The 42175-nt window shown below is 70.3% G+C and carries 42 protein-coding genes and 2 tRNA genes (1 of these 44 cut by a window edge); 19 read left to right on the forward strand and 25 right to left on the reverse strand.

The features are described from left to right. The 3 genes in view from IEY79_RS05425 to pdhA are tightly spaced (each overlapping or abutting the next) and all read right to left on the reverse strand, a layout consistent with a single transcriptional unit that may run on beyond the window. On the reverse strand, window positions 1-4 hold the start of the coding sequence (locus IEY79_RS05425) for a dihydrolipoamide acetyltransferase family protein (RefSeq protein WP_229700669.1). The gene continues 1412 nt to the left of window position 1, outside the view; the window shows 4 of its 1416 coding nt (coding positions 1-4); the start codon lies at window positions 2-4; the stop codon falls past the left edge of the window. Further along, the gene (locus tag IEY79_RS05430) at window positions 4-1035 is read right to left on the reverse strand and encodes an alpha-ketoacid dehydrogenase subunit beta (RefSeq protein ID WP_189106148.1); all 1032 of its coding nucleotides are present in this window, start codon (window positions 1033-1035) and stop codon (window positions 4-6) included. The genes IEY79_RS05425 and IEY79_RS05430 overlap by 1 nt, the downstream gene beginning before the upstream one ends. After that, window positions 1032-2213, reverse strand: coding sequence for a pyruvate dehydrogenase (acetyl-transferring) E1 component subunit alpha (gene pdhA / locus IEY79_RS05435; protein ID WP_373292471.1), 1182 nt, complete (start codon window positions 2211-2213; stop codon window positions 1032-1034). Before pdhA ends, IEY79_RS05430 begins: the two co-directional genes overlap by 4 nt. A 174-nt stretch (window positions 2214-2387) precedes the next feature. Between pdhA and IEY79_RS05440 the strand changes: the two genes are divergently transcribed. Then, window positions 2388-2900 carry an Lrp/AsnC family transcriptional regulator gene (locus IEY79_RS05440; protein WP_373292472.1) on the forward strand — a complete coding sequence of 171 codons (513 nt, stop codon included), beginning with the start codon at window positions 2388-2390 and terminating at the stop codon, window positions 2898-2900. A gap of 62 nt (window positions 2901-2962) precedes the next feature. Here the strand turns inward: IEY79_RS05440 and IEY79_RS05445 are convergent, their stop codons facing one another. Beyond that, a complete protein-coding gene (locus tag IEY79_RS05445) occupies window positions 2963-3559 on the reverse strand; it encodes a TetR/AcrR family transcriptional regulator (protein ID WP_189106149.1) in 597 nt (198 codons plus the stop codon). Next, a complete protein-coding gene (locus IEY79_RS05450; protein ID WP_189106150.1) occupies window positions 3556-5103 on the reverse strand; it encodes a 3-hydroxyacyl-CoA dehydrogenase in 1548 nt (515 codons plus the stop codon). The genes IEY79_RS05445 and IEY79_RS05450 overlap by 4 nt, the downstream gene beginning before the upstream one ends. Before the next feature lie 241 nt (window positions 5104-5344). Between IEY79_RS05450 and paaN the strand changes: the two genes are divergently transcribed. Continuing rightward, a complete protein-coding gene (paaN, locus tag IEY79_RS05455) occupies window positions 5345-7054 on the forward strand; it encodes a phenylacetic acid degradation protein PaaN (RefSeq protein ID WP_189106151.1) in 1710 nt (569 codons plus the stop codon). A 44-nt stretch (window positions 7055-7098) separates the two neighbouring features. Here the strand turns inward: paaN and IEY79_RS05460 are convergent, their stop codons facing one another. Genes IEY79_RS05460 through IEY79_RS05470 form a run of 3 tightly spaced genes read right to left on the reverse strand, consistent with a single transcriptional unit; the run spans window position 7099 to window position 9948 of the window. Next, window positions 7099-7851 carry a TrmH family RNA methyltransferase gene (locus IEY79_RS05460; RefSeq protein ID WP_189106152.1) on the reverse strand — a complete coding sequence of 251 codons (753 nt, stop codon included), beginning with the start codon at window positions 7849-7851 and terminating at the stop codon, window positions 7099-7101. A 34-nt stretch (window positions 7852-7885) separates the two neighbouring features. Next, window positions 7886-9193, reverse strand: a complete 1308-nt coding sequence (locus IEY79_RS05465) for an HTTM domain-containing protein (RefSeq protein ID WP_229700670.1) — start codon at window positions 9191-9193, stop codon at window positions 7886-7888. Beyond that, complete coding sequence (locus tag IEY79_RS05470; RefSeq protein ID WP_189106153.1) at window positions 9190-9948, reverse strand: DUF5819 family protein; 759 nt, start codon at window positions 9946-9948, stop codon at window positions 9190-9192. The genes IEY79_RS05465 and IEY79_RS05470 overlap by 4 nt, the downstream gene beginning before the upstream one ends. A gap of 114 nt (window positions 9949-10062) precedes the next feature. Here IEY79_RS05470 and paaA point away from each other — a divergent pair, with 114 nt between their 5' ends. Genes paaA through IEY79_RS05495 form a run of 5 tightly spaced genes read left to right on the forward strand, consistent with a single transcriptional unit; the run spans window position 10063 to window position 13767 of the window. Continuing rightward, entirely contained in the window at window positions 10063-11106 is a 1044-nt protein-coding gene (gene paaA, locus IEY79_RS05475) for a 1,2-phenylacetyl-CoA epoxidase subunit PaaA (RefSeq protein ID WP_229700671.1), read from the forward strand. Continuing rightward, complete coding sequence (paaB, locus tag IEY79_RS05480) at window positions 11103-11393, forward strand: 1,2-phenylacetyl-CoA epoxidase subunit PaaB (RefSeq protein ID WP_189106154.1); 291 nt, start codon at window positions 11103-11105, stop codon at window positions 11391-11393. The genes paaA and paaB overlap by 4 nt, the downstream gene beginning before the upstream one ends. Further along, entirely contained in the window at window positions 11390-12160 is a 771-nt protein-coding gene (gene paaC / locus IEY79_RS05485) for a 1,2-phenylacetyl-CoA epoxidase subunit PaaC (RefSeq protein WP_189106155.1), read from the forward strand. Before paaB ends, paaC begins: the two co-directional genes overlap by 4 nt. After that, window positions 12154-12693 (forward strand): 1,2-phenylacetyl-CoA epoxidase subunit PaaD, encoded by a 540-nt coding sequence (gene paaD, locus IEY79_RS05490; RefSeq protein ID WP_373292473.1) that lies wholly within the window; start codon window positions 12154-12156, stop codon window positions 12691-12693. The genes paaC and paaD overlap by 7 nt, the downstream gene beginning before the upstream one ends. Then, complete coding sequence (locus tag IEY79_RS05495) at window positions 12694-13767, forward strand: 2Fe-2S iron-sulfur cluster-binding protein (protein WP_189106156.1); 1074 nt, start codon at window positions 12694-12696, stop codon at window positions 13765-13767. A 103-nt stretch (window positions 13768-13870) separates the two neighbouring features. Here IEY79_RS05495 and IEY79_RS05500 read toward each other — a convergent pair whose 3' ends face one another. From IEY79_RS05500 to IEY79_RS05515, 4 genes are all read right to left on the reverse strand, one after another. Then, window positions 13871-14215: a rhodanese-like domain-containing protein gene (locus tag IEY79_RS05500; RefSeq protein WP_189106157.1), complete on the reverse strand. Its 345-nt coding sequence runs from the start codon at window positions 14213-14215 to the stop codon at window positions 13871-13873. Window positions 14216-14283: 68 nt separating this feature from the next. Next, window positions 14284-15267: a J domain-containing protein gene (locus IEY79_RS05505; RefSeq protein WP_189106158.1), complete on the reverse strand. Its 984-nt coding sequence runs from the start codon at window positions 15265-15267 to the stop codon at window positions 14284-14286. A 102-nt stretch (window positions 15268-15369) separates the two neighbouring features. Beyond that, window positions 15370-16812, reverse strand: coding sequence for a DUF2252 domain-containing protein (locus tag IEY79_RS05510; RefSeq protein WP_189106159.1), 1443 nt, complete (start codon window positions 16810-16812; stop codon window positions 15370-15372). Between the two features lie 130 nt (window positions 16813-16942). After that, window positions 16943-17299 carry a winged helix-turn-helix transcriptional regulator gene (locus tag IEY79_RS05515; protein WP_189106160.1) on the reverse strand — a complete coding sequence of 119 codons (357 nt, stop codon included), beginning with the start codon at window positions 17297-17299 and terminating at the stop codon, window positions 16943-16945. Between the two features lie 166 nt (window positions 17300-17465). Here IEY79_RS05515 and IEY79_RS05520 point away from each other — a divergent pair, with 166 nt between their 5' ends. After that, window positions 17466-18077: an FMN-dependent NADH-azoreductase gene (locus IEY79_RS05520; protein ID WP_189106161.1), complete on the forward strand. Its 612-nt coding sequence runs from the start codon at window positions 17466-17468 to the stop codon at window positions 18075-18077. Between the two features lie 309 nt (window positions 18078-18386). On the opposite strand, the gene IEY79_RS05525 is transcribed toward IEY79_RS05520, so the two are convergent. Then, window positions 18387-18473: transfer RNA gene (locus IEY79_RS05525), tRNA-Leu, on the reverse strand. A 315-nt stretch (window positions 18474-18788) separates the two neighbouring features. Here IEY79_RS05525 and IEY79_RS05530 point away from each other — a divergent pair. The 6 genes from IEY79_RS05530 to pknB all read left to right on the forward strand — a co-directional run bounded on the left by IEY79_RS05530 (window position 18789) and on the right by pknB (window position 27106). Further along, window positions 18789-19661 carry an FHA domain-containing protein gene (locus IEY79_RS05530; RefSeq protein ID WP_189106162.1) on the forward strand — a complete coding sequence of 291 codons (873 nt, stop codon included), beginning with the start codon at window positions 18789-18791 and terminating at the stop codon, window positions 19659-19661. 10 nt (window positions 19662-19671) lie between these two features. Continuing rightward, entirely contained in the window at window positions 19672-20187 is a 516-nt protein-coding gene (locus tag IEY79_RS05535) for an FHA domain-containing protein FhaB/FipA (protein ID WP_189106163.1), read from the forward strand. A 138-nt stretch (window positions 20188-20325) separates the two neighbouring features. Then, a complete protein-coding gene (locus tag IEY79_RS05540; protein ID WP_189106164.1) occupies window positions 20326-21843 on the forward strand; it encodes a Stp1/IreP family PP2C-type Ser/Thr phosphatase in 1518 nt (505 codons plus the stop codon). A 25-nt stretch (window positions 21844-21868) separates the two neighbouring features. Beyond that, window positions 21869-23278, forward strand: a complete 1410-nt coding sequence (locus IEY79_RS05545; protein WP_189106165.1) for an FtsW/RodA/SpoVE family cell cycle protein — start codon at window positions 21869-21871, stop codon at window positions 23276-23278. Then, window positions 23275-24735 (forward strand): peptidoglycan D,D-transpeptidase FtsI family protein, encoded by a 1461-nt coding sequence (locus IEY79_RS05550; protein WP_189106166.1) that lies wholly within the window; start codon window positions 23275-23277, stop codon window positions 24733-24735. The genes IEY79_RS05545 and IEY79_RS05550 overlap by 4 nt, the downstream gene beginning before the upstream one ends. A 355-nt stretch (window positions 24736-25090) precedes the next feature. Continuing rightward, on the forward strand, window positions 25091-27106 hold the full coding sequence (pknB, locus tag IEY79_RS05555) for a Stk1 family PASTA domain-containing Ser/Thr kinase (protein ID WP_189106167.1): 2016 nt from the start codon (window positions 25091-25093) through the stop codon (window positions 27104-27106). A gap of 121 nt (window positions 27107-27227) precedes the next feature. On the opposite strand, the gene IEY79_RS05560 is transcribed toward pknB, so the two are convergent. From IEY79_RS05560 to IEY79_RS05580, 5 genes are all read right to left on the reverse strand, one after another. Further along, entirely contained in the window at window positions 27228-27959 is a 732-nt protein-coding gene (locus IEY79_RS05560; protein ID WP_189106168.1) for a class E sortase, read from the reverse strand. Window positions 27960-28155: 196 nt separating this feature from the next. Further along, window positions 28156-29604 carry a class E sortase gene (locus IEY79_RS05565; protein ID WP_189106169.1) on the reverse strand — a complete coding sequence of 483 codons (1449 nt, stop codon included), beginning with the start codon at window positions 29602-29604 and terminating at the stop codon, window positions 28156-28158. Beyond that, window positions 29601-30242, reverse strand: a complete 642-nt coding sequence (locus IEY79_RS05570) for an aminodeoxychorismate/anthranilate synthase component II (protein WP_189106170.1) — start codon at window positions 30240-30242, stop codon at window positions 29601-29603. The genes IEY79_RS05565 and IEY79_RS05570 overlap by 4 nt, the downstream gene beginning before the upstream one ends. Beyond that, window positions 30239-30412: a hypothetical protein gene (locus IEY79_RS05575; protein WP_189106171.1), complete on the reverse strand. Its 174-nt coding sequence runs from the start codon at window positions 30410-30412 to the stop codon at window positions 30239-30241. The genes IEY79_RS05570 and IEY79_RS05575 overlap by 4 nt, the downstream gene beginning before the upstream one ends. A 164-nt stretch (window positions 30413-30576) precedes the next feature. Beyond that, window positions 30577-31344 (reverse strand): DUF881 domain-containing protein, encoded by a 768-nt coding sequence (locus tag IEY79_RS05580; protein ID WP_189106172.1) that lies wholly within the window; start codon window positions 31342-31344, stop codon window positions 30577-30579. Window positions 31345-31485: 141 nt separating this feature from the next. On the opposite strand from IEY79_RS05580, the gene crgA reads away from it, so the two are divergent. Then, window positions 31486-31743: a cell division protein CrgA gene (gene crgA / locus IEY79_RS05585; RefSeq protein ID WP_189106173.1), complete on the forward strand. Its 258-nt coding sequence runs from the start codon at window positions 31486-31488 to the stop codon at window positions 31741-31743. A gap of 308 nt (window positions 31744-32051) precedes the next feature. Here the strand turns inward: crgA and IEY79_RS05590 are convergent, their stop codons facing one another. Together IEY79_RS05590 and IEY79_RS05595 are read right to left on the reverse strand one after the other, a co-directional pair. Beyond that, window positions 32052-32945, reverse strand: coding sequence for a rhomboid family intramembrane serine protease (locus IEY79_RS05590; protein WP_189106174.1), 894 nt, complete (start codon window positions 32943-32945; stop codon window positions 32052-32054). Between the two features lie 128 nt (window positions 32946-33073). Next, window positions 33074-33601: a peptidylprolyl isomerase gene (locus IEY79_RS05595; RefSeq protein ID WP_189106175.1), complete on the reverse strand. Its 528-nt coding sequence runs from the start codon at window positions 33599-33601 to the stop codon at window positions 33074-33076. A gap of 426 nt (window positions 33602-34027) precedes the next feature. Here IEY79_RS05595 and IEY79_RS05600 point away from each other — a divergent pair, with 426 nt between their 5' ends. Continuing rightward, the gene (locus IEY79_RS05600) at window positions 34028-34711 is read left to right on the forward strand and encodes a DUF5324 family protein (protein ID WP_189106176.1); all 684 of its coding nucleotides are present in this window, start codon (window positions 34028-34030) and stop codon (window positions 34709-34711) included. A 264-nt stretch (window positions 34712-34975) separates the two neighbouring features. On the opposite strand, the gene IEY79_RS05605 is transcribed toward IEY79_RS05600, so the two are convergent. Both IEY79_RS05605 and IEY79_RS05610 read right to left on the reverse strand, forming a co-directional pair. After that, window positions 34976-35419, reverse strand: a complete 444-nt coding sequence (locus IEY79_RS05605) for a DUF6344 domain-containing protein (protein WP_189106177.1) — start codon at window positions 35417-35419, stop codon at window positions 34976-34978. A 165-nt stretch (window positions 35420-35584) separates the two neighbouring features. Beyond that, window positions 35585-36487: an NAD(P)-dependent oxidoreductase gene (locus tag IEY79_RS05610; protein ID WP_189106178.1), complete on the reverse strand. Its 903-nt coding sequence runs from the start codon at window positions 36485-36487 to the stop codon at window positions 35585-35587. A 93-nt stretch (window positions 36488-36580) separates the two neighbouring features. Here IEY79_RS05610 and IEY79_RS05615 point away from each other — a divergent pair, with 93 nt between their 5' ends. Beyond that, entirely contained in the window at window positions 36581-37204 is a 624-nt protein-coding gene (locus tag IEY79_RS05615; RefSeq protein WP_268240579.1) for a TetR/AcrR family transcriptional regulator, read from the forward strand. Between the two features lie 120 nt (window positions 37205-37324). Here the strand turns inward: IEY79_RS05615 and IEY79_RS05620 are convergent. Beyond that, a tRNA-Ala gene (locus IEY79_RS05620) sits at window positions 37325-37397 on the reverse strand. Window positions 37398-37576: 179 nt separating this feature from the next. Between IEY79_RS05620 and IEY79_RS05625 the strand changes: the two genes are divergently transcribed. Together IEY79_RS05625 and IEY79_RS05630 are read left to right on the forward strand one after the other, a co-directional pair. Next, window positions 37577-38125, forward strand: coding sequence for a helix-turn-helix domain-containing protein (locus IEY79_RS05625; RefSeq protein WP_189106179.1), 549 nt, complete (start codon window positions 37577-37579; stop codon window positions 38123-38125). An 88-nt stretch (window positions 38126-38213) separates the two neighbouring features. Further along, window positions 38214-39770: a serine/threonine-protein kinase gene (locus IEY79_RS05630; protein WP_189106180.1), complete on the forward strand. Its 1557-nt coding sequence runs from the start codon at window positions 38214-38216 to the stop codon at window positions 39768-39770. Window positions 39771-39834: 64 nt separating this feature from the next. On the opposite strand, the gene IEY79_RS05635 is transcribed toward IEY79_RS05630, so the two are convergent. Further along, window positions 39835-41130, reverse strand: coding sequence for a hypothetical protein (locus tag IEY79_RS05635; RefSeq protein ID WP_189106181.1), 1296 nt, complete (start codon window positions 41128-41130; stop codon window positions 39835-39837). A gap of 311 nt (window positions 41131-41441) precedes the next feature. After that, window positions 41442-41576, reverse strand: coding sequence for a DLW-39 family protein (locus IEY79_RS37235; RefSeq protein WP_003958712.1), 135 nt, complete (start codon window positions 41574-41576; stop codon window positions 41442-41444). Window positions 41577-42175: the final 599 nt, after the last annotated feature.

A 42175-nucleotide genomic window follows, 5' to 3' on the forward strand; every position in this document is an offset into this window, starting at 1 on the left:
CCATCAGCTGTCCGCCTCCCACTGAAGCCGCGCGACCGCGTCCAGCACCCGGTCCACACCCGGCAGATGGTGCTGTTCCAGCATCGGCGGCGGATACGGGATGTCGAATCCGGCGACCCGCAGGACCGGCGCCTCCAGATGGTGGAAGCACCGCTCGCTGATCCGGGCGGCGATCTCCCCGCCGGGCCCGCCGAAACCGTTGGACTCGTGGACGACCACCGCGCGCCCCGTGCGCCGTACGGAGGCGACGACCGTCTCGTCGTCGAAGGGCACCAGCGAGCGCAGGTCCACCACTTCCAGGTCCCAGCCCTCCGCTCGGGCGGCCTCGGCCGCCTCCAGACAGACGGTGAGGGAAGGACCGTACGTGACGAGCGTGGCGCTCAGTCCCGTGCGCCGCACGACGGCCCGGCCGATCGGCTCCACCGCCGCCGGTGACTCGGGCGACCACTGCGCCTTCGACCAGTACAGCCGCTTGGGCTCCAGGAAGACCACCGGATCGTCGGAGGCGATGGCGGCCCGGAGCATCCCGTACGCGTCCTCGACCGTCGCCGGGGTGACGACGTGGAGGCCGGGCGTCGCCATGTAGTACGCCTCGGAGGAGTCGCTGTGGTGCTCGACGCCGCCGATCCCGCCGCCGTACGGCACACGGATGGTGATCGGCAGCGGCAGCGAACCGCGCGTGCGGTTGCGCATTTTGGCGACATGGCTGGTCAGCTGCTCGAACGCCGGATAGGCGAAGGCGTCGAACTGCATCTCCACGACGGGCCGCAGCCCGTACATCGCCATGCCGACCGCCGTGCCCAGGATTCCCGCCTCGGCCAGTGGCGTGTCCGTACAGCGGTCCTCGCCGAACTCGGCGGCGAGTCCGTCGGTCACCCGGAAGACCCCGCCGAGCGTGCCGACGTCCTCACCGAGGACGTGCACGGTCGGGTCCTCGGCCATCGCGTCGCGCATCGCGCGCTGCAACGCCTGCGCCATGGTGGCGGGCTTCGCCGCCTTGCCGGTCCTCGTCGCCCTGGAGGCCACGGTGGTCATCGCGTCTCACCCTGTCCCGCCGCGTCGCCGGCCGGGTCGGCCGACGCGTCCAGCTCGGCCCGCAACTGGGCCGCCTGCTCGCGCAGTTGCGCCGTCTGCTCCGCATAGATGTGCGCGAAGAGGTCCATGGGATCCAGCTCCGGGTCGGCGTTCATCCGGTCGCGCAGCCGCGCGGCCATCGCGTCGGCGTCGTCGGCCGCCTTCCTGATCCCGTCCTCGTCGAGCATCCCGCGCTCCGTCAGCTCGTGCTCCAGCAGCCGGACGGGGTCATGGGCGCGCCACGCCTCGACCTCGCCGTCGCCGCGGTACCGCGTCGCGTCGTCCGCGTTCGTATGAGCCTCGATGCGGTAGGTCACGGCCTCGATGAGCGTCGGGCCGCCGCCACTCCTGGCCCGCCGCACGGCCTCGGTGAGGACCGAGTGCACCGCCGGGGCGTCGTTCCCGTCGACGAGCCTGCCGGGCATTCCGTAGCCGACGGCCTTGTGGGCCAGCGACGGCGCCGCGGTCTGCTTGGCGAGCGGGACGGAGATGGCGAAGCCGTTGTTCTGCACGAAGAAGACGACCGGTGCCTTCCATACGGCGGCGAAGTTCAGCGCCTCGTGGAAGTCGCCCTCGCTGGTGCCTCCGTCGCCGACCATGGCGAGCGCGACCACGTCGTCACCCTTGAGGCGCGCGGCGTGGGCCAGCCCGACGGCGTGCGGGAGCTGGGTGGCCAGCGGTGTGGAGAGCGGGGCGATGCGGTGCTCGCGCGGGTCGTATCCGGTGTGCCAGTCGCCGCGCAGCAGGGTGAGGGCCCGCACGGGGTCCAGGCCGCGTGCCACGACGGCGAGGGTGTCGCGGTAGCTGGGGAAGAGCCAGTCCTGCTCCTGGAGCACCAGGGCCGCGGCGACCTCGCAGGCCTCCTGGCCGGTGCTCGACGGGTAGACGGCCAGCCGGCCCTGCTTGGTGAGGGCGGTGGCCTGCGCGTTGAACCGACGGCCGCGGACCAGCTCCGCGTAGAGCCGCCGCAGCAGCTCGGGGTCGGCGTCCGCCACCGCTTCCGTACCCAAGACGCGGTACGGCTCGGGGTCGGGGAGCAACGGGGCGGGGTCCGTACGGGGCTGCCACGCCGGGGGCGGGGTGGACCGGTGGACGACGGCCCCCGGGGGCTCCTGGACCGTCGTGCTGCTCTTCTTCAACGCGTGCACCTCCTCATGGGAGCGGGCTGGGCGGCGCGTGAGTGTGGCGCGCCTCACCTACCGATTGTTCGGTTGCCGCGCCATTTTGGCTACCGGCGCCTTCAGCCTGTGGACAAACGGTTCTGCACAGCCTGTGATGGGCACAAGGTGTCCAAGAGTGGAGAGGTGGGGGACATGGCGGCTGAACAAATGGCCGAGGACTGGGAGCGGGCCGGGCAGCAGCCGCCGCCCCGGCCCCTGGACGCGATCGACCACGACATCCTGCGGATCCTCCAGACGGACGGCCGTGCCTCGATACGGTCCGTGGCCGAGCGCGTCCATGTCTCGCGCGCCAACGCGTACGCCCGGATCAACCGGCTCATCGAGGACCGCGTCATCCGCGGGTTCGGCGCCAGGATCAACCACGAACGGGCAGGTCAGGGCGCTTCCGCGTACATCACCCTCAAGATCGTGCAGAACTCCTGGCGCACCGTGCGCGAACAGCTCCAGGAGCTGCCGGGCGCCACGCACATCGCGCTGGTCAGCGGCGATTTCGACGTGCTGCTGCTGGTCCACGCCCCGGACAACCGGACGCTGCGGGAGCTGGTCCTGACCCGGCTCCAGTCGATCCCCGAGGTGCTGTCCACCCGCACCCTGCTCGTCTTCGAGGAGACCGACCTCGACGCGCCGGGCCCGCCCACGCCCTGAAGCCGGGGGCGTCCCCGGCGCCGTACGGGTGCCAGGGCCCGTCCTAGGCGGGTTCGGTACGCCTAGGAGGGTTCCGTACGCAGCCCGTCGAACGCCATCCGTACGACCGCCTCGGCCACCTGGTCACTGTCGTAGCCGCCGGCCGGCTGCGGCCGGTACCACTCCACCAGCGAATTGATCATGCCGAAGAGCAGGCGCGTCGCCAGCCGTATGTCCATGTCCGCGCGGAGGTCGCCGTCGGCCGCCGCCGCCTTCAGCAGGCCCGCCACCCGCTGGTCGAAGTCCCGCCGTCGCTCCATGGCCCACCGCTCGGTCCTGGTGTTCCCCCGTACCCGCAGCAGCAGAGTCACATAGGGCAGCTCCGCCATCAGGACCTCGACGGTGCGGCGCGTCACGTACTCGACGCGCTCGATGGCCCGGCCGCGCCCGGCGTCCGGCTCGTCGAGGATCCCGAAGAGGCCGTCGATGGCCCGGCTGACCGCGCGGCGCAGCAGCTCCTCCTTGCCCGACACGTGGTGGTATATCGAGGACTTGGAGATACCGGCGGCCTTGGACAGATGCTCCATGGAGGTGCCGTCGTAGCCACGCTCGTTGAAGACGCCGACCGCGACGGTCAGCAGAGTCTCGGGGGTGTAGGTGTCGCGCTTGGCGGTGGTCATGATCCCGCCCCTTCCGGCGCGGCGCCGGCCGCCGGCGCGGCCTCGGCGGCGGCGAGGCGGCGCAGCGCCTGCGAGGCGCCGTACCGGCCCGACGGATACTCCTCGTGCAGCCGCTCCAGCAGGTAGAGCGTCCGGTCGGCCCCCAGCTCCGCCCCCCAGTCGAGCGGCCCGCGCGGGTAGTTCACGCCGAGCCGCATCGCGGTGTCGATGTCCTCGGCGGACGCGACACCGCGCGCCTCGGCGTCGAGCGCGAAGTCGACGAGCATGGCGACCGTACGGCCCACGATCATGCCGGGGACGTCGGCGATCACGCTGACCTGCTTGCCGAGAGCCTGGAAGAGGCCCACGGCCCCGCGGACGGACTCCTCGGCCACCGTGGCGGACGGTGCGAGAGCGATCCGGGTCGCGGTGCGGTAGTCGAGCGCGAGGTCGAAGTGGATCAGCCGCAGGTCGGAGGAGTCCGCCGCCTCGCCGTCGGTGAGGAAGAGGCGGGTGCCGCAGGGCAGTTCGAGCCAGCCGGGGTATCCGGGGACGGCGTCTTCCTTACGTATGACCTCGATCCCGGCCTCTTCGATCAGTCCGGGCAGCGCCGCCGCCGCGAACAGCTCGCCCTGGACGACGACGGACGACGGCGGTTCGGCGGGCGGCGCTGTCATCGGTACGGGCGCGGGGGCGCCGTCCTCGTAACTGAACCAGCCCCGGCCCGACTTGCGGCCGAGCCGGCCCGACTCCACCAGGCGCCGCTGGGCCAGGGAGGGCGTGAAGCGCACGTCCTGGAAGAAGGACTCCCAGACGGAGCGCGTGACCGCCTCGTTGACGTCCTGGCCGATGAGATCGGTCAGTTCGAAGGGGCCCATCCGGAAGCCGCCGCTCTCGCGCAGGACGGCGTCGATGGTCGCGGGGTCGGCGGCGCGCTCCTCGTACAGACGCAGCGCCTCGGCGTAGTAGGGGCGGGCGATCCGGTTCACGACGAAGCCGGGGGTGTCGGCGCAGCGCACGGGCGTCTTGCCCCAGGCGGCCGCCGTCTCCGACGCGCGCGTGGCCGTGCTCTCCTCGGTCGCGTGGCCGCTGACGACCTCGACCAGCGGCAGGAGCGGCGCGGGGTTGAAGAAGTGCAGGCCGACGAAGCGGCCGGGGATGCGCAGGGCGCCGGCGACGGCCGTGACGGAGAGGGAGGAGGTGTTGGTGGCGAGCAGGCAGTCGTCGCCGACGATGTCCTCCAGCGCCGTGAACAGATCCTGTTTGACCGTCAGTTGTTCCAGGACGGCCTCGACGACGAGGGCGGCGTCCGCGAGCTCGGACAGTTCCGCGGCGGGGAGCAGCCGGGCCTTGGCGCTGTCGCGGGCGTCCGCGTCCAGCCGGCCCTTCTCCGTCAGCCGGTCCAGCCGGGCTCCGACGGCCTCCGCCGCCTCCTTGGCGCGGCCGGGCAGGGCGTCGTAGAGGCGCACGGGGTGGCCGGCGACGAGGGCCACCTGGGCGATTCCCTGTCCCATCGTGCCGGTGCCGACCACCGCGACGACGCGGGAGCGCTCGATTGCTGTCATGACCCCGATCCTCCTGTATGAACTTTCGCCGCGTGACGGAACCTCCCAAGGAGACCGGTCTCGGGCGACCGTCAGCCGGAACTGACCGGAACGACACCCTCCGCGGCGGCGGGAGGACGCGGGTTTTCCACACCCCCCTTGTCCCGACCGATCGTTCGGTTACTCTAACTCTGTCCGTTGCTCGTGTCCCCCTGTCGCCCATTTCCCTGCCCCGCCCAGCTCGACGAGGAGTTGGTCCCTGATGGCCGCCCAGCTCAGCCCCCAGCAGCTCAACGAGAAGCACCGGCCCACGCTCGACCAGGCCCTCGACGCGATTCGCACCCGCGCCTACTGGTCGCCGCACCCCGAGCACCCGAAGGCGTACGGCGAGAGCGCGCCGGCCGAGGGTCTCGCCGCGTTCAAGGCCCTGCACGGCACCCGTATCGATCTCGACCAGCCGGGCACCGACGGCTGGACGGGCGGCGAGACCTCGCCGTACGGGCCGGAGCTCGGCGTCGAGTATCCGCACGCCGACATCGACGTCCTGCTGCCCGCCATGCGCGCGGGCATGAGCGCCTGGCGGGCGGCGGGACCCGAGACGCGCGCCCTGGTCAGCCTGGAGATCCTGGCGAGGATCAGCGCCCGAACGCACGAGTTCGCCCACGCCGTGATGCACACCAGCGGGCAGGCGTTCATGATGGCGTTCCAGGCGGGCGGTCCGCACGCCCAGGACCGCGGCCTGGAGGCGGTGGCGTACGCGTATCAGGAGCAGACCCGCACGCCCGCCGACGCCGACTGGTCCAAGCCCCAGGGCAAGCGCGATCCCCTGGAGCTGCGGAAGTCCTTCACGGCCGCGCCGCGCGGTGTCTCCCTGCTGATCGGCTGCAACACCTTCCCGACGTGGAACGGCTATCCGGGCCTGTTCGCCTCGCTGGCCACCGGCAATCCGGTCCTCGTCAAGCCGCACCCGCGCGCGGTGCTGCCCCTCGCCCTCACGGTGCGGGTGGCCCGCGAGGTCCTGGCCGAGGCCGGCTTCGACCCCAATCTGGTCGCGCTGGCCGCCGAGCGCCCCGGCGAGGGCATCGCCAAGACCCTGGCCGTACGGCCCGAGATCAAGATCATCGACTACACCGGCTCCACCGCCTTCGGCGACTGGCTGGAGACCAACGCCCGCCAGGCGCAGGTCTACACGGAGAAGGCGGGGGTCAACACGGTCGTCGTCGACTCCACCGACGACTACAAGGGCATGCTCGCCAATCTGGCCTTCTCGCTCTCGCTCTACAGCGGCCAGATGTGCACCACCCCGCAGAATCTCCTCATCCCGCGCGACGGCATCTCGACGGACGCGGGCCCGAAGTCCTTCGACGAGGTGGTCGCCGACCTCGCGGCGTCGGTGAGCGGCCTGCTGGGCGACGACGCCCGGGCCAACGGCCTGCTCGGCGCGCTGGTCAACCCGGACGTGAAGGGCAGGCTGGACGCGGCCGGCGGCCTCGGCGACGTGGCGCTCGCCTCCCGCGTGATCGCCAATCCGGACTTCCCGGACGCGGTGGTCCGTACGCCGGTGATCGTCAAGTCCGACGGTTCGCGCAAGCAGTGGGACCCGGCGGCGGGGGCGAACGGCTCGGAGGCGCCCTATCTGTCGGAGTGCTTCGGCCCGGTCTCGTTCGCGGTCGCCGTGGAGTCGACCGAGGAGGCGCTGGAGCTGCTGCGGCGCACGGTCCGCGACAAGGGCGCGATGACCGTCGGGGCGTACACGACATCGGCGGAGACCGAGCGCGCCGTCGAGGACGTCTGTATGGAGGAGCTTGCCCAGCTGTCGCTGAATCTGACGGGCGGGGTCTATGTGAACCAGACCGCCGCCTTCTCGGACTTCCACGGCTCGGGCGGCAATCCGGCGGCGAACGCGGCGCTGTGCGACGCGGCCTTCGTGGCCGACCGCTTCCGTACGGTGGAGGTCCGCCGCCAGGCGTGACACCCGCACTCGTGCCCGGCCGTCCAACGGCGGCCGGGCGCGGGTCAGTTCGGCCCGCCCCAGTGGAAGAGCGCCATGGCCACGCTGGTGGCGAGGTTGTAGCTGGAGACCTGGGGCCGCATCGGCAGGGCCAGCAGCGTGTCGGCCCGCGCCCGCAGTTCGGCGGAGAGCCCGTGCCGTTCGGAGCCGAAGGCGAGCAGCGCGTCGTCGGGAAGGAGCACCGAGCGGATGTCCGCCCCCTCCGGATCCAGGGCGTACAGCGGGCCCGGGGGGAAATCGTCGGGCGCCAGCCGCTCCACGACGGTGGCGAAGTGCAGCCCGGCGCCGGCCCGGACGACGTTCGGATGCCAGGGATCGAGGTCCCCGGTGGTCACCACCCCGGTCGCTCCGAACCCGGCCGCGAGCCGCACCACCGCCCCGACGTTGCCGAGATTGCGCGGATTGTCGAGGACGACGACCGGGGAGCGCCGGGGCGCCGCCGCCAGCGCGGCCAGGTTCTCCGGGCGCCCACGCCTCACCGCCAGGGCGGCCACCCGCGTCGGGTGCACCTTCGGCACCAGCTCCCGCAGGTCGTCGGCGGGCACTTCGACCAGGGACCGCCGCAGGGCGCCGGTCAGGTCGTCGGCGAGCTCGGCCGCGAGGGCGAGCACCGACTCCTTGTCGCTGGTGACCGCGAGCCGCACGTCCGCCCCGAACCGCAGGGCGTGCTTCAGCGCGTGGAAGCCGTCGAGCACCACGGCGCCGGGGGCACTCGCGTGCCACAGCCGCAGGGCGCTCGCGGGATCGACGTCGTTCATGGCGTCAGCGTAGGCGGGCAGATGGCGACAGCTGTCACCGGACGAGCGAGGGGTCGGCCTCGGTGCCGGGCGGCGCCGGGGGCGCCGTGTCGTGCGCGGTCCGCCCCGCGTCCTCCGCCCTGCGCTGGTCGGGCAGGGTCACCCCGTCGCCGTCCCCGGGCACCGGCCCCTTGGTGAGGCGCAGCCTCAGGCGCGTCGCCGCGTGGCCGATCCTGACCAGGAAGCCGGTGGGCAGGAAGACCGCGTCGGCGGCGATCATGGCGAGTGAGAAGAACGGCAGCCCGAGCAGGACCGCGATGCCCGCGTGCTCCAGCATCATGGCCACCAGCAGGACGTTCTTGACCCGCCGGTTGAAGAGCGTGAACGGAAACGCGACCTGCACCATGACCGTGCCGTACGTCAGCACCATCACGATCAGTCCGCTGGACGCCAGGATGTCCGCGAGGGCGGGCCAAGGCGCGAAGTAGTCCAGGTGCAGCGGGTAGTAGAGCGCGGTGCCGTCCTGCCAGCGCGAACCCTGGATCTTGTACCAGCCGGCCGTGGCGTAGATCAGACAGACCTCCGCCATGATCACGACGAGAGCGCCGTTGTGCACGAGGTTCGCGACGACCTCCAGCAGCGCGCGCGGCTCGCTCTTCGGCGCGTAGCGGTTCACCGCCCACCACAGCCCCTGGGAGAGCCACAGCGTCCACAGCAGTGTCGTCACCCACCACTCGCCGCCGGTCGTGTCCAGCAGCGTGCCCAGCAGGGCGACGCCGAGCACGGCCCAGAGGACGGGCCCGACGCGGTCCACGGGCGCGGTCCCGCCCGAGGCCGCCGCGCGCGCGGCGCGGTCCTCCCGGCGGGCGTCCAGCGACCAGACCCGGCCGCAGCGCGTGAGCACCAGATAGATCGCCATCAGATGGATGACGTTGTCGCCGCCGTCGCCCATGAAGATGCTGCGGTTCTGGAGGGAGAGCACGCCCACCATGAAGAGCACGGACATCGTGCGGGTGCGCCAGCCGAGCATCAGCAGGGCACTGGACAGTACGGAGAGGGCGTACACGATCTCGAACCAGGCGCCGTTGTCCGACCACATCAGCGTGGTGAACGCGCCGTTGCCCGCGATCAGTTGCTGGGCCATGTCCCAGCTCCACGGGCTGCCGGGCCCGTACAGCTCACGGCGGTTGGGCAGTTCACGCAGCAGGAAGAGGAACCAGGCGGCGGAGAAGCCGATACGGACGACCGCGCTCTGGTGGGGGCCGAGGGGCCGGGAGGTGACGCGCTGGAGGACGAGCGCGGCCCTGTGGACGACGGTCGGCGCGTGGGCGGGGCGGGCGCCGGGGCGGGCGGGGTGGCTCATCCGCGGGCCTCCGTACTGCCGCCGCCGCGTGTGCCGTCACCGGGCGGGCCGTCGTTCCGTACGCCTTCGGACAGGTCGTCCTGGGTCACGGTCCACCACGGGAAGACGCGGTAGCCGGGCTTGGTGTTGGTCTTCTCGTCGCTCCACGGGGGCGCCTGGACGACCCGGGAGACGGAACGGAGCTGGATGCGTTCGACGGGACCGCCGAGGTCGTACGACTCCAGGCGCAGCATCACGATCCTGCGTATGTAGCTCTCGGAGAGCTGCCCGCGCAGACCGTTGGGGCGGGCCTTGTCGTCGTGGGAGTTGACGTAGAAGTCCCAGCCGCGGCGCAGCTCGTTCTGGTCGACGTGGCTGGGGAAGGGGTTGCCGCGGATCGCCGCGGCGTCCTCGGCGGTCAGATTGATCCAGCCGGTCGTCACGCGAGACCCGTCGGTCTTGTTCACGTCGGCGCGCACCTCGACGGCGATGTTCTGCTGGAGCGGGTTGGGAGCGAAAAGCTTCCAGTTCTGCTCGAACTCCGGATAGACCCAGTCGCCCACCTGCTCGCCGTACTCCTTGGAGACGGTGTTCTGGGGCGCGACGTGCAGGAACACCATGGCCACATGGCCCACGGCGACCAGTCCGACGACCGCGAGGGCGACGGCGGCGACCACCTGGTACGGGAAGGAGAGCCCGGCTATCCCCGGTGGACGGGCCGCTGGTGGACCCGGTGGTGACTCCGGTTTCCCACCCTTGTCGTCGTTCGAATCCATCCCGCCCCGATCCCCGTCTTCCCACAGTCGGTTATCCACAGGGTTGACACCCTACGGGCCGCCGACCGACCATTGAAGTCCATGAACCGAACGATCGGTCGGTAGGGGGCCCGGATGACGGCAGTGACCACGGGGACGGCTGTGGAGGCAACGGTGGAGACGACGGCAGAGGCATACGAGGCGGCGTTCGACGCCGCCGTGGCCGCCGACGAGCGCATCGAGCCCCGCGACTGGATGCCGGAGGCCTACCGCGCATCGCTCGTCCGCCAGATGGCCCAGCACGCCCACTCGGAAATCATCGGCATGCAGCCGGAGGCGAACTGGATCACGCGCGCGCCCTCGCTGCGGCGCAAGGCGATCCTGATGGCCAAGGTGCAGGACGAGGCGGGACACGGGCTGTATCTCTACAGCGCGGCGGAGACGCTGGGCACGAGCCGCACCGAGCTGCTCGACAAGCTCCACGCGGGCCGCCAGAAGTATTCGTCGATCTTCAACTATCCGACGCTGACCTGGGCGGACGTCGGCGCGATCGGCTGGCTGGTCGACGGGGCCGCGATCACGAACCAGGTCCCGCTCTGCCGCTGCTCGTACGGCCCGTACGCCCGTGCGATGGTCCGTATCTGCAAGGAGGAGTCCTTCCACCAGCGCCAGGGGTACGAGTCACTGCTGGCCCTCAGCCGGGGCACGCCCGCGCAGCACGAGATGGCGCAGGACGCGGTGAACCGCTGGTGGTGGCCCTCCCTGATGATGTTCGGCCCGCCGGACGACGAGTCGGCGCACTCCGCGCAGTCGATGACCTGGAAGATCAAGCGGCATTCGAACGACGAGCTGCGGCAGCGGTTCGTGGACATATGCGTCCCCCAGGCCGAGACGCTCGGTCTCACGCTCCCCGACCCGGACCTGAAGTGGAACGAGGAGCGGGGACAGCACGACTTCGGGGCGATCGACTGGGACGAGTTCCGGGAGGTCCTGAAGGGCAACGGCCCCTGCAACGAACAGCGGATCAGCCAGCGGCGGCGCGCCCACGAGGAAGGCGCCTGGGTGCGCGAGGCGGCGACGGCGTACGCGGCGAAGCACAGCGGCAAGGGCGCGTCCGGCGACAGCGGCACCGGCGGCGCGCGGAGCGCGCGGCTCGTGGAGAAAGAGGCGACGGCATGAGCGGATCGACCCAGTGGCCTCTGTGGGAGGTCTTCGTGCGGTCCCGCCGCGGGCTCTCGCACACGCACGCGGGAAGCCTGCACGCCCCGGACGCCGAGATGGCCCTGCGCAACGCGCGCGACCTCTACACCCGGCGCAGCGAGGGCGTGTCGATCTGGGTGGTCCCCTCCGCCTCGATCACGGCGTCCTCGCCGGACGAGAAGGACTCGTTCTTCGAACCGGCCGGTGACAAGCCCTACCGGCACCCGACGTTCTACGAGATCCCGGAAGGGGTGCGTCACCTGTGACCGGCACCCCGACCGCCACGGCCCTCGCCCTCGCCGACGACGCGCTGATCCTTTCGCACCGGCTGGGGGAGTGGGCGGGACACGCCCCCGAGCTGGAGGAGGACGTGGCCCTCTCCAACATCGCGCTGGACCTGCTGGGCCAGGCCCGGATCCTGTACTCCCTGGTGGGGGACGAGGACGAGCTGGCCTATCTCCGCGAGGAGCGCGCCTTCCGCAATCTCCAGCTGGTCGAGCAGCCGAACGGCGACTTCGCGCACTCGATCGCGCGCCAGCTCTACTTCTCCACCTACCAGCGGCTGCTGTACGAGCGGCTGGCGAGCGGCGACGGGCCGTTCGCCGGGCTCGCGGCGAAGGCCGTGAAGGAAGTCGACTACCACCAGGACCACGCCGAGCAGTGGACGCTGCGGCTCGGTGACGGCACCACCGAGAGCCATGAACGGATGCAGCGGGCCTGTACGGCGCTGTGGCGGTTCACCGGCGAGATGTTCGAGCCCATCGAGGGAGGCCAGGGCAGCGGTGGCGAGGATGGCCACGACGAGGGGTACGGCGAAGGTCTGGACGGGGTCAACAGGCAGGAGCTGGCCGAGCGTTGGCTCTCCTCGGTCACCGCGGTGCTCAGGCGCGCCACGCTGACGGTGCCCGACGGACCGCGCTCCGGGGCATGGACGGCGGGCGCGGGACGGCAGGGCCTGCACACCGAGTCCTTCGGGCGGATGCTCGCCGAGATGCAGCACCTGCACCGCAGCCACCCGGGAGCGTCATGGTGACCGGCACGAGAAGCAGCGCGGGCACGGCCGCCGAGGCCGTGGCCGAACCGACCGCGCTGGAGAGCGAACTGCGCGCGCTCGCCGGCTCCGTCCCCGACCCGGAACTGCCCGTGGTGACGCTGGAGGAGCTGGGCGTGCTGCGCGCCGTCCATGTCCCGGGACCGGGCAGGGTCGAGGTCGAGCTGACCCCCACCTACACCGGCTGCCCGGCGATCGAGACGATGTCCGCGGACATCGAGCGGGTGCTGCACGAGCGGGGGATACCGGACGTCTCCGTCGTCACGGTGCTCTCCCCCGCCTGGTCGACGGACGACATCAGCGCCGAAGGGCGGCGCAAGCTCGCGGAGTTCGGCATAGCCCCGCCCCGCCCGCACAGCACGGACGGACCGGTGCCGCTCAGCCTCTCCATCCGCTGCCCGCACTGCGGCTCGACGGACACCGAGCTGCTGAGCAGGTTCTCCTCCACCGCGTGCAAGGCGCTGCGCCGCTGCTCGTCCTGTCGTGAACCGTTCGACCACTTCAAGGAGTTGTAGATGTTCCATGCGCTCCGCGTCAGCGAGGTCGGGCGGCTCACGGACGACTCGGTGACCGTCACCTTCGCCGTGCCGCCCGAGCTGGACGAGACGTTCCGGCACACACCGGGCCAGCACATCGCGCTGCGACGGGTCGTGGACGGCGAGGAGATCCGTCGTACGTACTCGATCTGCGCACCCGCCGGCGATCGGCCGGTGCTGCGGGTGGGCATCCGCCTGGTCGAGGGCGGCGACTTCTCCACGTACGCCCTCAAGGAACTCGCCGTGGGCGACACGGTCGAGGTCATGGAGCCGACCGGCCGCTTCGTGCTCCCGCCGCGCCCCGGGCACTTCGCCGCGATCGTCGGCGGCAGCGGCATCACTCCCGTGCTGTCGATGGCCTCGACGCTCCTCGCACGGGAGCCGGACGCCCGGTTCTGTCTGATCCGCAGCGACCGCACCGTGGCCTCGACGATGTTCCTGGAGGAGGTCGCCGACCTCAAGGACCGCTTTCCCCACCGCTTCCAGCTGGTCACGGTCGTGTCCAGAGAAGAGCAGCAGGCCGGGCTTCCCTCAGGCCGGCTGGACGAGGAGCGACTGGCGGCGCTGCTACCCGCGCTGCTCCCGGTGGAGGGCGTCGACGGCTGGTTCCTGTGCGGCCCGCTGGGTCTGGTCAAGGGCGCGGAGCGGGCGCTGCGCGGCCTCGGTGTGCGGCGGAAGGTGATCCACCAGGAGATCTTCCATGTCGACGACGGCGCGCTGGACGCGGCTCTGGCGGCGGGCGCGGCCAGGCCCACCGACGCGGCGGGCGGCCCCGTCGGAAGCACGCTCACCGCGACGCTCGACGGCCGTTCGGGCAGCTGGCCCGTCCAGGAGGGGGACTCCCTGCTGGAGACGGTGCTGCGCAGCCGGGCGGACGCGCCGTACGCGTGCAAGGGCGGCGTCTGCGGCACCTGCCGGGCGTTCCTCGTCTCGGGCGAGGTGCGGATGGACCGCAACTTCGCCCTGGAGCCGGAGGAGACGGACGCGGGTTACGTACTGGCCTGCCAGTCCCATCCGGCCACCGCCGAGGTCGAGTTGGACTTCGACCGCTGACGACGGCAGAGCGCACGAACGGGCCCGCCCTCGCGTAGGGGGCGGGCCCGGCGGGCGCGGCGAGCGAATCGGAGGCGAAAGCGTTCCACCGGCGGCCCGCTCGTCAGAGCACGAACGCCGGCTTGCCGTTGTCGGTGACCATGGGGCGCCCGGCGCCGTCCCAGGCCTGCATACCGCCCTCGACGTTCGCCGCGTCGATGCCCTGCTGGACCAGATACTGGGTGACCTGCGCGGACCGTCCGCCGACCCGGCACATGACGAAGGCCTTGCGCCCGTCGGCCACCGCCTCGGTCACCTCACCGAGGCGCGCCACGAACTCGCTCATCGGGATGTGCAGCGCGCCCTCTACATGGCCCGCCGCCCATTCGTCGTCCTCACGGACGTCGAGCACCAGACCGTCGGACGGGACCGCCGCGGCATCCACCGCGGGCAGCTGGGCGAAACTCATGTGATGTGCCTTCTCTCGTACGTGTGGGTCCCCGGGTGCGACAGATACAGCCTCGCGCACACGGCGCGCTATCGCTGCACCAACCTGGCCAGTTCGGACTCGCGTGCCGAAACCTCCGCCAGCAACTGCTCGGCGATCTCCTCCAGCAGCCGGTCGGGGTCGTCCGGCGCCATCTGAAGCATCGCGCCGATCGCGCTCTGCTCCAGATCCTGCGCCACGATCGTCAGCAGCTCCTTGCGCCGGGCCAGCCAGTCCAGCCGGGCGTAGAGCTCCTCGTTCTCGCTCAGACCGGGCTCCTTCGGCACGGGCCCGGCAGCCCACTCCTCGGCAAGCTGCCTGAGCAGCGCCTCGTCCCCGCGTCCGTAAGCGGCGTTCACGCGCGTGATGAACTCGTCCCGCCGCTCCCGCTCGGTGTCGTCCTGCGCGAGATCCGGGTGCGCCTTGCGGGCCAGATCACGGTAGAGCTTGCGCACCTCGTCGGTGGGCCGCACCCGCTTCGGCGGCTGCACGGCCTGGTCGGTCAGCATCGCCGCGGCCTCGGGCGACAGACCGTCGGAGTCGAGCCAGTCGTGGAACAGCTCCTCGATCCCCGGCATCGGCTGCACCATCGCCCGCGCCTCACGCGCCTTGCGCAGATCCTCGGGGTCGCCCGACCGTGAGGCGCGCGCCTCGGCGATCATCGCGTCGAGCTCGTCCAGCCGCGAGTACATGGGGCCCAGCCGCTGGTGGTGCAGTCGGGAGAAGTTCTCCACCTCGACCCGGAAGGTCTCCAGCGCGATCTCGAACTCGATCAGCGCCTGCTCCGCGGCCCGCACCGCCCGCTCCAGCCGCTCTGCCCCCTGCTCCGCGCCGGCACCCCCGTCGGCGCCGCCCGTGCCGTCTCCGGCGCCCTCCGGGGCGTCCACGCCATCCGTGGCCGCGCTCTCCGCGCCTTCCCCACCCGCCGCGCCGCTCGCGTCCGGGGTGGCATCCGTCGTCGCATCCGGCACGTCTGGCACGTCCTGCTCGTCGTCGTTACGGATCGTCGGCTCCCGGAAGGCGTCCTGCGTCACCCGTCCAGCCTACGGGCGAACCCGCCCCCCTCCTTCACATCCCCGTTCCCACGCCTCCCCAGGCCCCGCCGATCCCGGCAGCCGCCCCGGGCCCCGGCACCCTCACACACCGAGCTCAGCGGCGATCCGCCCGTTCCTGACAGCCGTCACCAGCTCCGCGTGATCCGCCTCTGTCCGGTCCGCGTACGCGACGGCGAAAGCCGCGACCGCGTCGTCCAGATCCTCGTTCTTGCCGCAGTAGCCCGCGACGAACCTCGGGTCCACGCTGTGCGCGTGCGCCCTCGCCAGCAGCGCGCCGGTCATCCGCGCGTAGTCGTCGATCTGGTCGGCCGGGAGGGCCGCCGCGTCCACACTGCCCTTGCGGTTCCTGAACTGCCGTACCTGATACGGCCTGCCGTCCACCGTCGTCCAGCCCAGCAGGTTGTCGCTGACGACCTGCATCCGCTTCTGCCCGAGCACCACCCGGCGCCCCTCGTGCTCCACCACCGGCGTCTCGAACCCCGCGGCCCCCACGAACGGCAGCAGCGCCGACGCGCGCGCCTCCTTCACCTGTAGCACCAGCGCCTCGCCCCGGTGGTCCAGCAGCAGCACCACATACGAGCGCGTCCCGACACTGCCCGTGCCGACCACGCGGAACGCCACGTCGTGGATCGCGTACCGCGCGAGCAGCGGCAGCCGGTCCTCCGAGAGCGTGCGCACGTACTCACCGAGCGCGGCCGCGACCGCCGCGGCCTCCCCGTCCGGCACCCGCCGCAGCACCGGCGGCGCGTCGACGAAGCGCCGCTGCGCCATCCCGCCCTCGTCGCCGCCGTCCACGGTCTCCGTCGACTTCGCGGCGAACCGCGCGCTCGTGTTCTTGCGCGCCTTCTCCGACACCCGCTCCAGCGTCCCCATCAGGTCGCGCGCGTCCGCGTGCGAGACAAGCTCCTCGTCCGCGATGGCGTTCCACGCGTCCAGGGCCGACAGCTTCGACAGCAGCCGCATCGTGCGCCGGTAGGCCCCCGCCGCGTCCCTGGCGCCCCGGCGGCACGTCTCCTCGTCCGCGCCCGCCTCCCGCCCGGCGAGCACCAGCGAGGTCGCGAGCCGCTTGATGTCCCACTCCCAGGGGCCGACCACCGTCTCGTCGAAGTCGTTCAGGTCGATGACGAGACGGCCCCGCGCGTCCCCGTACAGCCCGAAGTTCGCCGCGTGCGCGTCACCGCAGATCTGCGCGCCCTCGCCGGTCACCGGTGTCCCCACCAGGTCGTGCGCCATCAGCCCGGCCGCGCCCCGCAGAAACGCGAAGGGCGAAGCGGCCATCCGGCCCACCCGCAGCGGCGCCAGCTCCGGCACCCGGCCACGGTTCGACTCCTCGACAGCCCGCACCGCGTCCGGCCGCGAGGCCGAGAGCACCAGCGAATCGTGCGACGACCTCGGCACCCGCTGCCGCAGCGCCTTCCCCGCGTCCTTCGGCGTGCTCCCCGCTCCGCCGGGCGCCATGCGCCGCGCGAAGCCCGGCACCACCGGAATGCGCTCGTCCGTCACCACCGAACCGGCCTCACCCATGGCACGCCGCCTCCCCCGCACTCGCCCAACATCAACTGCCCACGACGTTACCGCCGCGTCCCACAGCCGTCTCCCCCTGTGGACAACCCCGCGAGCCCCCGAACCCCCAGCTCCCGGCGGTGCGGCCGTTCTAAGGCGTCTTCGGGCAGCCGCTCTCGCCGGCCAGGTGCTTCTCGGCCCACCGCCCCAGTTCGTGCAGCGCGGGCTCCATCGCCTCCCCGGCCTCGGTGAGCCGGTACGCGACCCGCAGCGGCGGCCCCTCGTCGACCTCGCGCACGACCAGCCCGGCGCCGGCCAGCTCCGTCAGCCGGTCGGACAGCATGCGCTCACTGATGCCGGGGATCGCCCGCCTCAACTCCGCGAAGTGCACAGCGCGCTGCATGAGGACGGACACGATCAGGCCCGTCCACCTCTTGCCGAACAGCTCGAAGACGCGCGTCATCCCCACGTCCGCCGGCTTGCACGGGTCCCCGCCGCTTCCCTCCATGCCTCCAGAGTACTGCGAACCCTGGAGGACCTAATAAAAAGTAAGCGACTGTGTTATCAATAGGTACGTACGAAAGTGCGGCAGCCCGGGAACCGGCATCCGGCCGCCCGCGACCACCGCCCACCCGTGCGTCCGCTTATCCGTTCGACCCCCCATGGAGACCCTCATGGCCACGTTGCTGCACATCGACTCCGCCGTTTCCCCGCAGGGATCCGCCTCCCGCGAAGTCACCGCCGCCTTCGTACAGAGCTGGCGCGAGCAGCACCCACAAGGCGAGGTCGTCTACCGCGATCTCGCGGCGGCCCCGCTGCCGCACCTGAACATCGCCGCCGTCGCGGCGGGCCCCGGGAACGCGCTGCGCGCCGAACTCGCCGCCGAACTGGCGGCCGCGGACGCGGTTCTCATCGGCGCCCCGATGTACAACTTCACGATCCCGTCCACCCTGAAGGCATGGCTGGACCACGTGATCATCACGGACCACAACTCCGGCGAGGACAGCCCGATCAAGGGCCGGCCGTTCACGGTCGTCGCCAGCCGGGGCGGCTCGTACGCGGCCGGCACCCCGCGCGAGGACTTCGAGTTCGTCCAGAACTATCTGGAGAAGGTGCTGAACGGCATGTTCGGCGTCGAGGTCGACTTCATCGTTCCCGAACTGACCCTGGCCCACCAGGTGCCCGCGATGGCGGAACTCGTCCCGCTCGCCGAGGCCTCCCGCGCGAAGGCGCAGGAAGAGGCCGCACAGAAGGCCAAGGCCCTCGCCACCCGCCTCGCCGCCTGACCCCGCGAGGACAGACCGACCCGCGAGAACGTACGGACATATACGGACGGACCGGCCCGCACCCACAGCCGTACCGGGTGCGGGCCGGTCCGTCTCCACGTCCGCACCGCAGCCGTGCGGTGAGATGCGTCACCGCACGGCCCACGACCCCCACCCGCGGTCAACGCCGGTCCCACACACCACGCGCGACACCGTCTCACCCACGAACACCACCGGCCACGCGTCCCGACAGCGGGATCCGGACATACGAGAAACGGGCCTCCGCCTGGACTTTCGTCCTTGGCGGAGACCCGTTCCCTCGGTCTCTCCTGGTGCGCGAGGGGGGAGTTGAACCCCCACGCCCTTTCGGGCACTGGAACCTGAATCCAGCGCGTCTGCCTATTCCGCCACCCGCGCATTGGGTGTGCCGTCGGGCCTCTCACCTGCTGGTGTGATCGCCTGGCGACATCGAAAAGATTAGCACGCTGCACAGCGTGGAATCACATCCGTTTGTCTCGGCAACCCGGCCGGGGAACAAGCAACCTGGAGCGGCCTCCCCCCACTCCTCCGGAGTGCACCCCGCGTGCGGGACACTGTCCTGAGGCCGCCTCTACGATCCGTGTGAGAGGTGACACTCATCGACGGGGCAGACAAGGGGAACCAGCCGATTTCCCGACGCGTGGATACGATCAGTAAGCAGTACCAGGACGGCAACGACGGAGGAGGTGCCCCATGGGAGTCCTGAAGCGCTTCGAGCAGCGACTCGAAGGTCTGGTCAACGGCACCTTCGCGAAGGTGTTCAAGTCCGAGGTCCAGCCTGTGGAGATCGCCGGCGCCCTTCAGCGTGAGTGCGACAACAACGCCACGATCTGGAACCGCGAGCGCACCGTTGTCCCCAACGACTTCATCGTCGAACTGAGCGCGCCCGACTTCGAGCGCCTCAGCCCGTACTCGGGACAGCTCGGCGACGAACTCTCCGGGCTCGTCCGCGATTACGCGAAGCAGCAGCGCTACACCTTCATGGGCCCGATCAAGGTCCATCTGGAGAAGGCCGACGATCTCGACACCGGTCTGTACCGGGTGCGCAGCCGCACCCTGGCGTCGAGTACGTCACAGGGCCCGGACAGCCCGGGACCCGCCCCCGCACTCGGCGGCGCTCCGGGACGGGGCCCCGCGGCCCCGCCGGCCGCACCGCCCGGTGGCTACGGCTACCCGCCCTCGTCCCCGCCCCCCATGCCCTCGACGCCCCCGCCGGGCGCCGGGCGCCCGGGACAGGCCGCGCAGCCGCCCTCGACACCGCCCCCCGGGGCGATGCCGGGCGCCCAGGTCCGCCGCTGGATCGAGATCAACGGCAATCGCCACCAGATCTCGCGCCCCACGCTGGTGCTGGGCCGCAGCACCGACGCCGACGTGCGGATCGACGATCCCGGCGTCTCGCGCCGGCACTGCGAGATTCGGACCGGAACGCCCTCGACGATCCAGGATCTCGGGTCCACCAACGGCATCGTGGTAGACGGACAGCACACCACCCGCGCTACGCTCCGCGACGGCTCGCGGATCGTCGTGGGCCAAACCACCATCGTTTACCGGCAAGCCGAAGGGTGAAGCGGGGGCAATGTCAGAGCTGACCCTGACGGTCATGCGGCTAGGTTTCCTAGCCGTTCTGTGGCTGTTCGTGATTGTGGCCGTCCAGGTCATTCGGAGCGATCTGTTCGGCACACGTGTCACGCAGCGCGGCTCACGCCGCAACGCCGACACACGTCCGCCGCAGGGCGCCGCCCGCCAGACCCCCGCGCCGCCCGCACAGCGGCAGCAGGGCGGCCGGCAGCGCCGGGGAGCGCCGACGAAGCTGGTCGTCTCGGAGGGAATCCTCACCGGCACCACGGTGGCCCTCCAGGGACAGACCATCACCCTGGGACGGGCGCACGACTCAACGATCGTGCTGGACGACGACTACGCGTCCAGCCGGCATGCCAGGATCTACCCGGACCGGGACGGTCAGTGGATCGTCGAGGATCTCGGGTCCACCAACGGCACGTATCTCGACCGGACCCGGCTCACCACCCCGACACCGATTCCGCCGGGCGCGCCGATCCGCATCGGCAAGACCGTCATCGAGCTGCGGAAGTAGTACGACAATGAGCGAGCGGAGCGAGCGAGCCGCGGCGGTCCCGACGTGGGACCGCAGGCTCCCGACCGGAGGGTGGGCAGTGTGGCTCGAGACCGGCTGGCGCCACATTCGGCTGGCGAACCGACAGGAGAGGCGCGCATGAGTCTTTCTCTGCGCTTCGCCGCCGGGTCGCACAAAGGCATGATCCGGGAGGGGAACGAGGACTCCGGCTATGCCGGTCCCCGGCTCCTGGCCATCGCCGACGGCATGGGCGGCCAGGCCGCCGGTGAGGTCGCCTCGTCCGAGGTGATCTCCACGCTCGTGCAGCTCGACGACGACGTGCCGGGATCGGACATCCTCACCTCGCTCGGTACGGCGGTGCAGCGCGCCAACGACCAGCTGCGCGTGATGGTCGAGGAGGACCCCCAGCTGGAGGGCATGGGCACGACGCTCACCGCCCTCCTGTGGACGGGACAGCGCCTCGGCCTCGTACACGTCGGTGACTCCCGCGCGTACCTCCTGCGCGACGGCGTGCTCACGCAGATCACCCAGGACCACACCTGGGTGCAGCGCCTCGTCGACGAGGGGCGCATCACGGAGGAAGAGGCCACCACCCACCCGCAGCGCTCCCTGCTGATGCGCGCGCTGGGCAGCGGCGACCATGTCGAGCCCGATCTGTCGATCCGCGAAGTCCGCGCGGGCGACCGCTACTTGATCTGCTCGGACGGCCTCTCCGGCGTTGTCTCGCACCAGACCATGGAAGAGACCCTGGCGAGCTACCAGGGCCCGCAGGAGACCATCCAGGACCTCATCCAGCTCGCTCTGCGCGGCGGCGGTCCCGACAACATCACCTGCATCGTGGCCGACGTCCTCGACGTCGAGTCCAACGACACCCTCGCGGGGCAGCTCAACGACACCCCGGTCGTCGTCGGCGCCGTCGCCGAGAACCAGCAGTTGCACGCCGCCGAGAGCGACCCCTCGATGCAGACGCCCGCCGGCCGCGCCGCCGGCCTGGGCCGTCCCGTACCGCAGCAGCACCAGCCGCCGCCCGGGGGCTTCGGCCCGCCGGGCAGCGGAGACGGAGCCGGTTACGGCGGCATGCCGCCGGACGCCGGCTTCGGCGCGTACAACGACGACGACTTCGTCAAGCCGCGCTCCGCCGGCCGCAAGTGGTTCAAGCGCTCGTTCTTCTTCACGCTCGCGCTGGTGGTCGTCGGCGGCGGTCTGTACGGCGGCTACCGCTGGACCCAGACCCAGTACTACGTGGGTGCCAACGACGAGCACGTCGCGCTCTACCGGGGCATCAGCCAGGATCTGGCGTGGGTCTCGCTCTCGAAGGTTGAACAGGACTTCACCAAGGTCGAACTCAAGTACCTACCGCCGTACCAGCGCAAGCAGGTCGAGGACACGATCGCCGAGGGCAGCAAAGCCTCCGCGCGCACCAAGATCGAGGACCTCTCCAAGCAGGCCGCCGCGTGCAAGAAGGACGAACAGCGCCGTGAGTCCGAGCGCGCGGCGAACGCGATCACCGGCGAGGGCGAGGCCGGCGGGACGACCGGTACGAAGCCGAAGACCGGCACCAGCACCGACACCAAGCCGAACACAGCGACTCCCACTCCGGGCCCGAGCCTCTCGGAGGAGGAGCAGAAGCTGGCCTCGAACTGCGGTAAGCAGTAGCCGGCCGTAAGGGGCCTTCACCACCATGAGCGTTGTCACCAACACGACCACCATCGGCGCGATCGAAGCACCGAGCCGCCGCAACACCGAGCTCGCGATGCTCGCCTTCGCCGTCGTCATCCCGATCTTCGCGTATCTGAACGTGGGCCTGGCGGTCAACGACAAGGTGCCCAGCGGCATGATCGGTTACGGCCTGGGCATCGGGCTGCTGGCCGGTGTCGGCCATCTCGTGGTGCGCAAGTTCGCCCCGTACGCCGACCCGCTGCTGCTGCCGCTCGCCACGCTGCTCAACGGCCTCGGTCTCGTCCTCATCTGGAGGCTGGACCAGTCGCCCCGGCTGATCGCCCGTGCCGAGCTCGCCTACGGGTCGTTCTCACCGGACGCGCCCAAACAGTTGCTGTACTCGGCGATCGGCATCGCGCTGTTCGTCGCCGTGCTGCTGCTGCTCAAGGACCACCGCATCCTCCAGCGCTACACGTACATCTCCATGGCCGTCGCGCTGGTCCTGTTGATCCTTCCGGTGTTCTTCCCCGCGAGGAACGGCGCGAAGATCTGGATCAGCCTCGGCCCCTTCAACCTCCAGCCCGGCGAGTTCGCCAAGATCATCATCGCGATCTTCTTCTCGGGCTATCTCATGGTGAAACGCGACGCCCTCGCACTCGCCAGCCGCCGTGTGATGGGTCTCTACCTGCCGCGCGGCCGTGACCTGGGCCCCATCCTGATGGTCTGGGCCATGTCCATCCTGATCCTGGTCTTCGAGACCGACCTCGGCACCTCACTGCTGTTCTTCGGCCTCTTCGTGATCATGCTGTACGTCGCCACGGAGCGGACCAGCTGGATCGTCTTCGGTCTCGTGATGTCGGCCGCCGGCGCGGTCGGTGTCGCCACGTTCGAACCGCACGTCCAGCAGCGCGTCGAGTTCTGGCTCAACCCCTTCGCCGAGTCCACCTGGGAGCAGAGCGACCAGATCGGCCAGGCGCTGATGTCCTTCGGCGCCGGCGGCACGCTCGGCACCGGCCTCGGCCAGGGCAACTCCGACCTGATCGGCTTCGCTGCCAACTCCGACTTCATCCTCTCCACCGTCGGCGAGGAGTTCGGCCTGGCCGGCATGATGGCGTTCCTGCTGATCTACGGCCTGATCGTGGAGCGCGGCGTACGCACCGCCCTCGCCGCCCGCGACCCCTTCGGCAAGCTCCTGGCGATCGGCCTCTCCGGCGCCTTCGCCATCCAGGTCTTCGTCGTCGCCGGCGGCGTCATGGGCCTCATCCCGCTGACCGGTATGACGATGCCGTTCGTCGCGGCCGGCGGTTCGTCGGTGATCGCCAACTGGGCGCTGATCGGCATCCTCATCCGGATCAGCGACACCGCCCGCCGCCCCGCGCCGGCGCCCGCCCCGTCAACCGACGCCGAGATGACCCAGGTGGTCCGACCGTGAACAAGCCCCTGCGCCGCATCGCGATCTTCTGCGGACTGCTCGTGCTGGCGCTGCTGGTGCGTACCAACTGGCTCCAGTACGTCGAGGCCGACGAGCTCAACACCCACGAGAAGAACCGCCGCGTGCTCATCGAGCGGTACGCGAAGGAACGCGGCAACATCGTCGTCGACGGCAAGCCCATCACCGGTTCGGCCAAGACGGACGACACCGACTTCAAGTACAAGCGGACCTATCGCGACGGCCCGATGTGGGCGCCGGTCACCGGATACGCCTCGCAGGCGTTCGGTGCCACCCAGATCGAGAACCTTGAGGACGGCATCCTCACCGGCAACGACGACCAGCTCTTCTTCGACCGCACGATGGCGATGTTCACCGGTGACGAGGCGAAGGGCGGCAATGTCGTCACGACCCTCAACGGCGCCGCGCAGAAGGCCGCGTTCGAGGGTCTCGGTGAGAAGAAGGGCGCGGTCGTCGCCCTGGAGCCGGGGACCGGCAAGATCCTCGCGCTGGCCTCCACCCCCTCGTACGACCCCTCGTCCTTCGCCGGATACGGCGCCAAGGACGAGAAGTCCTGGAACTCGCTCGGCAAGGACGCCGACAAGCCGATGCTGAACCGCGCGCTGCGCGAGACGTATCCGCCCGGCTCCACCTTCAAGGTCGTCACGGCCGCCGCGGCCCTGGAGAACGGTGTCGTCGACGACATCGACGCGAAGACCGACTCCCCGCTCCCGTGGATCATGCCGGGGACGACGACGCCCCTGGAGAACGAGGGCAACATTCCCTGCAAGGACGCGACGCTCAAAGAAGCGCTGCGGGTCTCCTGCAACACCGTCTTCGGCAAGCTCGGCTTCAATGTCGGCAAGGACAAGATGCTGGAGACCGCGAAGAAATTCGGCTTCAACGAGGAGCAGTTCGTTCCGGTCCGCGCCAACGCCTCGATCTTTCCCGAGGAATTGAACGATTCGCAGACCGCGCTCTCGTCCATCGGGCAGTTCGACACCCGTACCACCCCGCTCCAGATGGCCATGGTCGTCTCCGCCATCGCCAACGACGGCAAGCTGATGAAGCCGTACATGATCGACCAGCTCGAAGCCCCGAACCTGGACGTGATCAAGAAGACCGAGCCCGAGGAGATGGGCCAGCCCGTCAGCCAGGAGCACGCGCAGATGCTCCAGGAGATGATGGAGACGGTGGTCAACGAGGGCACCGGCTCGAACGCCAAGATCCCCGACGTCACGGTCGGCGGCAAGACCGGCACCGCGCAGCACGGCGAGAACAACAGCAAGAACCCGTACGCCTGGTTCATCTCGTACGCCAAGGGCGACAACGGGGCGCCGGTCGCCGTCGCCGTCGTGGTCGAGGACAGCGACGCGGTCCGCGACGACATCTCCGGCGGCGGTCTCGCGGCCCCCATCGCCAAGGACGTCATGAAGGCCGTGATCGACAGCAAGAAGTAGTCAGTCCATTCCGTAATGGCCCGGACAGTTCTCGAAGCTGTCCGGGCCATTGTCGGAAGCGGCGGGGACCGTCGAAAGCAGCGGGATAAGTTTCCCTCTACACCGAACTCGGCGGGACGGGACGGCCGAATGCCGACCGAATCGGAATTCGGACGCCGATGTCCCGTCGGTGATTTAGCTCACCACCAGGTGACGTGCGTTAACAACCGATATGTGGCCATTCAAGTACCAGTCCTGTATCAGCTACCAGGGACGGTCGGACCGGATGCGGCGTGCCCGGTAGCGTATGCGCGAACAGCACACCGCCGGACCGCGCACCGGTGCGGTCGGGACAGACGGAGAGGGCTGGAACAGTATGGAAGAGCCGCGTCGCCTCGGCGGCCGGTACGAGCTGGGCTCGGTGCTCGGCCGTGGTGGCATGGCCGAGGTGTACCTCGCGCACGACACCCGGCTCGGCCGCACCGTCGCTGTGAAGACGCTGCGGGCCGACCTCGCCCGCGACCCGTCCTTCCAAGCCCGGTTCCGCCGAGAGGCCCAGTCGGCCGCCTCGCTCAACCACCCCGCGATCGTCGCTGTCTACGACACGGGTGAGGACTACGTCGACGGGGTGTCCATCCCGTACATCGTGATGGAGTACGTCGACGGGTCCACCCTGCGCGAGCTGCTGCACTCCGGACGCAGACTGCTGCCCGAGCGCACGCTGGAGATGACCGTAGGGATCCTCCAGGCGCTGGAGTACTCGCACCGGGCCCAGATCGTCCACCGCGACATCAAGCCGGCCAACGTCATGCTCACGCGTACCGGCCAGGTCAAGGTCATGGACTTCGGCATCGCCCGCGCCATGGGCGACTCCGGCATGACGATGACCCAGACCTCCGCGGTCATCGGCACCGCGCAGTACCTCTCCCCCGAGCAGGCCAAGGGCGAGCAGGTCGACGCGCGGTCCGACCTCTACTCCACCGGCTGTCTGCTCTACGAGCTGCTGACCGTGCGACCGCCCTTCATCGGGGACTCACCGGTCGCCGTCGCGTACCAGCACGTACGGGAGGAGCCGCAGCCGCCGAGCAACTTCGACCCCGAGATCACGCCCGAGATGGACGCGATCGTGCTGAAGGCCCTCGTCAAGGACCCGGACTACCGGTACCAGTCGGCCGACGAGATGCGCGCCGACATCGAGGCCTGCCTCGACGGCCAGCCCGTCGCGGCGACGGCGGCGATGGGCTCGGTCGGTTACGCGGGCGGCTACGGCGGCTCCGACGACCAGCCCACCACGGCCCTGCGCACCGCCCCGCCCGGCGGCGGCCAGACGTCGATGATGCCGCCGGTCAACCCCGACGACGGCGGCTACGGCAGCTACGACGACCGTCCGGACCGGCGCCGGCAGAAGAAGTCCAACACCTCGACGATCCTGCTGATCCTCGCCGGCGTCCTGGTGCTCGCCGGCGCCATCCTGATCGGCAAGGCGGTCTTCGGCGGCGACAACGGCGGCTCGGAGCAGGTCACCGTGCCGCAGCTCGTGGGGGAGACGCTGGAGGAGGCGAAGGGGCTGGCGAGCAACGCGTCGGTCGAGGTCGCCCAGTCCGGGACCGACCGCTGCGACCAGCCCAAGGGCGCCATCTGCTCCCAGCAGCCGGCCTCCGGGCAGAAGATGGAGCAGGGCGACACCATCCAGGTCGTCGTCTCCGAGGGCGCACCGAAGGTCCAGGTGCCCGACGTCGCCGACGAGACCGTCGAGGACGCCACGAAGACCCTTCAGGATGCCGACTTCCGGGTCGAGACCAAGCAGGTCGAGAGCGACCAGGACCCCGGCACGGTCGTCAGTCAGAAGCCGTCCGGCGGTTCGGAGGCGGAGAAGGGCGCGACAGTCACGCTCTCGGTCGCCAAGCAGGCGCAGGAGACGGTGCCGTCGGTCACGGACCAGACGTTCGACGCGGCGAAGAGCCAGCTCGAAACGCTCGGCTTCACGGTCGCGCGTACCGACGTGGACTCCGACAAGCCCGCGAACACCGTCGTCGGCCAGACACCGGAGGGCAACAGCAAGGCGGCCAAGGGCAGTCAGGTCACGCTCCAGGTCTCGAAGGGGCCGCCCCAGCCGGAGAAGGTGCAGATCCCCGGCGACCTCGCGGGCAAGACCGTCGCCGAGGCCAAGGGGCAGCTGGAGTCCCTGGGCCTGGTCGTCGCACTCGCGCCCAACTCGCCGAACGATCCCAACGCACGGGTCATCGCGACCAACCCGGGTGGCAACCAGCCGGTCGACAAGGGCAGCACCGTGACGCTGTTCGTGGCGCCCGGCGGCGGCAACAACAACGGGGGCGGCGACAACGGGGGCGGCTTCATCGGCGGTCCCGACGGATTCGGGGGCGACGACTAGGTCGTCCCCTCCCAGGAAAGTGAAGAAGCCCCGGCCTCCTCCTGAGGAGGCCGGGGCTTCTTCGTGTTCCGGGGTGCCGGTGGTGCGCCGTCGCTCAGCACGGCGGCCCGGGGAGAGCGGATCAGCGCAGCTCGTCGGGCTTCGTACGGTTCTCGTCGACCTTCTCCGTGCGTTCCAGCTCGGCCCAGACGATGTAGCGGTAGTCGGACGTGTAGAGGGGCGTGCACGTCGTGAGGGTCAGATAGCGGCCGGGCTTCTTCTTGCCCGACTCCTTGGGGATCGGCTTGAGCACGTCCACGTTGTACTTGGAGGTCTGCGGAAGGTCCTTGAAGACCTTGTAGACGTACCAGGTGTCCTTCGTCTCGAAGACGATCGCGTCACCGGTCTTGAGCTTGTGGATGTTGTGGAACTTCGCGCCGTGCCCGTCGCGGTGCGCGGCGAGCGAGAAGTTTCCCTGCTTGGCCGAGGGAAGCGCGGACTTGACCGGGTCGGTGTAGTAGCCGGCGACGCCGTTGTTGAGGGACTTGAGGTCCGTGCCCTTCTTCACGAGGACCTCGCCGTTCTTCATCGCGGGCACGTGCAGGAAGCCGATCCCGTTCTTTATGTCGAGGGCGCCGGGGCCGCCGCGGCCGTCGGCCCAGCCGTCGCGCACCTCGTTGCCCTGCTTCGTGGCCTCGCGGTCGGCCAGCACATTCGTCCACCACAGCGAGTAGACGACGAAGAGACCGAGCACCAGGCCCGCGGTGATGAGCAGTTCGCCGAAGACGCTGACGGCGGAGGCGGTGCGGCTCCGGGGGCGAAGCCGGGGCACGGCCGGAGCGGGCTCGGGCTCCGAGGGCTCCGGCTCCGACACCGCGGGCTCCGGCTCGGCCGCGGGCCCCGAGGGCTCACTTTCGGGATCGACCACCCCAGTTGTCGCGGATGTATCGTTTTTCCCTGTTTCCTCGGGTGTGCTCGCGTCCCCGTCGTCGTGCTCTCTTGCCGCTGCCACAGCACCCGTCCCCTGGTCCCAGTCTCCGTCGTGATTCGTCCAGCGAGTCCGGCCGAGTTCAGCCGACGAGAGCGTCGGGCTTTCCCTTACCGCGTGGCCGTTCCTCAACCATCTTGCCCCACACGATCATTCGATACGTACTGGTGAATTCCGGCGTACAGGTCGTCAACGTGATGTATCGCCCCGGCTCCGAGAACCCGGAGCCGGGCGGCACGGGACCGATGACGCCCACGTTCGACGGGGCGGTCTGCGGGAGGATGCTCGCCATGTCGTACGTGAAGTACGAGTCCTGCGTCTCCACGACGATCTTGTCGCCGGGCTTCAGGCGGTTGATGTAACGGAACGGCTCACCATGGGTGTTGCGGTGTCCCGCGACCGCGAAGTTCCCCTGCTTGTCGGAGGGCATCGCCGTCTTGAGCCTGCCCTCCGAGTAGTGGCCGACCATGCCGCGGTCCAGGACCTTCGCCTTGTCGATGCCCTCGGCGATCGGAACGACGACGTCCAGCTTGGGGATGTGCATGATCGCGAACCCCTGGCCGGGCTCGAACGCCCCGGGCTGACGGCCCTTCGCCCAGCCGTCCTGGATCTTGTCCGCCTGCTTGCCCGCGTACAGATCGGCCTGGATGTTCGTCCACCAGAGCTGGTACGTCACGAACAGCAGCATCAGGACACCGAGGCTGATGAAGATCTCGCCGACCGCGCGGCTGAGAATCACTCCCGGACTGTCCTTGAGCGCGCGGGCGGCACGCCGCGCCTCGACGCGGGAGAGCGGCCTCCCGGGCGCTGAGGGCCCCGGAGAGCCCTGAGGGCCCCCGGCACCCGCCGGGCGCCCACGGCCGCGTCCACGGCCGCCCTTGGCCGCCTTACGCCGCTCGGCGCGCCCTCCGGTGACAGCTTCGGGCCGCACCGGACGGTCCTGGGCCGGGGCCGCCTTGCGCCGCTCGGCGCGGCCCCCGGTGGGCGGTCCGGGCCGCGCGGGGCGGTCCTGGCCGGATTCGGAGACGGTGGGCAGCAGCGCCGTGGCCTCTCCGGCGCCCCCGGTGTCCTCCGTACGGAGGACGGCGGTCCGGTCGTTCTGGACAGGGACGTACGGCGGTCCGGGATCCGGCTCCGCGACGGGCACCGGCGCGGGCGACGGCGACGGAACCTGTGGAGGGATCGGCACGGAGACCGGCTCCTGGGCGACCTGCGACGCCCAGTCCTGCCCGTACCCCGCCGGCGCCTGTGCCGCGTACGGGTACGGCCCGTACCCCGACCACTCCCGCTCCGCCGACGGCTGCGCCGATATCCCGTCACCCGCCGCCCAGGGACCGGACGGCGAAGGAGGCGTCGGGGACACGGGAGGCGCGGCGGGAGGCGGCACGGGGGCCTGCCCGGGAAGCGGATCGTTCAACGGATCCGCGAGTCCGTCCACCGCCGCCTCGAACGCGCCGGCTTCCTCGTACGGTTCCCGCTGCTCGTACGAGGCGCCGTATCCCGCGTCGTGCTCGGGGCGGAGTGCGGTCACGCGACCGCCTTGCCCACCACCGGCGCCAGGCCCGCCGACCGGCCCACGGCGCCCGGATCACCGCACTGCGCCAGCCAGTTGGCCAGCATCAGATGACCGTGCTCGGTCAGTACGGACTCGGGGTGGAACTGCACGCCCTCGACGGGCAGTTCACGGTGGCGCACGCCCATGATGATGCCGTCGGCCGTACGCGCGGTGACCTCCAGCTCGTCCGGCAGTTCCGCGGGCTCGGCCGCCAGCGAGTGGTAGCGCGTGGCCGTGAAGGGCGAGGGCAGCCCGGCGAAGACGCCCTTGCCCTCGTGCGTGACGAGCGAGGTCTTGCCGTGCAGCAGCTCGGGGGCGCGGCCGACCACGCCGCCGTACGCCACCGCCATGGACTGCATGCCCAGGCACACCCCGAAGACGGGGACGCCGGTGGCCGCGCAGTGGCGCACCATGTCGACGCAGACACCGGCCTGTTCGGGCGTGCCGGGACCGGGGGAGAGCATCACCCCGTCGAAGCCGTCCTGGGCGTGCGCCGTCGACACCTCGTCGTTGCGGAGCACTTCGCACTCCGCGCCGAGCTGGTACAGGTACTGGACGATGTTGAAGACGAAGCTGTCGTAGTTGTCCACGACGAGAACGCGGGCGCCGCTCATGGCCTGCCTCCCGCGCCGGTCACCGTGGCGTCCCCGAACGGGAGGATCGGCTCCGCCCACGGGAAGACGTACTGGAACAGCACGAAGACGACCGCCAGGGCCAGCACGAGCGCGACGACCGCCCGCACCCACACGTTGCCCGGCAGATGCCGCCAGATCCAGCCGTACATGCTGTCCCTTCCGTTCCGTACCCGTTCCCCGCCCGCGCCGCCGTACCGGCGTGCGCGAACCAGACTAAGGGGCCGGGGGGTCACGTGGGCGGCGCATGGGCCAGGTGTGCCGTGGGCCTCTTTCTTCTTCAAGAGGGCGGGCCGGGCCGAACGGCCCGGCCCGGCTACTTCACCGGCTCCGCGTAGTGGAGATCCACCGTGCCCGTGTAGCCCGGGAGCGTCGTCCCGCCCTGCTCGTCGACCTTCCAGCCGAGCCCGTACGCCTGTACGTACAGCTGGTAGTTCTGGATCGCCGGCGAATCGTCCAGCGCCTTCCGCAGACGGTCCTGGTCCCCCACGGCCGTGATCTTGTACGGCGGTGAGTAGACCCGGCCCTGGAGGATCAGGGTGTTGCCGACGCAGCGCACCGCGCTGGTGGAGATCAGCCGCTGGTCCATGACCCGGATGCCGCGCGCGCCGCCCTGCCAGAGGGCGTTGACGACGGCCTGGAGATCCTGCTGGTGGATGACGAGGTCGTTGGGCTGCGGTTCGGGGTAGCCCGGATTGGCCGTGGCGTCCGGCGGGGCGTCGTCCAGGGTGACGGTGAGGGCCTGGCCCGAGACCTTCTTGGTACCCGCCGCGTCCTCGAGTTGACGGAGTTCGGCGTCCTCGGCCTTCGTGGAGCCGTCGTCACGGTTGGCGAGCCTGTCGACGTCCTCCCGCACGAGGCCCGTGGACTCCTCAAGCTCGGCGTTCTTGTCGCTGCGCTCCTGGATCAGGTCCGAGAGCTTGAGCAGGGAGTCGTCCGTACGGAGGTTGGTGCCCTTCGCCGTGTTGAAGCTCGTGACGAAGATGAGACCGGCGAGGGCGAAGACCCCGGCCGTGAGCAGCCGGACGGGCCGCCAGACCCTGCGGCGGACCGGCCCTTCGGGGGAGTCGGCAGAATTGCTCAACGTACCCTTATCTCCTTAGGCGCCACGGAAGCACTACGCTAACGGACGCCCGGGGGAGCCAGTGTTCCCCCCGCTCCTCACCCCGGCACACCGTTTCAGTTACCTGCGCGGTCACGCAGCGCATCGACAGGAGAGTCCCTCGTGCCGAAGTCACGTATCCGCAAGAAGGCCGATTTCACTCCGCCCCCCGCGGCGAAGCAGTCGACCACGATAAACCTGTCCAACCGGAGCTGGGTGGCGCCGGTCATGCTCGCCCTGTTCCTCGTCGGGCTGGCCTGGATCGTCGTCTTCTATGTGACCGAGGGATCGCTGCCGATCGACGCCTTCGGCAACTGGAACATCGTGGTCGGCTTCGGTTTCATCGCTGCCGGCTTCGGTGTCTCCACGCAGTGGAAGTAGCGGCCACGGCCGGCGTCAAGCTCTGCCCAGAGACTTATCCACAGTGCTGTCCACAGCCGGGGGAAAAGGTCTGACGATCTGTGGATAACTCCACGGCAGGTTGACGCCGGTGTGACTGGAGCACCCGCTTCGGCCGTTGTGATGAAGCGTCTCGCCCCTTGTCCCTGCTGGGAAAACCCAGTTCAGCGACAAGGGGCACTGATGTTCCCCCACAGAATGCACAAGATCCGACACACGCTGTGGACAACTGTGTGCTTCAGGGTCTCCGAGGGGCCCCGGGGACGCTGGATTCCCGGGCTCCCCGGGGCTCAGGTGAGCTGGGTGGTTCTGATCACGATGACCGCCACGGTCGCGAGCAGCACCGCCGCGCAGGTGCCCCACTGGACCAGCGACCGGTGCTCACGCGGTGCGTGCACCAGGCCGATCGCGATCGCCGTGCCCGCCACCAGACCGCCGAGATGCGCCTCCCAGGCGATCCCGGACCAGGTGAACGTGAAGAGCAGGTTCAGCGCCAGCAGCGCGAGGACCGGCCTCATGTCGTAGTTCATCCGGCGCATCAGTACGGCCGTGGCACCGAGAAGACCGAAGATGGCGCCCGAGGCACCGAGCGAGGGCTGGTTCGGCGCGGCGATCAGATAGGTCAGGGCGCTGCCGGCCAGACCCGAAATCAGATACAGCGCGATGAAGCGCACGCGTCCGAGCGCCGCCTCCAACGGACCGCCGAGCCACCACAGCCCGAGCATGTTGAACGCGATGTGCCACACGGCCTGGTGCAGGAACATCGCCGTGAGCAGCCGGTACCACTGCCCGTCCGCGACACCGACGATCTCGCCGATCTCCGGGTTGAAGGCGTGCCCGATGAGATCCAGCTCACCGACCACCCGCTGTTCGGCGGCGAGGACGGCGACGAAGACCGCGAGGTTCAGCCCCAGCAGGATCTTCGTGATCAGCCGGGGGTCGGCGGAGACGGTGCCGCCCGTGATCGTGCGCGGGCGGGCGGCGGTCGGGGACATGCCGGACCCGCTCCCCTCCCGTACACAGTTCGGACACTGGAATCCGACAGAGGCGCTGATCATGCAGTCCGTGCAGATGGGGCGCTCGCAGCGGGTACAGCGGATGCCCGTCTCACGGTCCGGGTGCCGGTAACAGTGGGGTGACGCGTCGGCGGCGGGCCGGTCCGGGCCCCCGGGCTGCTGGTCCATCTGTCCCCTCGGTACTCGATGCGGCGGAAGGGCGCACAGCACACCGCCCTCCCCGTCCGGTATGTAACCACTACGGACGGGCAGGGCGGGAGGTTCCCCGAACGGGGATCCGAGACCTGGGACGTGTCTCAGCGGGACTCGACGACGACCGACTCGATCTTGACTTCTTCCACCGGGCGGTCGGTGCGCGGGTTGGTCTTGGTGGCTCCGATGGAGTCCACGACCTTCTTGCTCGCCTCGTCGGTGACCTCACCGAAGATGGTGTGCTTGCGGGTCAGCCACGCGGTGGGGGCCAGGGTGACGAAGAACTGCGAGCCGTTGGTGCCCGGGCCCGCGTTCGCCATGGCCAGCAGGTAGGGCTTGTCGAAGGAGAGGTCCGGGTGGAACTCGTCCTCGAACTCGTAGCCCGGTCCGCCGGTGCCGTTGCCCAGCGGGTCCCCGCCCTGGATCATGAAACCGCTGATGACCCGGTGGAAGACGGTGCCGTCGTACAGCCGGTCACTGGACTTCTTGCCGGTAGCCGGGTTGGTCCATTCACGCTCGCCCTTGGCGAGCTCCACAAAGTTCTTGACCGTCTTCGGCGCGTGGTTCGGCAGGAGCCGGATCTCGATATCGCCGTGGTTGGTCTTCAGGGTGGCGTAAAGCTGCTCGGCCACGATCTGCCTTCCGTGAGACTTCGCTGACTCCGCCGATCCTCGCACGGACGGCGGGGGCGCCGCCCGCCCCGTACCCCTCAAGCTCTCGCGGCGCCCGGTGACGGGGAATCAGCGGCCGTCGGCGGGGCACACGTCCTGGGCACCCGACGGCCGGGCGACCGTCGGGCGACGGTGGGAGAAAGGAGGGGTGATCGTGGCCTCAACGGGGCACGGCACGGGGAACCGTGGCATTCTCATCGGCGAGCCCCCCTTGCACCGCAATGCCCAGGCATCGCCCGAAGACGTCTTTCTTGACCCGGATGCCCGTACCGCATGCCGGACCGGCGGGCGGCAGGCATGATTTCGATCTGGGTGGACAGGCGGATCTTTGTCCAAATAACGGGGGAAACCCCCAAGCCCCTGACTGCCACCGAGGAGGAGGATCCTGTGACCCGCATGGACAGCGTGCGCGCCGCTACCGATTCGGCGAGGGAGAGCGTGCTGCACGCCGCGGAAGCGGTGGCACCCTACGCCGATACAGCCAAGGAACAGGCCGCGTTGTACGCCGAAGAGGCCCGCGTCCGGCTCGCACCGAAGGTGTCGAAAGCCGCGAGGCAGGCTCGTGTTCAGTACGGCGCGCATGTCGCGCCGCATGTGCCGCCGAACCTCGACATGGCCGCGCATCGTGCCGCCGCGCGAACGCGCAAGGCGGCGCGTCAGGCAGCCGGCTACACGGTGCCGCGCGTCGAGCACGCGGTCTCTGTCGCACAGCCGGTCGCCGGGGAGGCAGCGGCACGTTCCGCTGCCGCTCTCGCCGCGCTGCGCGGTCAGATCACGGTGAAGGAGGTCCAGAAGCTTGTGAGGAAGCGTGAGCGACGGGCCAAGTGCGGACGGCTCGCCAAGGGCCTGGCGGTCCTCGGTGTGCTGGGCGGTGGCGCTTACGCCGCGTGGAAGTGGTGGGACAAGCAGGCGAATCCCGACTGGTTGGTGGAGCCGCCCGCTCCTACCGAGGTCTCCGCGCACGACTCGTCGCTGTCGTCCGTCGACGGCAGCCAGGGTGCGCTCGACCCGGAGGTACAGGCGAAGCAGGCCAAGGACAAAGGTGTGAAGGATCGCGACGACCGCACGTGAACGACGGGTGGCCGGTGATCCGTAGGACGGTGGTCCGGGTGTCGCGCGTGGTGTGAGCACCACGTGTGGCACCGGTCTCACGTGCGTCACGGGTGACGCGGATGGCGCTGTTGAGGCGGGTGGCACTGGCGACGCGGGTGACACGGATGACGCTATTGAGGCGGGTGACACTGGCGACGCGGATGAAGCGGGTCACGCGGGCGTTGTGCGCGGTGCGGATGCGCGCGGTGCGGATGCCGGGAGTCCTGAGGGAATCCCGGTTCCTCACGCCGCCGCCGAAAGGGCCGCGTCGGCGCCCGACTTGTCGTCACGCGCGACATCGGCGTCCGTACGGGTGTCGACGGGCACCCGCCGGACCGAAGGTGACGAACCGTGCGCTTCCGCGCGGATACGCTGCTCGATGGTCGGCGGCCGTGACGTGTCCGCCGGCCGCGCGCTGTCGGGCAGTGCCCGTTGCACCGCGGGTGCCGTCCGGCCTCCGCCCCGCTCCACGCCCTCGCCTCGGTCCACGCCTCCGCCCCGCTCCGAGCCTCCGCCTCGCTCCTCGGCGGTGACCGGCGGCTGACCACCCTTCGCGGGCTGGTCGGCGGGCTGCTGTACGGCGGCGTCCGCCGCCGCGGCGGGGGCGGTCAGCCCCAGGGTGGTGAGCACCGCGAAGAACGCGGTCAGGAAGGCTGTCCAGAGATTCTTGACCTTGAAGGCGGCCATGGCCCCTCGCTTTCAGGTTGCGCTCGGGTTGAGCGATCTACATACCTTCCTCATGATGTGTACGCATCTTGGGAATCGAGGGACCAACGCCGCCACTGCGCAGTTCTTCTGATGAACACCACCCGTACGGTGCAACGGGCGTCATTAATCGTTTCTCATGCCGGGTCAGGCGGCCTTCCGGCTCCCCCTCATCACCGTGAACAGGCTGGTGAAGCTGTCGTCCGCGTGCCCTTCCGCGACGCCCCGCCTGAACAGCTCCAGGACCGCTGCGGGCAGTGCGGTGTCGACCCCGGCCGCCTCGGTGGTGTGCACGACGTGCTCGATGCTGGCCACCCCCATGGCGAGTCTGTCGACATCGCCGGGGAACTCGCCGGCGTCGATCCGGGGTGTGTAGAACTCGAAGAACCGTGACATCCCCCGCGTGCTCTCCGACGCGTACGGCAGGATCTCCGCCGCCGGGATGCCGTTGGCGTCGGCGAGCGCCAGGGCGTGCACCCAGCTGAGCATCGAGGTCCAGAACAGGTCCATCCCGATCTGGTAGTACAGCGCCGCCAGCCCCTGGTCCTCACCCCGGTAGTCGGTGCCGGTCAGCACCTCCAGCGTCGGCACCAGCTCCTCGAACAGGTCCCGGGGGCCGCTGTAGTACGTGAAGGCCTCCCGTGTGCCGATACCTGAGGGCGGCGTGTTCACCCCGCCCGTCAGCTGCCGGGCGCCATGGCCCGCGAACCAGAGCGCGGCGGCCCGTGCCCGCTCCGGGGTGTCCGAGGTCAGATTGACGACCACCCGTCCCGACAGGCTCGCCGCGGCCGGTTCGAGGATCGCGTACATCGCGTCGTAGTCGGTCAGGCTGAGCACGACCGGCCCGCCGGCGACCAGCGCGTCCTCGACCGAGAGGGCAAGGGTGGCGCCTCCGGCGACCAGTTCGCCGGCCTTGTCCGCGCTGCGGTTCCAGAGCGTCACCTCGTACCCCTTGTCGAGATACGCGCCCGCCATCGCGCGCCCCATGGGTCCGAGGCCGATCACCGTCACCGCGGGCGCGCCCGCACTCCCACTCGTATGTGTACTCATCACAAATCCCGCTCCCGCTAGAACGAACGCTCTATCCAGTGGAAAACGTAGCACGCCTCTAGAGCGAGCGTTCTATTCAGTAGACTTACCGCTGTGAAGACGGCGGAGCAGGACCCCACGAAGGATGCGGAACGCCCGGTCGGCACGCGCGAGAGAATCGTCCGGGCGGCCTCGCTGCTGATGCAGCGGCAGGGCTACGACGGCACGGGGATCAAACAGATCTCCACCGAGGCCGGAGCCACACTCGGGTCGGTCTACCACTTCTTCCCCGGCGGCAAGCAGCAGCTGGCCGTCGCCGCGATCGGGCACGGCGAGCGCGAGTTCGCCGACGAGCTGCGCCTCACCCTCGACGGCGCGGCCGACCCCGCCCAGGCCATGATCGACTGCGCCCACCGCCTCGCGGAGGGACTGCGCGAGTCCGACTGGATCGAGGGCTGCCCGGTCACCTCCACCGCCCTCGGTACGGCGGGACGCGCCCCCGACATCCAGGAGGCCGCGGCTGCCGCGTTCGCCAACTGGCGGGACCTGGTGTATGCCCGACTGCGTCGCGCCGAGATCGCGGACGACGACGCCCGCGATCTGGCCCACACGGTGATCAGCACCCTCGAAGGCGCAGAACTGGCCGCCCAGGTCTCCAGGAGCGAACGCCCGCTCCTGACCGCCGGCCGTCATCTCGCCCAGCTGATCGACCTCTACGGACCGACCACCGATTCCTGAGGCCACATCAGGCCATTCGGGCGGCGGCGTGCTCGCGAAGGCGGCCGGCGGCAGTCGGACACAGAACGCACAGAGGCCCTCCGACGCGCGTTTCCGCACGTCGGAGGGCCTCTCGGAATGTGGAGCCTAGGGGAGTCGAACCCCTGACATCTGCCATGCAAAGACAGCGCTCTACCAACTGAGCTAAGGCCCCGGAAGGGGTGTACGGAGGTTCCGCGGGACATCCCGGTGACCGCCTGGAACAGAGTACCGGGTGTCCCCCGTGATCCCGCAAAAGGATTGGGACTCCCGGTGCGGGACCCCGCTCCGTAGGATGCCCCAGAGGTTCGCAGCAGCGAAGCTGCCGCCTGGGGAAGCGATGGGGAGACGCGAATGGACGCCGCACAGCAGGAATCGACAGCAAGAGCCAGAGAACTCCAGCGCAGCTGGTACGGAGAACCGCTGGGAGCCCTCTTCCGCCGGCTGATCGATGACCTGGGGCTGAATCAGGCCAGGCTCGCCGCGGTGCTCGGCCTGTCGGCCCCGATGCTCTCCCAGCTGATGAGCGGCCAGCGCGCCAAGATCGGAAACCCCGCCGTGGTCCAGCGCGTTCAGGCGCTCCAGGATCTGGCGGGGCAGGTCGCCGACGGCAGCGTCAGCGCCGCCGAGGCCACCGCCCGGATGGAAGAGGTCAAGAAGTCGCAGGGCGGCTCCGTCCTCACCGCCACCAGCCAGACGACGAACAGCACGGGCGCACCGACCGTGCGGCGGGTCGTCCGCGAGATCCAGTCACTGCTGCGGTCGGTCGCCGCCGCCGGTGACATCATCGACGCGGCGGACTCCCTCGCACCGAGCCACCCCGAGCTGGCAGAGTTCCTCCGGGTATACGGAGCCGGGCGCACCGCCGAGGCGGTCGCCCACTACGAGGCGCACCAGAACTAGGCCGGAGCTGGGCACGGCAGGCACGAGTGAGACCGCTGCCGAGGGCGACGGTCCGCCGGACAGGACGACTGGGAGCGAGCGCGGCGCAATGGGTGAGGTCTTCGCTGGTCGGTACGAGTTGGTCGACCCGATCGGACGTGGCGGTGTGGGCGCCGTCTGGCGCGCCTGGGACCACCGGCGCCGCCGGTATGTCGCGGCCAAGGTGCTTCAGCAGAGCGACGCGCACACGCTGCTGCGCTTCGTACGCGAGCAGGCCGTGCGGATCGATCACCCGCACGTACTCGCACCGGCCAGCTGGGCCGCCGACGACGACAAGGTCCTGTTCACCATGGACCTGGTGAGCGGCGGATCGCTGGCCCATGTCATCGGCGACTACGGACCCCTGCCCCCGCGTTTCGTCTGCGTCCTGCTCGACCAGCTGCTCGCCGGTCTCGCGGCGGTGCACGCCGAAGGCGTCGTGCACCGCGACATCAAGCCCGCCAACATACTGCTGGAGGCCACCGGGACCCGCCGGCCCCATCTGAGGCTGTCGGACTTCGGCATCTCCATGCGCAAGGGCGAGCCCCGCCTGACGGAGACCAACTACGTGGTGGGCACGCCCGGTTACTTCGCGCCGGAGCAGATGATGGGCGCGGAGCCGGACTTCCCCGCCGACCTCTTCGCCGTCGGCCTGGTCGCGCTCTATCTGCTGGAGGGCCAGAAGCCCGACTCCAAGGCCCTGGTGGACTATTTCACCGAGCACGGCACCCCAGGAGCGCCGCAGGGGATTCCCGAGCCCCTGTGGCAGGTCCTCGCCGGGCTGCTCCAGCCGGACCCGAACGCCCGGTTCCGTACGGCCACGGGAGCACGCAAGGCCCTCACGGCGGCCGTCGAGATGCTGCCGGAGCCTGCGGACGACGACGAGCCCGTCGAGGTCTTCGACCAACTCGGGCCGCTGCCGCACCCGTTCGGCCCCGAAGGGCCCGTCACGGGATCCGACCCGAACCGGGCCGCCGGGTCCCCTCAGGCCCCCTCGTACGGAAACCAGCACACGGGTGGCATCACCGGGGGAGTGACCGGCGGGCTCACGAGCGGGGCCGCCGCGGGAATGACGGGCGGGACGACCGCCGGGCAGCCGCCCCAGGACGGCCGGAGCGCCCCCTGGACGCCCGACGCCCCCTCCGAACAGCGGCAGCCCGCCACCGGGACCTCCATGTCGGAGACCGGCAGCTTCCATCTCCCCCCGCCGCCCCAGGCCGAGCGGCAACAGGCACCACAGCACCATTCTCCGCAGTACCAGCCCCACCAACCTCCCTCCGGGCCACACCCGTTGCAGCCGTCCCCGCCCGCCGCTTCGTACTCCACGCCCACGCATCCGCTCGCCTCTCCCCCCGCGGCGCCCGACCTTTCGCAGGCGCCCACCACCGCGGTGCCGCACGACGACCTGCAGCACACTCGTAGATACACCGCTCAGCAGCCCGGGGTTCCCGCCCAGTACCCGCCGACCCCGTACGCCCCGACATCCGGCGCGCACACCCCGGCGCACGCCGCAGCGGCCCCGCTCCCGCACAAGCGACCGGGACCGCCACCCAAGGTGACGATCCCGGTGCTGCTGCTCGCACTGATCTGTTTCGCCGTGGGCTTCTGGGCCCTCTCGCAGACCTGACGTCCGGGCCGCACCCGCCGCCCGGCCCGGACGCCCGGACTGCCCGCCCCGGACACCCCGTCCGCTACCGCCCCGCTTCGCGCCGCCGCGCGAGCAGCATCCATCCGCCAAGTCCCAGCACCAGCACCGTCCCCGTACCGATCCCGCCCGCCGCGACCAGCTTCATCGCGCCGGTGTCGTCGGCCGCGGACCCGGTGTTCCCGCCGTCAGGCCCCTCAAGGCCGTCGTCCGGCACACTGAACTCGCCCGCCGGACCGTCGTACCCCGGCCCGTCCTTCGCCGTGCCGTCGACCGTCACGCGCAACGTCACGTCGTGCGGCCCCTGCCCGAATTTCTCGCCGACCTCCGGGTTGAGGCTCACCCGCACGTAATACCAGCCGGCGAAGCGCATCGCCTTCTCCTGGCCGGCGGAGCTGAAGCGGTTCGCGTAGTCCACCGGCGGCGCCGGATCCGTCGACAAGGACTTCTGCTCGCCCCTGTACGACAGCGATTCGGCGCCGTCGACGAGCCCTCTCGCCGGGTTGTACACGGCGAGGGACAACGCGCCGGTGACGAAGCCGTCCCCCTGCGAACTGCCCAGCTCCGCACTGGTGAACAGTTGCTGCCCCCAGTCGACCGGCACCCGGTAGTAGAGCGACTCACCGGGATCGATCCTGGTCGTCCACTCACCCTCGCCCACGCTCGCGGCGGTGGTGAATCCGGCGCCGCCCTCGCGCTTCCCGGCGGCGCCCGACGGCGGCTCGGGGGAGGCGCTCGGCCAGCCTTCGGGCGCCTCGGTGGGGCCTGCGGTCGCGAGCCCCGGCTCGGAGAGGAAGCGCAGTTCCAGGTCCCACGCGTCCTGCGTGGACGTGGGTTTCGACTCCCGCTCCACGATCACGTAGTACGGTCCGGCCTTCCGGCAGGACCCGTACTCCTTGCCGTCGAGAGTCCGGGTCGCGTACGCGGTCAGCGGGTGCGGGTAGTCGCTCGACGACAGGACGCGCGCCTGTTCGGAGTCGCAGTCCCGGCCGTCGCTGTCCTGCATCGTGACCGTGAGCTTGTCGCCGTAGTCCACGCTCGACCCCAACTCCGGCACGGCGGTGACGGACACGTACGCGTTCTTCGCGTCGTCCAGGTCCAGCCGGTAGAAGAGCTTCTTGCCCGGTTCGATGGAACCGCGGTACGTGGAGCCCGCTTCGAGCGGGCGCGCGGCGCTGGTGCTCGCCGCGCCCTCGACGCGCTCGGCCCCCGGATCGAAGACGTACGGACTCGGCCCCTCCGCCGCGCGGGCCGTCCCGGGCAGCCCCGGCTGCGCCGCCACCGCGCACATCGCCGCCGCCGCGACCAGCGCGGCCCGGCCCCTGTTGCGCAGCCTCTTCACGAGCTTCCCCTTGTCGTCCCGGCGGCTCCGCCGCCCGCCACCAACAGCCCACACCCGCCGCACAGGGGTCGGGGTGCCGGTCCATCCTGCCCCGCCGATCCCGCGCCTGTCTGCGCGGGCGGCCGATCCGTACACGCCCACCGCACCGGAACTTCACAAAAGCAACTAAATCGTTCGCCAAGGAGAACCGCGTCGGACCGAGGCCGACCGAGCCGGACCGAGGCCGACCACGTCGGACCGACCGAGCCCCCACCACAGCGCGAAGCCCCGGTCGCCTCAGCGACCGGGGCCCGCGTACCGACTACTCGATCTCACACACCCGAACCTGCGGGCACGGAGTCGGTCGCCTCCGTCCACAGATCCTGCTCGGCGCGATCCGCCTGGATCTGGCGGTACACGAGGAGCCCGCCGATGGCGGCCAGTGCGACCAGGAGAAGCTTCTTCACCGCGCGACCTCGTCTTTCCTTGTCTTAGGGGCCTTCTGGCGCCCGACTATACACACCGACCGATACCGATCGGTGACCTACATGCGCCCTCAACTCAGGGGCCAACACCTCCAGTCAACACCCACCCAACAGAAAGCGATCCGCCCGGACAGAAGACTCTCTGTCCGGGCGGATCGGCGCTCGTGGGTCCGACAGGATGTGCACCCGCGGCCTCGTCCTCGTCAGGACTCACCGCGAGGTCCGAATGGCCCCCAGGTCGGCATCGTACGGCTCTGACCTGCATCTTCATCCGTCTACACCAGCAAACACCCGCCTGCCCCCACCGAGGGGACCCACCCGGTGCCGTAGACCGGGCGGCGGCGGCCGCGAGACGGGCGGGGCCGTCACCGTCCTGGCCCGGGACGGTGACGACGCCTGCCCTGTCCGCTGTCCGAAGGGGAGCCGGGATTACTCGCCGCTCAGGATCTCGGCGACCTTGTCCGAGAGACCGGTGGCGATCTCGTCGGCCACACCGGAGCCGACGATCGCGGCGATGATCAGCGCGACGAGAACGATGACGCCGACGTACTCGACCGCGCCCTGACCCTTGTCGCCGCGAC

It is taken from the genome of Streptomyces camponoticapitis, assembly GCF_014646115.1.
Classification (GTDB): domain Bacteria; phylum Actinomycetota; class Actinomycetes; order Streptomycetales; family Streptomycetaceae; genus Streptomyces; species Streptomyces camponoticapitis.

Bases quoted from the DNA above. Each gene is read 5' to 3' on its own strand.
- IEY79_RS05495 (WP_189106156.1), top strand. From the start codon at position 12,694: ATGTTCCATGCGCTCCGCGTCAGCGAGGTCGGGCGGCTCACGGACGAC.
- IEY79_RS05515 (WP_189106160.1), bottom strand. From the start codon at position 17,299: ATGGAGGGAAGCGGCGGGGACCCGTGCAAGCCGGCGGACGTGGGGATG.
- IEY79_RS05440 (WP_373292472.1), top strand. From the start codon at position 2,388: ATGGCGGCTGAACAAATGGCCGAGGACTGGGAGCGGGCCGGGCAGCAG.
- IEY79_RS05510 (WP_189106159.1), bottom strand. From the start codon at position 16,812: ATGGGTGAGGCCGGTTCGGTGGTGACGGACGAGCGCATTCCGGTGGTG.
- IEY79_RS05540 (WP_189106164.1), top strand. From the start codon at position 20,326: ATGAGTCTTTCTCTGCGCTTCGCCGCCGGGTCGCACAAAGGCATGATC.
- IEY79_RS05570 (WP_189106170.1), bottom strand. From the start codon at position 30,242: ATGAGCGGCGCCCGCGTTCTCGTCGTGGACAACTACGACAGCTTCGTC.
- IEY79_RS05530 (WP_189106162.1), top strand. From the start codon at position 18,789: ATGGGAGTCCTGAAGCGCTTCGAGCAGCGACTCGAAGGTCTGGTCAAC.
- pknB (WP_189106167.1), top strand. From the start codon at position 25,091: ATGGAAGAGCCGCGTCGCCTCGGCGGCCGGTACGAGCTGGGCTCGGTG.
- paaA (WP_229700671.1), top strand. From the start codon at position 10,063: ATGACGGCAGTGACCACGGGGACGGCTGTGGAGGCAACGGTGGAGACG.
- paaD (WP_373292473.1), top strand. From the start codon at position 12,154: ATGGTGACCGGCACGAGAAGCAGCGCGGGCACGGCCGCCGAGGCCGTG.
- IEY79_RS05445 (WP_189106149.1), bottom strand. From the start codon at position 3,559: ATGACCACCGCCAAGCGCGACACCTACACCCCCGAGACTCTGCTGACC.
- IEY79_RS05500 (WP_189106157.1), bottom strand. From the start codon at position 14,215: ATGAGTTTCGCCCAGCTGCCCGCGGTGGATGCCGCGGCGGTCCCGTCC.
- IEY79_RS05630 (WP_189106180.1), top strand. From the start codon at position 38,214: ATGGGTGAGGTCTTCGCTGGTCGGTACGAGTTGGTCGACCCGATCGGA.
- IEY79_RS05545 (WP_189106165.1), top strand. From the start codon at position 21,869: ATGAGCGTTGTCACCAACACGACCACCATCGGCGCGATCGAAGCACCG.
- IEY79_RS05470 (WP_189106153.1), bottom strand. From the start codon at position 9,948: ATGGATTCGAACGACGACAAGGGTGGGAAACCGGAGTCACCACCGGGT.
- IEY79_RS05590 (WP_189106174.1), bottom strand. From the start codon at position 32,945: ATGGACCAGCAGCCCGGGGGCCCGGACCGGCCCGCCGCCGACGCGTCA.
- IEY79_RS05520 (WP_189106161.1), top strand. From the start codon at position 17,466: ATGGCCACGTTGCTGCACATCGACTCCGCCGTTTCCCCGCAGGGATCC.
- IEY79_RS05465 (WP_229700670.1), bottom strand. From the start codon at position 9,193: ATGAGCCACCCCGCCCGCCCCGGCGCCCGCCCCGCCCACGCGCCGACC.
- paaB (WP_189106154.1), top strand. From the start codon at position 11,103: ATGAGCGGATCGACCCAGTGGCCTCTGTGGGAGGTCTTCGTGCGGTCC.
- IEY79_RS05460 (WP_189106152.1), bottom strand. From the start codon at position 7,851: ATGAACGACGTCGATCCCGCGAGCGCCCTGCGGCTGTGGCACGCGAGT.
- paaN (WP_189106151.1), top strand. From the start codon at position 5,345: ATGGCCGCCCAGCTCAGCCCCCAGCAGCTCAACGAGAAGCACCGGCCC.
- IEY79_RS05610 (WP_189106178.1), bottom strand. From the start codon at position 36,487: ATGAGTACACATACGAGTGGGAGTGCGGGCGCGCCCGCGGTGACGGTG.
- IEY79_RS05450 (WP_189106150.1), bottom strand. From the start codon at position 5,103: ATGACAGCAATCGAGCGCTCCCGCGTCGTCGCGGTGGTCGGCACCGGC.
- IEY79_RS05605 (WP_189106177.1), bottom strand. From the start codon at position 35,419: ATGGCCGCCTTCAAGGTCAAGAATCTCTGGACAGCCTTCCTGACCGCG.
- IEY79_RS05535 (WP_189106163.1), top strand. From the start codon at position 19,672: ATGTCAGAGCTGACCCTGACGGTCATGCGGCTAGGTTTCCTAGCCGTT.
- IEY79_RS05625 (WP_189106179.1), top strand. From the start codon at position 37,577: ATGGACGCCGCACAGCAGGAATCGACAGCAAGAGCCAGAGAACTCCAG.
- IEY79_RS05430 (WP_189106148.1), bottom strand. From the start codon at position 1,035: ATGACCACCGTGGCCTCCAGGGCGACGAGGACCGGCAAGGCGGCGAAG.
- IEY79_RS05575 (WP_189106171.1), bottom strand. From the start codon at position 30,412: ATGTACGGCTGGATCTGGCGGCATCTGCCGGGCAACGTGTGGGTGCGG.